Annotated in this window: 50 protein-coding genes (2 of these 50 cut by a window edge); 25 read left to right on the forward strand and 25 right to left on the reverse strand. The window is 73.2% G+C overall.

What is annotated here, in order from left to right; translation table 11 throughout:
- Positions 1-791, forward strand: partial view of an alpha-L-arabinofuranosidase C-terminal domain-containing protein gene (locus ACIGXO_RS06395; RefSeq protein WP_399781105.1) — the end only. It extends 1,729 nt beyond the left edge of the window; only the last 791 of its 2,520 coding nucleotides appear in the window; the start codon falls outside the window, past its left edge; the stop codon is at positions 789-791.
- Positions 792-819: 28 nt separating this feature from the next.
- Positions 820-1,896 carry a family 43 glycosylhydrolase gene (locus ACIGXO_RS06400; RefSeq protein ID WP_399781108.1) on the forward strand — a complete coding sequence of 359 codons (1,077 nt, stop codon included), beginning with the start codon at positions 820-822 and terminating at the stop codon, positions 1,894-1,896.
- Between the two features lie 54 nt (positions 1,897-1,950).
- On the opposite strand, the gene ACIGXO_RS06405 is transcribed toward ACIGXO_RS06400, so the two are convergent.
- The 6 genes from ACIGXO_RS06405 to ACIGXO_RS06430 form a co-directional block, all read right to left on the reverse strand.
- Complete coding sequence (locus tag ACIGXO_RS06405) at positions 1,951-2,244, reverse strand: YkvA family protein (RefSeq protein ID WP_399781111.1); 294 nt, start codon at positions 2,242-2,244, stop codon at positions 1,951-1,953.
- A gap of 13 nt (positions 2,245-2,257) precedes the next feature.
- Positions 2,258-3,280, reverse strand: a complete 1,023-nt coding sequence (locus ACIGXO_RS06410; protein ID WP_399781114.1) for a LacI family DNA-binding transcriptional regulator — start codon at positions 3,278-3,280, stop codon at positions 2,258-2,260.
- A gap of 154 nt (positions 3,281-3,434) precedes the next feature.
- Positions 3,435-4,637 carry a S8 family peptidase gene (locus ACIGXO_RS06415; protein ID WP_399781116.1) on the reverse strand — a complete coding sequence of 401 codons (1,203 nt, stop codon included), beginning with the start codon at positions 4,635-4,637 and terminating at the stop codon, positions 3,435-3,437.
- Positions 4,638-4,997: 360 nt separating this feature from the next.
- Positions 4,998-6,308 carry an ABC transporter substrate-binding protein gene (locus ACIGXO_RS06420; protein WP_399781119.1) on the reverse strand — a complete coding sequence of 437 codons (1,311 nt, stop codon included), beginning with the start codon at positions 6,306-6,308 and terminating at the stop codon, positions 4,998-5,000.
- 47 nt (positions 6,309-6,355) lie between these two features.
- Positions 6,356-7,318, reverse strand: a complete 963-nt coding sequence (locus ACIGXO_RS06425) for a carbohydrate ABC transporter permease (protein WP_399781122.1) — start codon at positions 7,316-7,318, stop codon at positions 6,356-6,358.
- Complete coding sequence (locus tag ACIGXO_RS06430) at positions 7,315-8,244, reverse strand: carbohydrate ABC transporter permease (RefSeq protein ID WP_399781125.1); 930 nt, start codon at positions 8,242-8,244, stop codon at positions 7,315-7,317. Before ACIGXO_RS06430 ends, ACIGXO_RS06425 begins: the two co-directional genes overlap by 4 nt.
- A 351-nt stretch (positions 8,245-8,595) precedes the next feature.
- Here ACIGXO_RS06430 and ACIGXO_RS06435 point away from each other — a divergent pair, with 351 nt between their 5' ends.
- The 3 genes from ACIGXO_RS06435 to ACIGXO_RS06445 all read left to right on the forward strand — a co-directional run bounded on the left by ACIGXO_RS06435 (position 8,596) and on the right by ACIGXO_RS06445 (position 10,893).
- Positions 8,596-9,507 carry an aminoglycoside phosphotransferase family protein gene (locus tag ACIGXO_RS06435; protein ID WP_399781127.1) on the forward strand — a complete coding sequence of 304 codons (912 nt, stop codon included), beginning with the start codon at positions 8,596-8,598 and terminating at the stop codon, positions 9,505-9,507.
- Between the two features lie 100 nt (positions 9,508-9,607).
- On the forward strand, positions 9,608-10,501 hold the full coding sequence (locus tag ACIGXO_RS06440; RefSeq protein ID WP_399781130.1) for an SAM-dependent methyltransferase: 894 nt from the start codon (positions 9,608-9,610) through the stop codon (positions 10,499-10,501).
- Between the two features lie 44 nt (positions 10,502-10,545).
- A complete protein-coding gene (locus tag ACIGXO_RS06445; protein WP_399781134.1) occupies positions 10,546-10,893 on the forward strand; it encodes a VOC family protein in 348 nt (115 codons plus the stop codon).
- Positions 10,894-11,037: 144 nt separating this feature from the next.
- Here ACIGXO_RS06445 and ACIGXO_RS06450 read toward each other — a convergent pair whose 3' ends face one another.
- Positions 11,038-11,763 (reverse strand): 3'-5' exonuclease, encoded by a 726-nt coding sequence (locus tag ACIGXO_RS06450; RefSeq protein ID WP_399781137.1) that lies wholly within the window; start codon positions 11,761-11,763, stop codon positions 11,038-11,040.
- A 175-nt stretch (positions 11,764-11,938) separates the two neighbouring features.
- On the opposite strand from ACIGXO_RS06450, the gene ACIGXO_RS06455 reads away from it, so the two are divergent.
- Positions 11,939-12,703 (forward strand): SDR family NAD(P)-dependent oxidoreductase, encoded by a 765-nt coding sequence (locus ACIGXO_RS06455; RefSeq protein WP_399781140.1) that lies wholly within the window; start codon positions 11,939-11,941, stop codon positions 12,701-12,703.
- 31 nt (positions 12,704-12,734) lie between these two features.
- Here the strand turns inward: ACIGXO_RS06455 and ACIGXO_RS06460 are convergent, their stop codons facing one another.
- A complete protein-coding gene (locus tag ACIGXO_RS06460; RefSeq protein ID WP_399781143.1) occupies positions 12,735-13,973 on the reverse strand; it encodes an SAV2148 family HEPN domain-containing protein in 1,239 nt (412 codons plus the stop codon).
- 517 nt (positions 13,974-14,490) lie between these two features.
- Between ACIGXO_RS06460 and glgX the strand changes: the two genes are divergently transcribed.
- Positions 14,491-16,620 carry a glycogen debranching protein GlgX gene (glgX, locus tag ACIGXO_RS06465; RefSeq protein ID WP_399781146.1) on the forward strand — a complete coding sequence of 710 codons (2,130 nt, stop codon included), beginning with the start codon at positions 14,491-14,493 and terminating at the stop codon, positions 16,618-16,620.
- On the opposite strand, the gene ACIGXO_RS06470 is transcribed toward glgX, so the two are convergent.
- A complete protein-coding gene (locus tag ACIGXO_RS06470) occupies positions 16,574-17,920 on the reverse strand; it encodes an MFS transporter (RefSeq protein ID WP_399781149.1) in 1,347 nt (448 codons plus the stop codon). The genes glgX and ACIGXO_RS06470 overlap by 47 nt on opposite strands.
- Positions 17,921-18,041: 121 nt before the next feature.
- On the opposite strand from ACIGXO_RS06470, the gene treY reads away from it, so the two are divergent.
- Complete coding sequence (gene treY, locus ACIGXO_RS06475) at positions 18,042-20,588, forward strand: malto-oligosyltrehalose synthase (protein WP_399781152.1); 2,547 nt, start codon at positions 18,042-18,044, stop codon at positions 20,586-20,588.
- Here treY and ACIGXO_RS06480 read toward each other — a convergent pair.
- Positions 20,575-21,120: an FHA domain-containing protein gene (locus tag ACIGXO_RS06480; protein WP_399781155.1), complete on the reverse strand. Its 546-nt coding sequence runs from the start codon at positions 21,118-21,120 to the stop codon at positions 20,575-20,577. The genes treY and ACIGXO_RS06480 overlap by 14 nt on opposite strands.
- A 253-nt stretch (positions 21,121-21,373) precedes the next feature.
- Here ACIGXO_RS06480 and ACIGXO_RS06485 point away from each other — a divergent pair, with 253 nt between their 5' ends.
- The gene (locus ACIGXO_RS06485; protein WP_399781158.1) at positions 21,374-22,291 is read left to right on the forward strand and encodes a GNAT family N-acetyltransferase; all 918 of its coding nucleotides are present in this window, start codon (positions 21,374-21,376) and stop codon (positions 22,289-22,291) included.
- A gap of 70 nt (positions 22,292-22,361) precedes the next feature.
- Positions 22,362-24,125, forward strand: coding sequence for a malto-oligosyltrehalose trehalohydrolase (gene treZ / locus ACIGXO_RS06490; protein ID WP_399781161.1), 1,764 nt, complete (start codon positions 22,362-22,364; stop codon positions 24,123-24,125).
- A 7-nt stretch (positions 24,126-24,132) separates the two neighbouring features.
- Here treZ and ACIGXO_RS06495 read toward each other — a convergent pair whose 3' ends face one another.
- Positions 24,133-25,581 (reverse strand): purine-cytosine permease family protein, encoded by a 1,449-nt coding sequence (locus tag ACIGXO_RS06495; RefSeq protein ID WP_399781164.1) that lies wholly within the window; start codon positions 25,579-25,581, stop codon positions 24,133-24,135.
- Positions 25,582-25,756: 175 nt separating this feature from the next.
- On the opposite strand from ACIGXO_RS06495, the gene ACIGXO_RS06500 reads away from it, so the two are divergent.
- A complete protein-coding gene (locus ACIGXO_RS06500; RefSeq protein WP_399781961.1) occupies positions 25,757-27,271 on the forward strand; it encodes a PucR family transcriptional regulator in 1,515 nt (504 codons plus the stop codon).
- 27 nt (positions 27,272-27,298) lie between these two features.
- Here ACIGXO_RS06500 and ligD read toward each other — a convergent pair whose 3' ends face one another.
- Positions 27,299-28,342: a non-homologous end-joining DNA ligase gene (ligD, locus tag ACIGXO_RS06505; protein WP_399781166.1), complete on the reverse strand. Its 1,044-nt coding sequence runs from the start codon at positions 28,340-28,342 to the stop codon at positions 27,299-27,301.
- Positions 28,343-28,450: 108 nt separating this feature from the next.
- Here ligD and ACIGXO_RS06510 point away from each other — a divergent pair, with 108 nt between their 5' ends.
- Entirely contained in the window at positions 28,451-29,524 is a 1,074-nt protein-coding gene (locus tag ACIGXO_RS06510) for an ATP-dependent DNA ligase (protein WP_399781168.1), read from the forward strand.
- Between the two features lie 43 nt (positions 29,525-29,567).
- Here ACIGXO_RS06510 and ACIGXO_RS06515 read toward each other — a convergent pair whose 3' ends face one another.
- A complete protein-coding gene (locus ACIGXO_RS06515) occupies positions 29,568-33,029 on the reverse strand; it encodes a DEAD/DEAH box helicase (RefSeq protein WP_399781171.1) in 3,462 nt (1,153 codons plus the stop codon).
- Between the two features lie 298 nt (positions 33,030-33,327).
- Here ACIGXO_RS06515 and ACIGXO_RS06520 point away from each other — a divergent pair, with 298 nt between their 5' ends.
- The 5 genes from ACIGXO_RS06520 (at position 33,328) to ACIGXO_RS06540 (ending at position 38,256) form a co-directional block, all read left to right on the forward strand.
- Complete coding sequence (locus tag ACIGXO_RS06520; RefSeq protein WP_399781174.1) at positions 33,328-34,719, forward strand: DUF1932 domain-containing protein; 1,392 nt, start codon at positions 33,328-33,330, stop codon at positions 34,717-34,719.
- A complete protein-coding gene (locus ACIGXO_RS06525) occupies positions 34,716-36,053 on the forward strand; it encodes a TRAP transporter large permease subunit (protein WP_399781176.1) in 1,338 nt (445 codons plus the stop codon). Before ACIGXO_RS06520 ends, ACIGXO_RS06525 begins: the two co-directional genes overlap by 4 nt.
- A 16-nt stretch (positions 36,054-36,069) precedes the next feature.
- The gene (locus ACIGXO_RS06530) at positions 36,070-36,351 is read left to right on the forward strand and encodes a hypothetical protein (RefSeq protein WP_399781179.1); all 282 of its coding nucleotides are present in this window, start codon (positions 36,070-36,072) and stop codon (positions 36,349-36,351) included.
- 154 nt (positions 36,352-36,505) lie between these two features.
- Complete coding sequence (locus ACIGXO_RS06535) at positions 36,506-37,258, forward strand: IclR family transcriptional regulator (RefSeq protein WP_399781182.1); 753 nt, start codon at positions 36,506-36,508, stop codon at positions 37,256-37,258.
- 14 nt (positions 37,259-37,272) lie between these two features.
- Positions 37,273-38,256, forward strand: coding sequence for a cyclase family protein (locus ACIGXO_RS06540; protein ID WP_399781186.1), 984 nt, complete (start codon positions 37,273-37,275; stop codon positions 38,254-38,256).
- Here ACIGXO_RS06540 and ACIGXO_RS06545 read toward each other — a convergent pair.
- From ACIGXO_RS06545 to ACIGXO_RS06565, 5 genes are all read right to left on the reverse strand, one after another.
- Entirely contained in the window at positions 38,227-39,252 is a 1,026-nt protein-coding gene (locus ACIGXO_RS06545) for a hypothetical protein (RefSeq protein WP_399781189.1), read from the reverse strand. The genes ACIGXO_RS06540 and ACIGXO_RS06545 overlap by 30 nt on opposite strands.
- A 136-nt stretch (positions 39,253-39,388) precedes the next feature.
- Positions 39,389-39,796, reverse strand: coding sequence for a peptide-methionine (R)-S-oxide reductase MsrB (gene msrB, locus ACIGXO_RS06550; RefSeq protein ID WP_399781191.1), 408 nt, complete (start codon positions 39,794-39,796; stop codon positions 39,389-39,391).
- 29 nt (positions 39,797-39,825) lie between these two features.
- On the reverse strand, positions 39,826-41,223 hold the full coding sequence (gene murC, locus ACIGXO_RS06555; RefSeq protein WP_399781194.1) for a UDP-N-acetylmuramate--L-alanine ligase: 1,398 nt from the start codon (positions 41,221-41,223) through the stop codon (positions 39,826-39,828).
- 126 nt (positions 41,224-41,349) lie between these two features.
- Positions 41,350-42,021, reverse strand: coding sequence for a response regulator (locus tag ACIGXO_RS06560; protein WP_399781197.1), 672 nt, complete (start codon positions 42,019-42,021; stop codon positions 41,350-41,352).
- Positions 42,018-43,295, reverse strand: a complete 1,278-nt coding sequence (locus ACIGXO_RS06565; protein WP_399781200.1) for a sensor histidine kinase — start codon at positions 43,293-43,295, stop codon at positions 42,018-42,020. Before ACIGXO_RS06565 ends, ACIGXO_RS06560 begins: the two co-directional genes overlap by 4 nt.
- Before the next feature lie 145 nt (positions 43,296-43,440).
- Between ACIGXO_RS06565 and ACIGXO_RS06570 the strand changes: the two genes are divergently transcribed.
- Together ACIGXO_RS06570 and ACIGXO_RS06575 are read left to right on the forward strand one after the other, a co-directional pair.
- Entirely contained in the window at positions 43,441-44,535 is a 1,095-nt protein-coding gene (locus ACIGXO_RS06570) for an ABC transporter permease (RefSeq protein WP_399781203.1), read from the forward strand.
- 91 nt (positions 44,536-44,626) lie between these two features.
- Positions 44,627-45,313: an ABC transporter ATP-binding protein gene (locus ACIGXO_RS06575; protein WP_399781205.1), complete on the forward strand. Its 687-nt coding sequence runs from the start codon at positions 44,627-44,629 to the stop codon at positions 45,311-45,313.
- Positions 45,314-45,392: 79 nt separating this feature from the next.
- Here the strand turns inward: ACIGXO_RS06575 and ACIGXO_RS06580 are convergent, their stop codons facing one another.
- Together ACIGXO_RS06580 and ACIGXO_RS06585 are read right to left on the reverse strand one after the other, a co-directional pair.
- Positions 45,393-45,899: an indole-3-glycerol phosphate synthase gene (locus ACIGXO_RS06580; protein WP_399781208.1), complete on the reverse strand. Its 507-nt coding sequence runs from the start codon at positions 45,897-45,899 to the stop codon at positions 45,393-45,395.
- Between the two features lie 166 nt (positions 45,900-46,065).
- On the reverse strand, positions 46,066-46,932 hold the full coding sequence (locus tag ACIGXO_RS06585) for a pyrimidine reductase family protein (protein ID WP_399781211.1): 867 nt from the start codon (positions 46,930-46,932) through the stop codon (positions 46,066-46,068).
- Between the two features lie 129 nt (positions 46,933-47,061).
- Here ACIGXO_RS06585 and zapE point away from each other — a divergent pair, with 129 nt between their 5' ends.
- Together zapE and ACIGXO_RS06595 are read left to right on the forward strand one after the other, a co-directional pair.
- Positions 47,062-48,144, forward strand: a complete 1,083-nt coding sequence (zapE, locus tag ACIGXO_RS06590; RefSeq protein ID WP_399781964.1) for a cell division protein ZapE — start codon at positions 47,062-47,064, stop codon at positions 48,142-48,144.
- 199 nt (positions 48,145-48,343) lie between these two features.
- Entirely contained in the window at positions 48,344-49,705 is a 1,362-nt protein-coding gene (locus tag ACIGXO_RS06595) for an alkaline phosphatase PhoX (protein ID WP_399781214.1), read from the forward strand.
- A gap of 88 nt (positions 49,706-49,793) precedes the next feature.
- On the opposite strand, the gene ACIGXO_RS06600 is transcribed toward ACIGXO_RS06595, so the two are convergent.
- From ACIGXO_RS06600 to ACIGXO_RS06615, 4 genes are all read right to left on the reverse strand, one after another.
- Positions 49,794-49,952 carry a hypothetical protein gene (locus ACIGXO_RS06600; RefSeq protein WP_399781216.1) on the reverse strand — a complete coding sequence of 53 codons (159 nt, stop codon included), beginning with the start codon at positions 49,950-49,952 and terminating at the stop codon, positions 49,794-49,796.
- A gap of 26 nt (positions 49,953-49,978) precedes the next feature.
- A complete protein-coding gene (locus ACIGXO_RS06605; protein ID WP_399781219.1) occupies positions 49,979-50,647 on the reverse strand; it encodes an ABC transporter in 669 nt (222 codons plus the stop codon).
- The gene (locus tag ACIGXO_RS06610; protein ID WP_399781221.1) at positions 50,644-51,552 is read right to left on the reverse strand and encodes an ATP-binding cassette domain-containing protein; all 909 of its coding nucleotides are present in this window, start codon (positions 51,550-51,552) and stop codon (positions 50,644-50,646) included. Before ACIGXO_RS06610 ends, ACIGXO_RS06605 begins: the two co-directional genes overlap by 4 nt.
- Positions 51,553-51,678: 126 nt before the next feature.
- Positions 51,679-52,356: an AIM24 family protein gene (locus tag ACIGXO_RS06615; RefSeq protein ID WP_399781225.1), complete on the reverse strand. Its 678-nt coding sequence runs from the start codon at positions 52,354-52,356 to the stop codon at positions 51,679-51,681.
- 144 nt (positions 52,357-52,500) lie between these two features.
- Between ACIGXO_RS06615 and ACIGXO_RS06620 the strand changes: the two genes are divergently transcribed.
- Positions 52,501-53,241, forward strand: a complete 741-nt coding sequence (locus ACIGXO_RS06620) for a peptidyl-tRNA hydrolase (RefSeq protein ID WP_399781228.1) — start codon at positions 52,501-52,503, stop codon at positions 53,239-53,241.
- Between the two features lie 51 nt (positions 53,242-53,292).
- On the opposite strand, the gene ACIGXO_RS06625 is transcribed toward ACIGXO_RS06620, so the two are convergent.
- On the reverse strand, positions 53,293-54,072 hold the full coding sequence (locus ACIGXO_RS06625) for a nuclease-related domain-containing protein (protein ID WP_399781231.1): 780 nt from the start codon (positions 54,070-54,072) through the stop codon (positions 53,293-53,295).
- Positions 54,073-54,269: 197 nt separating this feature from the next.
- On the opposite strand from ACIGXO_RS06625, the gene ACIGXO_RS06630 reads away from it, so the two are divergent.
- From ACIGXO_RS06630 to ACIGXO_RS06640, 3 genes are all read left to right on the forward strand, one after another.
- Positions 54,270-54,908, forward strand: a complete 639-nt coding sequence (locus ACIGXO_RS06630; protein WP_399781234.1) for an NUDIX hydrolase — start codon at positions 54,270-54,272, stop codon at positions 54,906-54,908.
- Between the two features lie 51 nt (positions 54,909-54,959).
- Positions 54,960-55,631, forward strand: coding sequence for a LysE family translocator (locus ACIGXO_RS06635; protein WP_399781237.1), 672 nt, complete (start codon positions 54,960-54,962; stop codon positions 55,629-55,631).
- A gap of 188 nt (positions 55,632-55,819) precedes the next feature.
- Positions 55,820-56,447 carry the beginning of a DUF692 domain-containing protein gene (locus tag ACIGXO_RS06640; RefSeq protein ID WP_399781240.1) on the forward strand. The gene runs 890 nt beyond the window's last position, so the window shows 628 of its 1,518 coding nt (coding positions 1-628); it begins with the start codon at positions 55,820-55,822; its stop codon lies off the right edge, out of view.

Here is a 56,447-nt window from a genome sequence, read left to right on the forward strand (position 1 = left end):
CCACCTGGGCGACCAGTGCCGCGTACGACGACGTGACCGTCACCGGCGCGGACGGGAAGACGCTCCTCAGCGACGACTTCTCCGGCGGCGACGGCGAGTGGACCAGGGCCGCCGGGCGCGGCACGTGGCAGGTCGAGGACGGCGCGTACGTGCAATCCGACACCGCGGCCGAGAACACCCTCGTCACCGCGGGCGACCCCGGCTGGCAGAACTACGACCTGCACGTGAAGGCCACCAAGAAGGCCGGCAAGGAGGGCTTCCTCGTCGCCTTCGGGGTCCAGGACACCGGCAACCACTACTGGTGGAACCTCGGCGGCTGGGGCAACACCCGCTCGGCCGTGGAGAAGACGGTCGGCGGTGCCAAGCAGACGCTGGCCGGGACCGAGGACGGCACGAAGATCGAGACCGGCCGGAGCTACGACCTCAAGGTCCAGGTCCGCGGACGGCAGGTGACGCTGTACCTCGACGGCAAGAAGTGGGGCGGCTTCACCGACGACGCCAAGGCCGAGCCCTTCCGCCAGGTCGTGACCGAGGACGAGAAGACCGGCGAGCTGATCGTGAAGGTCGTCAACGCGCAGGACGCCGCCGCCCGGACCCGGATCGACCTCGGCACCGAGGTCGCCTCGACCGCCCGGCTGACCACGCTCCAGGGCGACCCGGACGCGGTGAACACCGCCGACGCGCAGCCGGTCGCGCCCCGGCAGTCGGCCCTGCGCGGCATCGGCCGCCAGTTCACGCACACCTTCCCCGCCCACTCGGTCACGTTCCTGCGGATCAAGAAGGCCGGCTGATCCGCCCACCCGCCACGAAGGAGCACCGATGTCCCGTACCGAAAAATCGCGTACTGAACCGAGCCGCAGAGGCGTGCTGCTGGGCACGCTGGCCGTGACCGCGGCCGCCGGACTGCCGGCCACGGCGGCGCACGCCGCGCCCGCCGGCCGTCACCGGCCCGCGGCGACGTACCCGAACCCGCTGGTCAGGCAGCACGCCGACCCGCACATCCACCGCCACACCGACGGCTTCTACTACTTCACCGCGACCGTCCCCGAGTACGACCGCATCGTGCTGCGCCGCTCCCGTACGCTGGCCGGCCTGAGCAACGCGCGCGAGGCCGTGCTGTGGCGCAAGCACACCACCGGCGAGATGGCAGCGCACATCTGGGCGCCGGAGATCCACCACATCGACGGCCGCTGGTACCTCTACTTCGCGGCCGGCCGGTCCGACGACATCTGGAAGATCCGGATGTACGTCCTGGAGAACTCCCACCCCGACCCCTTCAAGGGGACGTGGACCGAGAAGGGGCGGATCGCCACCGCCTGGGACACCTTCTCGCTGGACGCCTCCACCTTCACCCACCGCGGCCGGCGGTATCTGATCTGGGCCCAGCAGGAGCCGGGCATCGTGAACAACTCCAACCTCTACATCGCCCCGCTGGCCAACCCCTGGACGCTCGGCGGCCCGCCGGTGCGGCTCTCCTCGCCCACGCTGGACTGGGAGACCCGCGGCTTCAAGGTCAACGAAGGGCCCTCGGTCCTCATCCGCAACGGCCGGGTCTTCCTGACGTACTCCGCCAGCGCCACCGACAGCAACTACTGCATGGGGCTGCTCACCGCGGACGCGCGCGCCGACCTGCTGGACCCGGCCTCCTGGACCAAGTCGCCCGTACCGGTCTTCACCAGCAACGAGACCACCGGCCAGTACGGCCCGGGGCACAACAGCTTCACGGTCGCCGAGGACGGCCGCACCGACGTCCTCGTCTACCACGCGCGGCAGTACAAGGACATCACCGGCGACCCGCTGAACGACCCCAACCGGCACACCCGCGTCCAGGCCCTGGGCTGGCACGCCGACGGCACGCCGGACTTCGGGGTGCCGGTCGCGGACACGGTGCGCTGAGCGGTCCGGCCGCGGCAGCCGGGCGGGGCTGCCGCGGCCGGGTGCGGCCGGGCGTCAGTCGCGGCGGGTGCGCAGCCCCGCGGACGCGGCCGCCGCGTGCAGAGAGCGCAGCGCCAGCAGCAGGATGCCGATGTCGTCGAGGTACACGGGGTCCGGCAGCAGGTCGACCGGCGAGACGAGGTAGAGGACCGCGCCCCAGAACACCGCCTTGTTCTGCACGGGGACGCCGGCGTCGCGCAGCAGCCCGCGGGCGCGGACCAGCCGCACCAGGAGGCGGACGGCGAGGACGACCGTCGCCAGGACGAGCACCCCCGCGACCACCACGACGATCCACGCTTCGGTGCTCATCCCGCCTCCTCGGTCAGCCGCGGGCGGCCAGCGTGGACGCGCGGACCACCAGCTCCGGCGCGAGCACGACCTGCCGGTGCTCGTGGTCCGCCGCCCGGTCGCCGGTCTCCTCGATCAGCATCTCGGCCGCCGTCCGCCCCATGAGCCGGGCGGGCTGCCGTACGGAGGTGAGCGGCACGGCGGCGGCCGCGGCGAACTCGATGTCGTCGTACCCCACCAGGGCGATGTCGTCGGGGACCGCCAGCCCGGCGCCGTAGAGCGCCTGGAAGACGCCGAGCGCGAGCAGGTCGTTGGCGCAGAACACCGCGGTCGGCCGGGGCGACATGCCCAGCAGCCGGGCGCCCGCGTCCCGGCCCGCCGCGACGTCCATCCGCTCCGCCTCGATGTGCCGCAGCGCCGACTCCGGGAGGCCGCTCTCCCGCAGCGCCTGCAGCGCCCCCGTCCGCCGGTCCTGACACTGGGTCAGGAACATCGGCCCGCTGACGTAGACCAGCCCCTCGTGGCCCTGCTCGACGAGGTGCCGGGCGGCCAGCGCGCCGCCGGCCACGTCGTCCACCGAGACCGAGCAGCCCTCCGCGCTGCCGAGGACCCGGTCGACGAAGACGAGCGGGATATTGCGCGGCCGGAAGCGCGCGAGGGTGCCGCCGGTCAGGTCGGCCGGCGTGATCAGCACGCCGCGCACCTGCTGCTCGGCGAAGAGGGAGAGGTACTCCGCCTCCTCGGCCGGGCTCTGGGCGCTGTTGCAGAGCATCACGCCCAGCCCCTCCTTGCGCGCGGCGCGCTCCGCGCCCGCCGCGACGTCGACGAAGAAGGGGTTGCCCATGTCGAGCACGAGCAGCGCGATGATCCGGCTGCGGCCCGCGCGCAGCTGGCGCGCCGACTCGCTGCGGACGTAACCCAGCGCGGTGATGGCCGCCTGCACCCGCTCGCGGGTCTCCTTCGCGACCATGTCGGGACGGTTGATCACATTGGAGACCGTGCCGATGGAGACGCCGGCCCGGCGTGCGACATCCTTGATACCCACCGTGTGCGCCACACCCGCCATGCTACGCACTCCGCCTTTCCCGCTCGACGCCGCCGGCCGCCGCGCCCCGTGGGGGCGAGCGCGACGGCCGGCAGCTGCGCCCGGCTTCCGGTACCGGACGGGTGTCGAGGGCTGCTTAACTCGACTTACTCGATGTGCTGAGGGCTTACTCGACGATCTTCAGCAGCTTGTTCGGCGTGCCCTCACCCGGGTTGGAGATCTTGTCCGGGGTGGCGCCCTCGGTCAGCGCCGTGGTGACATCGGCGGGCTTGGCGTCCTGGTGGCCCGCCAGGTAGACCGCGGCGGCGCCCACGACGTGCGGGGTGGCCATCGAGGTGCCCGAGATGGTGTTGGTCGCGTCATCGCCCTCGTTCCAGTCCGAGGTGATGTCCGTACCGGGGGCGTAGATGTCGACGACGCTGCCGAAGTTGGAGTAGTCGGCCTGCTTGTCGTCCTTGTCGCTGGCCGCCACCGTGATGGCGTCCTTGACGCGGGACGGCGAGCCCTGGCCCGCGTCGGTGGACTCGTTGCCCGCCGCGACGCCGAAGGTGACACCGGCGTCGATGGCCTTCTGCACGGCCGCGTCGAGCGCCTCGTCCGCGCCGCCGCCGAGGGACATGTTGGCGACCGAGGGGCCCTTGTGGTTCTTGGTCACCCAGTCGATGCCGGCCACGACCTGCTCGGTGGTGCCGGAGCCCTGGTCGTCCAGCACGCGGACGGCCACGATCTTGGCCTTCTTGGCGACGCCGTGCGCGGCACCGGCGATGGTGCCCGCGACGTGCGTGCCGTGGCCGTTGCCGTCGTCGGCGCTGTCGTCGTTGTCGACAGCGTCGAAGCCGGAGGACGCGCGGCCCTCGAAGTCCTTGTGCGTGGTGCGGACACCGGTGTCGATGACGTACGCGGTGACGCCCTCACCCGCGCTGTCCGGGTAGGCGTACTTCTTGTCGCCCGCGGTGTCCTCCTGGTCGATGCGGTCCAGGCCCCACGACGGGGGGTTGTCCTGGGTCGCGTCGATGGAGAACTTCTTGTTCTGGACGACCTTGTCGACGGCCGGGTCGGCGGCGAGCCGCTTGGCCTCGGTCTCGCTCAGCCCGGTGGCGGAGAAGCCCTCCAGGGCGGCGCTGTAGGAGCGCTTGACCTTGCCGCCGTACTCCGCCGCGAGGTCCTTGTTCTCGGCCGTACGGGCCTGGTCCTTGAGCATGACGATGTAGCTGCCGCTGACGGCGGACTTGGCGCTCGCGCCGTAGATCTTGCCCTCGGCGGGGCTGGCGTCGGCGGTGACCGCGGTGATGGCCGCGATACCGGTCGCGGCGACGACGGCGGTTATGCCGGTGATCAGCCGCTTCTTTTGAGAACGCTTGTGAGCCATAGCGAGGGTTCTCCTCGTTTGATGGTGTGGGGGGAAAGCGTTGCGTTGTGACCCGGCCGCACGAGAAAATCTGCGGCGGGCTGGCTCGAAACCCTGACTGATTGACGCGTCCAATTCAAGGCTCCCCCACGGGTGTGACATAGGCAACAATCTTGGAAAAATGCAAATCCCGTCACACTCGGTCAAATTGAGCACCTGAGTTGACTCTGGTTGCCTCAACTCCCGTTACATTTCAGCAATATGGGGCAACAAATGCCCTTCTGAAGGGGATTCCGGGCGGGTCCGGTAATGGAGCCCGAGTGGGACTGGCAACGGGGCGCCTGGTGGCGGGTGGCGCTCGGCTCTGCTGGCCGGTGGCGCTCAGCGCTGGTAGCGAGCGAGGACGAGATTGCCGTCGCCGACCAGCCGGCCGCGCAGCTCTTCCAGGCCGATCGCGCCGCTGTAGTACTCCTGCAGCCCGGGTGTGGCGATCTTGTCCTTCCACTCCGGATAGCCGCGTACGGACTGCGCGGGCGCGGCCCGGAGCGTGCCGGCCAGCGCCGTGCCCGTGGCCCAGCCGTACTTGCGCTGTCCGAGCCGGTGATCGCGGAGCGCGGCGGTGCCCGTGGGCAGCATCCAGTCGCCGAGCGCCAGCCGCACCATGTTCTCCGGGCGCAGCAAGAAGGCGAGGAACGCCATCGCCTCCTTCTTGCGCGGGCAGTCGGCGGCGATCGAGAGCGTCTGCGGGCTCACTCCCTGGGCGTGCGCGCTCCCCGTGGGCGCCGGGAGCACCGTCCACTCGAAGCCCTTGGGGGCTTGTTGAACGATCTGCTGCCGGTACGAGAACCCGAGCGGCACCATCGCGTACCGCCCGGCGAAGAACCCGGGGAGCGTGTCCGAGCCGCCCATGCCGAGCGTGGTGCGGGCCGCGCTGCCGTCGGCGTGCACCTGGCCGTGGACCGTCCGCGGCACGACCTGGTCGGCCGCGTCGAAGCGGACCTCGGCACGGCCGTCGGCGCGGCGGTGGAAGAGCCGGCCGCCGGTCGACAGCGCGAGGTTCAGGGTCGCGGAGACGGGCTCCTTCAGGGGCCAGGCGACGCCGTACTGGTGCCCGTCCCCGCCTCGGTCCCTGGTCAGCTTCTTGGCCGCAGCCCGGAACTCGGCCCAGCTCCAGGGGCGGCCCGGTGTGGGCACGCGCACCCCGGGGGCGGCGCGCAGCAGCTTCCGGTTGGCGATCAGGACACGCGGCTCCTGGAGGAACGGCACCCCGTAGAGGCGCCCTTGGAAGGTGCCGGTCCGCAGGCTGTGCCGCGGGATGTCGGCGGCGAGCCGGTCCGGCAGCAGTCCGGTGAGGTCGGCGAGGTAGCCGCCGTACGCGAAGTCGGCCAGGTCGTCGGAGGCGTCGTGGATGATGTCCGGCGCCTCGCCGCCCTCGAAGGCGGTCAGCAGCTGGTCGTGGACGGTGGGCCAGGCGCCCTGCACGTACTCGACGGGGGTGCGGGGGTGCTGCCGGTTCCACTCGGCGACCAGCGCCTTGTTGGCCCGTACGGACTCCGCCTGCCAGGCCAGCGACTGGAAGCGCAGGGGGCGGCGGGAGCCGGACTCCCTGGAGCCGCCGGAGCAGCCGGCGAGTACGGGGGCGGCCGCGAGTACGGGAGCGGCCGCGGCGCCCAGGAACGTACGGCGGCGCATTGGAGCGCGGGCGGGGTCAGGCATCGGTGCGCGGGCGGGCTCGGGCATCAGCTCTTCACCGCCCCGGCCAGCATGCCGCCCGTGATACGGCGCTGGATGACGGCGAAGAGGAGCAGGCTCGGCACCGTGGCGAGCAGCGCGGCGGCGGCGAGCGGGCCGAGATCGGCGGCGCCCTCAGCCCCGAGGAAGTGCGTGAGGACGACCGGCATCGTCTGTTTCTCCGGCGACTTGAGCAGGACGAGCGCGAAGAAGAACTCGTTCCAGGCGGTGATGAAGGCGAACAGCCCGGTGGCGACGATCCCGGGCACGAGCAGCGGCGCGGTCACGGAGACCAGCGTGCGGACCCGGCCCGCGCCGTCCACGGCCGCCGCCTCCTCCAGCTCGGCCGGCACCGCCCGTACGTACCCGGTGAGCATCCACAGCGCGAACGGCAGCGACCACACGACGTACACGAGGGTGAGCCCGCCGAGCGAGTTCACCAGATGGAGCGCCTTCAGGAGCAGGAACAGCGGGATGATCACCAGCACCAGGGGGAACGCCTGGCTGACCACCACCCACCCGGTCGCGGCCCGCGCCAGCCGCGTACGGAAGCGCGCGAGCACGTACGCCATCGGGGTGGCCACCACGACGGCCAGCAGCGCCGCCCCGGCCGCCGCGAGCAGGCTGTTGGCGGCCGAGCGCAGCAGCGGCTGCTCGTCGAACGCGGCACGGAAGTTGGCGAGCGTCGGGTCGTGCGGCACCCAGGTCGGGTCGATGCTGGCCAGCTCGCGCGGGGGTTTGAAGGCGGTGGACACCAGCCACAGGAACGGCAGCAGCAGGAAGAGCAGGTAGCAGAGGAGGGCGAGGTACTGGCCGGCCCGGGCCGCGGCCCTGCGGCCGCGGCGGGCGGGGGCGGGACCGCGGCTCCCGCTGCGGCTCCCTCTGACGGGGGTGCGGCTCCCTCGGGCGGGAGTGCGGCTCCCCCGGGCGGGAGCGCGGCTCCCTCGGGCGGGGGTGCGGCTGACCGTCATCGGCCGTCCTCCTCGCCCTTGAGCCGTCCGGCCAGGTAGACGGCCAGCAGGACCGCGACGACGGCGACCATCGCGAGCCCCATCGCCGCCGCGTAGCCGAACTGCCCGTACCGGAACGCCTCCTCGTACGCGAAGAGCATCGGCAGCCGCGTGCGCCCTCCGGGGCCGCCGTCCGTCAGCACGAAGACCAGCGCGAAGGAGTTGAAGTTCCAGATGAAGTTGAGCGCGCTGATCGCCAGCGCCACCGGGCGCAGCGCGGGCCAGGTGACCGTGCGGAACCGCCGCCAGGCGCCCGCGCCGTCCATGGCCGCCGCCTCGTGCAGCTCGCGCGGCACGTTCTGCAGGCCGGCCAGCAGCGGCACGGTGGTCTGCGGCAGGCCCGACCAGATGCCGACGACGATGACGGCGGGCAGCGCGGTCGCCAGGCCGCTCAGCCAGTCGCGGCCCGCGCCGAGCCCGAGGCCGCGCAGCGTCTCATTGAGCACGCCCGCGTCCGGGTGGTACACGAGCCGCCACATGATGCCGACCACGACCTCGGGCATCGCCCACGGCACGATGGCCAGCGCCCGGGCCAGCCAGCGCAGCCGCAGCTTCTCGTTGAGCAGCAGGGCGAGGCCGAGCGCCAGGAAGAACTGCGGGACGGTGACGCCCAGCGCCCAGACCAGCCCGATGCGGAAGGAGTCCCAGAAGAGCGTGTCCCGGAACAGGTCGGCGAAGTTGAGCAGCCCCACCCACTGGGTGGGCTCGGTACGCCCGGACTGCGCGTCGGTGAAGGCCAGCGCGACACCGTAGAGAAGCGGGCCGACGCTCAGCACGAGGATCGGTATCAGCGCAGGCAGCACGAGGAACCACACGCCGTGGTCGCGGCGCGGTCCGGCACCGGCCCGGGGGCCTGCTGACCGCTTCGCCGCGGTCATGAGGGTCACGGCAGTGGCTCCTTGGCGCGGCTCGGTCCGATGCGTCCGGCTGGTCCGGTACATCCGGTACGGAACGGCCGCGCGCGCCCGTACGCGCGGACAGCCGTCGTCATCGTCGTGACGCCTGGGGACGGCGTCAAGACACTGCGCGGGGCTTGTGCGGCCCCGGTTGTACGGACGCGGGGCGCGGGGCCGGTTCGGGCGCGGGGCCGGTGCGGGTGCGGGTTCGGGGCTGATTCGGGTTCGCGACCGGTGCGGGTTCGGGTGCGGGGCCGGTGCGGGCCGGTTGTCAGACCCGCCTGAGAGACTGTGGGTGATCGCGAAGTACCTGAGTGATCACGGAGCGCAGGAGGCAGCAGCATGACCGAGGCGAGTGGCGGAGCGGATGCCACGACGGGCACGCCCTTCACGGAAGCGCGCGCACGGGACGTCCTGGCCGCGGCCGGACGGCCGGACGCCGCGGCCGACGCGAAGCTGCTCGCGCTCGGCGAGAACGCGGTGTTCGCGCTCGGCGACGCGGGCCCCGTGATCCGCGTGGGCCGCAGCGCCGAGCTGCTGGAGCGGGCCGAGCGGGAGCTGCGGGTGGCCGGCTGGCTGGCGGAGACGGGCGTACCGGCGGTGCGCGCGGCGGAGCCGGCGGCGCGGCTGGTGGACGGCCATCCCGTGACGTTCTGGGAGCGGCTGCCGGAGGCGGTGCGGCCTGCGGGGCCCGCCGACCTCGCCGAGCTGCTCCGGCGGGTGCACGCGCTGCCCGAGCCGCCGTTCGCGCTGCCCCGGCGGGAGCTGCTGGGCGGCGTGGAGCGCTGGCTGCGGCTGGCGGGGGACGCGGTGTCGCGGGAGGACGCGGAGTATCTGCGCGGCCGCCGGGACGCGTTCGCCGCGGCGGCCTCGGCCCTGGAGCCGCACCTGCCGCGCGGCCCCATCCACGGCGACGCCATCCCGCGGAACGTCCATGTCGGCCCGGACGGCCCGGTCCTGGTCGACCTGGAGACCTTCTCGCGCGACCTGCGCGAGCACGACCTGGTGGTGATGGCGCTCAGCCGCGACCGGTACGGCCTGGGCGCCGAGGCGTACGACACCTTCGTACGGGCCTACGGCTGGGATGTACGGGACTGGGAGGGCTGTGCCGTACTGCGCGGGTCGCGCGAGACGGCGAGCTGTGCCTGGGTCTCCCAGCACGCCCCGGGCAACCCCGCGGCGCTGAAGGAATTCCGCCGCCGGATCGCCTCCTTGCGGGAGGGGGACGCGGCGGTGCGGTGGTATCTGTTCTGAGGCGCAGCCGACCTGTCTGCCGGGCCGGTCGGGCTGTTGTGCGCGGGCGCGGCGATATTCGGTACCGCTCGTGGCCTCCCGCGGGCTAACGTCCCGCCCCATGCCGGACACCACACCTCCCGCGCCTCCCCCTCTCGCGGACGTGCCGCCGCCGGACCGCGGCCCGGACGCCGCGCCCGCTGCGACCGCCACGAGCGCCGCCCCGTCCTCCACCGGCCCGGCCGGTGACGGGCCCCCGCGGCTGACCCGGCTCGCCTTCCACGGGCCGCTGTCCGAGGAGCGGGCGGCGCGCATGGTGCGACGGCTCGCCGCCGCGCGCCCGGCCACCGTGCTCGACCTCGGCTGCGGCTGGGGCGAGTTCATGCTGCGGGTGCTCGACGCGACGCCCGGCGCCACCGGGCTCGGCATCGACCTCAACGCCGACGACCTGGCCAGGGGCCGGGCCAACGCCGCGGCCCGCGGGCTCACCGGCCGGGTGGAGTTCGCCGAGGAGTCCGGGCACGGCACCGCACGCGGCCCCGCCGACCTCGTGCTCTGCCTCGGCTCCGGCCACGCCGTGGCCGCCCCCGAGTCCCCGGCCAACTTCCGCACCGTACTGCGCGAGCTGCGCCGCCTCGTCGCCCCCGGCGGCCGCGTGCTGTACGGCGAAGGCTTCTGGCAGCGCCCGCCGGCCGCGTCCGAACTGGCCCGGATGTGGCCCGGCGCCACCGCCGAGGACCACCTGAGCCTGGCCGGACTCGTCGACCTCGCCGTCGAGGAGGGCTTCCGCCCGGCCTGGGTGGAGACGGCGAACGGCGACGAGTGGGAGGCGTTCGAGTCCGGCTACCGCTGCGACGTCGAGGAGTGGCTGGCCGCCCACCCCGACCACCCGCTCGCTCCCGAGACCCGCGAGCGGGCCGACGCCCACCGCGCCTCCTGGCTGACCGGCTACCGCGGCCTCCTCGGCATCGCCTACCTCACCCTCGTACCGGTAGAGCAGACGCCGCGTCCCTGAGAGCCTGTGTCGGCCAGAACTCGAACTCGGAACCCGGAGTCGTCATGGCAGTTCGCCGTGTGATGCCCATCATCCAGTCGGAGGCCGCGCAGGAGAGCCGGGATTTCTACGGCCTCCTGGGCTTCGAAGAGGTCATGAACCTCGGCTGGATCGCGACATTCGCCTCCCCCTCCACCCCGACCGCACAGATCAGCGTCATGTCCGGCGACAAGACGGCCCCGGTCGTCCCCGACCTGAGCGTGGAGGTGGACGACGTGGACGCGGTCCACGCCGCGCTGCGGGAGAGCGGCGCGGAGATCGTCCACCCGCTGCAGGACGAGGAGTGGGGCGTACGCCGCTTCTTCGTCCGCGACCCCAACGGCCGGGTGGTCAACGTACTGAGCCACCGCTGACCGACCGCTGACCGATCGCTGACCCACCGCTGACCCACCGCCGACGCCGCTCCCCCGCCCGCTCTTCCCCGCGCGGTGCCACGCCCAGGTGTCACCCGTCTGTCATCCGCACGGTGTTACTCGTGCGGTGTCCCCCGTGCGCTGTCACCCGTGCGGTGTCACCCGAGCCGGTATCAGCGGCCAGGCCGGCTCCACCCGGGCCGCGGGGTCGGCCGTGCGGCGCAAGTAGCGCTGGAAGGAGGCGGCCTGGTCGGCGGCCGCCTTGCGCTGCAGGGCGTGCAGGGCGGGCAGCGTCAGGCCGGCCACCTCCGGGTGCTTCGCGCCTATGCGGCGGGCCACTTCGACCGCGGCCACGGCGTCCGCGCCCGCTTCGTGCGCCGCGTCCAGCGCCACGCCGTAGTGCGCGCACAGCGCCTGGAGGGTGCGCTTGCCCTTCCGGTACGTGTCGAGGTGCTTGTCGAGGACGAGCGGGTCGACGACCGGTGCCGGGTCCGTGCCGAGCCGGTCGGAGAGCGGCGGTATGCCGTGCCGGCGGCACTCGCGGTCCAGCAGCGAGAGGTCGTACCGGGCGTTCATGACCACCAGCGGGATCCCCGTGCGCAGCGCCGCTTCCAGCGCATCCGTGATCTCCGCCAGGCCCTCCGCCGCCGGGCGGCCGCTCAGCCGCACGACGTCGGTCGAAAAGCCGTGGATGGCCGCCGCTTCGGTCGGTATCGGCACGCCCGGGTCGAGGACCCAGCTCAGCGCGGGTGTCGCCCGCCCCGCCGCGTCGAGCCGGATGACGGCCGCGGTGACGACCCGGTCGGTCTCGACGTCGGTGCCCGTGGTCTCCAGGTCGAAGCCGACCAGCGGTTCCTTGTGCCAGCTCATGCGGCCTCCTTCAGTGGTGCGTCCCCCGTGTCGCACGCGACCGCGGCCCAGCGGCCCGCGCGATCCGCCGGCCTCACTCGTCCGCGATCTCGTGTGCCTTTACTCTCCCACGCACCACTGACAACGCCGCCGGATCCTGCCCCGGCCCCGGGAACGCGCCCGTAGGGTGGCCGGCATGGATCTTCAACTGGCCGGGCGGGCGGCGCTGGTGACAGGGAGCAGTGGCGGGATCGGCGCGGCGGTCGCCGCGCTGCTGGCGGACGAGGGCTGCGACGTGCTGGTGCACGGGCGGAACGCGGCAGCCGCCGAGGAGGTCGCGCGCCGCGCCGCGGAGCGCGGCGTCCGCGCCGACGTGGTGCTCGGCGACCTCGGCGAGCCGGACGGCGCGGAGCGGGTGGCCGCCGCGGCGCGGGACTTCGGGGTGCACATCCTGGTCAACAACGCCGGGCCGTTCGCCGAGCACGACTGGGACGGCGTACGGCCGGCGGACTGGCGGCTGGCGTTCGAGGGGAACGTGTTCTCGGCGGCGCGGGTGACGCAGGCGCTGCTTCCGTCGCTCCGCGCGCACGGCTGGGGCCGGGTGATCAACATCGGCAGCCGGGCGGTGCGGACGCCGCTGCCGAACATGGTCGAGTACTCCGCCGCCAAGGCCGCGGTGGTGAACATGACGACGAGCCTGGCCCAGCACCTCGCCGGTACGGGGATCACGGCGAACTGCGTGAGCCCGGGCGTCATCGAAACGCCCTCGATGCGCCGGATGTTCGAGGAGCGCGGCGAGCCCGTGGCCGAGGGAGCGGCTTCGTACGCGCCCAACCCCGTCGGCCGGCTGGGGCGCGCGGAGGACATCGCGGGCGCGGTGCTGTACCTCGCGAGCCCCCTCGCCGACTACGTGAACGGCATCGAGCTGCGCGTCGACGGAGGCATCACCGGCACGCCCTGACCCGGCCGCCGCCACGGGCGGACGCGTCGGCTCACGACACCGGCCGCGCGTCCGTCCACACGCTCTCGAATTCCTCGCGGTACACCTCGAAGAGCCCGTGGTCGCTCTCCCGGCCGTCCTCGTGGCGCACGACCTCCCGGCCGCCGCCGCGCAGCACCAGGACCGGCACCTCCATGCCCCGGCTCTTGCGCAGGTAGGACTGGACGACGGCCAGGCCGTCCGGGCCGTCCCCGTCGACGAGGTACGCCGTGAAGCGCGGCGTCTCGTCGAAGACCTGGATCTCGAACGCGCCCGGGTCGCGCAGCCGGGCCCGTACCCGCCGCATGTGCATGATGTTGCTCTCGATCGAGCGGCTCATCTCGCCCTTCTTCAGGCCCAGCTCCCGCTCGCGGCGGCGTACCGCGCTGCTGGCCGGGTTGAGGAAGAGCAGCCGTACCCGGCAGCCGGACTCGGCGAGCCGGACCAGCCGGCGGCCCGAGTAGTTCTGCACCAGGAGGTTCAGCCCGATCCCGACCGCGTCGAGCCGCCGCGCGCCCCCGAAGAGGTCCTCGGCGGGCAGCTGGCGCTGCAGGCGGACCCGGTCGGGGTGGACGCCGACGACGTCGGCGTAGCGGTCGCCGACCAGGTCCTCGACGGCGTCGATGGGCAGCCGCCCGGCCGTACGGGTGCCGATGCCGGAGCCCAGTATCTCCAGGAGGCGCGCGGAGGCGCGTTCGGCCTGGGCGAGCACCGTCTCGGACAGCGCGCGGTTGCGCGAGACGATGTTGCGGGCCACCTCCAGCTCGTCCAGGCCCAGCTCCACGTCGCGCCGGTCGTCGAAGTACGGCTCGAAGCAGGGCCAGTGCTGGACCATCAGCTCGCGCAGCTGCGGGAGGGTGAGGAAGCTGAGGATGTTGTCGTCGGCGGGGTCCAGGAGGTACCCCTTGCGGCGGCTGACCTCCCGTACGGCGACCGCGCGGTGCACCCACTCCTGCCCGGCGGGGCCGGCGGCCGCGACCACCCACTCGTCGCCGTGCACCGGCTCGTAGATGGGGCGCAGCACGGCCGCGACGACGGCGCGCAGCCGTTGTTCGACCAGATTCAGCCAGATGTACGCACGCCCGGCGCGTCTGGCGCGGGTGCGGACCTCGCTCCAGGCATCGGCGTCCCACTCCAGTTCCGCCCCGATCTCCAGGGGGCGTGCGAGGGACACCGCACCGGGCGGTGCGTCGATGGAGCCGCCCTCATGACCATCGTCACCAGGAGGCAACTCCAACCCGCCCGAGCTCACCTGTACACCGCCTTCCGAACCTCCGTGCCAACGATCAAGGCACCCTACTGCGGGTCCGGGAGGGGGTGCAGCCCGATGAGCCGACTCTTCCACCAACTCCCCTTATTCGCCGTGCCCGTTGTGTCCCGAAACGACAGGGGAGCGTGAGCGGAGTCATAGCGGAGTCCCCGGGAGCCGCACGGGAGTCCCGGCGGACTCTCCCCTCGTCACCCCCCTCGTCAGGGGTCCCGGGCGGCTCCGGAGACACTCGCGAACGAGGCCGAAAGTAATTGCTCAGGAGTCGCGACACGCCCATGAGGCCCCTTACAGCACACCATGTCGTCATACATGGTGATCTACGGTCGGACACCTGACCGTTCCCCCGGTCGGAGGACCCTGTTTCGCGGCAGGTTGCCTGCCTTTCGGCGAAGATCTCGCGAACATCCCACTGTTCGTCGCGCATCGGGGAAGAATTCCGGTTTGGTCCGCGGTCGTCAGTCCGTCGCGGCGCCCCTCTAGGAAGTGGAAGAGTCGACGCATGCAGGTCTGGCCGGGACAGGCGTATCCGCTAGGTGCCACGTACGACGGTGCGGGCACCAATTTCGCGGTGTTCTCCGAGGCGGCACAACGTATCGAGCTGTGTCTGCTGCACGACGACGGTTCGGAAACGGCGGTCGAGCTCCGCGAGTCCGACGCGTTCGTCCGTCACGCGTATCTGCCCGGCATCATGCCGGGGCAGCGGTACGGCTTCCGGGCGCACGGCCCGTACGAGCCGGCCAAGGGTCTCCGCTGCAATTCGGCGAAATTGCTGCTCGACCCGTACGCCCGGGCGGTCAGCGGCACCATCGACTGGGACGAGGCGGTCTACGGCTACCACTTCGGCAAGCCGGAGAGCCGCAATGACCTGGACTCGGCGCCGCACACGATGGCGTCGGTCGTCGTCAATCCGTACTTCGACTGGGGCGACGACCGGCCACCGCGTACGGACTACCACGAGACCGTGATGTACGAGGCACACGTCAAGGGTCTGACGATGCTGCACCCGGAGCTCCCGCAGGAGCTGCGCGGTACGTACGCGGCGCTGGCGCACCCGGTGATCATCGATCACCTGCGGACGCTCGGGGTCACGGCACTGGAGCTGATGCCCGTACACCAGTTCGTCAATGACCACCGACTGGCGGACGAGGGACTGGCGAACTACTGGGGCTACAACACGATCGGCTTCTTCGCGCCGCACAACGCGTACGCCTCCTGGGGCGACCGCGGGCAGCAGGTACTGGAGTTCAAGTCGGCGGTGCGCGCGCTGCACCAGGCGGGCATCGAGGTCATCCTCGACGTGGTCTACAACCACACGGCCGAGGGCAACCACATGGGGCCGACGCTGTCCTTCAGGGGGCTGGACAACGTCTCGTACTACCGGCTGACCGACGACCCGCGGTACTACATGGACACCACGGGCACGGGCAACAGCCTCCTGATGCGCAGCCCGCACGTGCTCCAGCTGATCATGGACTCGCTGCGCTACTGGGTGACCGAGATGCGGGTGGACGGCTTCCGCTTCGACCTCGCGGCCACGCTGGCCCGCCAGTTCCACGAGGTGGACCGGCTGTCGTCCTTCTTCGACCTGGTCCAGCAGGACCCGGTGGTCAGCCAGGTGAAGCTGATCGCCGAGCCGTGGGACGTCGGCGAGGGCGGCTATCAGGTGGGCAACTTCCCGCCGCTGTGGACCGAGTGGAACGGCAAGTACCGCGACACCGTGCGCGACCTGTGGCGCGGCGAGCCCCGTACGCTCGCGGAGTTCGGGTCCCGGCTGACCGGCTCGTCCGACCTGTACCAGGGCGACGGGCGCCGGCCGCTCGCCTCCGTCAACTTCGTGACCTGCCACGACGGCTTCACGCTGCGCGACCTGGTCTCGTACAACGAGAAGCACAACGAGGCCAACGGCGAGGACAACCGGGACGGCGAGAGCTTCAACCGCTCCTGGAACTGCGGCGCCGAGGGCGAGACGGACGACCCGGAGGTGCTGGAGCTGCGGAGCCGGCAGATCCGCAACTTCATCGCCACCCTGATGCTCTCGCAGGGCGTGCCGATGCTCAGCCACGGCGACGAGTTCGGGCGCACCCAGCAGGGCAACAACAACGCCTACTGCCAGGACAACGAGCTGGCGTGGGTGCGCTGGCCCAAGGAGGGCGAGGACGGCCAGGACCAGGAGGCGCTGGAGCTGCTGGAGTTCGTGCGCAAGATGGTGTGGCTGCGGCGCGACCACCCGGTGTTCCGGCGGCGCCGCTTCTTCCACGGCCGCCCCATGGAGGGCACGCACGACGAGCTCTCGGACATCTCGTGGTTCACGGCCGAGGGCGAGGAGATGCGGCAGCGGGACTGGCAGGCCGCGCACGCCAAGTCGCTGACGGTGTTCCTCAACGGGAGCGCGATCTCCGAGCCGGGCAAGCGCGGGGAGCGGATCTCCGACGACTCGTTCCTGCTGCTCTTCAACGCGCACGGCGAGGAGAAGGAGTTCACCGTGCCGATGGACCACGGACGGCAGTGGCAGGCCGTGGTGGACACCGCGCGCCCTGAGAAGGTCGCCGAGGGCGGCCCGAAGGTGCGGGCCGGCGACACGCTCACGCTGGTGGGGCGGAGCCTGATGGTGCTTCAGCGGCCGGCCTGACCGGGCACGGCGCGTCCGCGTTCTCCGGCCGCGTGCGGAAGCGGACGGTCAGCGCCAGGCACAGGACGAGGACGGCAGCGGCGACCGCGACGGCGAAGGCGGCCGGCGGGCCGTACGACTCGGCCAGCCGCCCCGAGAGGGCCAGCGCGAGCGCCTGCCCGCCGACGATCGAGCTGGTCAGGAAGGCCATCGACTCGGCCATCCGGCGGGCGGGCACCAGCCGTTCGGTGAGCGCGAAGATCGTGATGAGGTGCGGCGCGAAGGCCACGCCGAGCACCACGACCACCGCGTACAGCGCGCCCAGGGAGCCGACGAACAGCAGCGGTACGGAGAGCACGGTCAGGCCCGCCGCGGCGGCCCGCCAGCGGGCGGGCAGGCCGATCCGGGCCGGCACGAGGACGAGCGACAGCCCGGCCACGGCGCTCATCACGCCCATCGCCGCGTAGACCAGGCCCGCGTGGCCGGGAGCGCCGAGCCGCTCGGTGAGCGCGGTGATGCCGGCCTGCGAGGCGCCGAACATGGCGCCCTGGAGGGCCATGGAGGCCCGCAAAGCGTGGGCGCCCGCCGGGATGCGGGGGCGGTCGCGCCGGGCCGCCCTGCGGGCTTCTCGCGCTTCGGCGTGTCGCCCGGGCCGGAAGAGCCGCCGGGGAAGGCGTGCGGTGGGGCCGTGCGCTTCCCGCGCGCCCGGCGCCGTCACCCCCGCCGTCCGGTGCAGCGCGAACGCCGAGCCGCACGTCGCGAGGAGCAGCGCCGCGAGGGCCAGCGCGACGGCCGGGTGCGCGACCGCCGCGGCCACGCCCACCAGGGCCGGGCCCAGCACGAAGGAGACCTCGTCCAGCGTGCCCTCCCAGGAGAGCGCGGCGTTCACGGTGCGCTCGTCGGCCCCCGACCGCCGTACCAGGGCGACCAGCCGGGTCCGGGCGAGCGGTCCCACCTGAGGCACGGTCAGCCCGGCGAGCAGTCCCAGAAGGGCCAGCGGGAGCGTCGCCATGTGGGACAGCGCGGCGAGTACGAGGGCGGTGACGGCGAGCGCGTTGGCCCAGCAGGCCGCCAGGACCACCGGGCGCTGGCCGTGCCGGTCGGCGAGCCGGCCGATGAGCGGCCCCGCCACGGTCTGCCCGGCGGCCAGCGCGCCGCCGGCCACCCCGGCCGCTGCCAGGCTGCCGCTGGTCTCGGTGACCAGCAGGACGCTGCCGAGCTGGCACATCGCGGTGGGCAGCCGGCCGAGGAAGGAGACGGCGGGCAGCACTGGCCCGGTCGTGGCGAGCACGGTGCGGTAGGTGGCCAGTACAGCGGTCATTCGGCCGACACTATCGAGACGCAGCGCTGGCTCGTATGGGCAGGACGTACGAACGAAAAACGGGGCACACCCCGCCCGATCGGATGAAGCAACAAGGCACCGCGCGGGTACGTGTGTCCCCATGACGCCCGAATTCAGCGCGCCGCCCACCGCCACCTACCGGCTGCAGCTCCAGCCCGGCTTCCCGTTCGCCGCGGCCGAGAAGGCCGTGCCGTACCTCGCGGCCCTGGGCGTCTCGCACCTGCACCTCTCCCCCGTGCTCGGCGCCGTCCCCGGGTCGACGCACGGCTACGACGTGGTGGACCACTCCGTGGTGCGCGCCGAGCTGGGCGGCGAGGAGGGGCTGCGCGCGCTGTCCCGGAAGGCCGCGGCGCACGGTCTGCGGCTCGTGGTGGACCTGGTGCCCAATCACATGGCCCGGCCGGCCCCCGCTTCCTTGAACGGGCCACTGTGGTCCGTTCTGCGGGACGGGCCCGCCTCCCCGTACGCCCGCTGGTTCGACATCGACTGGGAGGGCGGGCACGGCGGGCGGCTGCTGATGCCCGTACTGGGCGGGCGGCTGGCCGACGAGCTGCCCCATATGCGCGTCGAGGGGGACGTGCTGCGCTACCACGAACACGCGTTCCCCATCCGCCCCGGTACGGAGCGGCTGCCGCTCCCCCAGCTCCTGGATGCGCAGTGGTACCGGCTCTCCTGGTGGCGGCTGGCCCGCACCGAGCTGAACTACCGGCGCTTCTTCACCATCTCCGAGCTGATCGCGGTCCGGGTCGAGGACCCCGAGGTCTTCCGGGCGACGCACGCCACGGTGCTGCGGCTCCTGGAGGACGGCGTGATCGACGGGCTGCGCATCGACCACCCGGACGGGCTGGCAGACCCCGCGGGCTATCTGGCGCGGCTGCGACAGGCCACGGGCGGGCGCTGGACGGTCGTCGAGAAGATCCTCACCGGCGACGAACGGCTTCCGGAGAGCTGGGCCTGCGCGGGCACCACGGGCTACGACGCGCTGCGCCACATCGACGGGCTCTTCGTGTGCCCGGACGGCGCCGACCGGCTCTTCGGGGTCTACCGCGACACCGTGGCGCCGCTGGCCGACCGCGGCGGCGACTGGGAAGAAACGGTACGCCAGGCCGCGTACGAAGTCGTCACGCACGAGCTGTCGGCCGAGGTCGACCGATTGGTGCGTACGGCGGCGCGCATCAGCGAGCGCGCGCCGCACCACGGCGACCACGCCCCGTGGGCCCTGCGCCGCGCCCTGCACGAACTGCTCGTCCGGCTCCCGGTGTACCGCCCGTACGCGCACGACCCGTGGTGCGCCGAACGGGATGCCGCGATGCTGGCGGCGGCCGCCGAGGGCGCGGCCGCCGCCTTTGAAGTCCGCGAGGAGGGCCGCTCCGTGGCGCTCGTGCGCGACCTCGCGCTGGGCCGCCTGCGGGACACCTCCGGGGACGACAGCGCGGACCACGACGACTTCGCCGCCCGCTTCGCGCAGACCGCCTCCGCGCTGCACGCCAAGTCGGTGGAGGACCGCGCGTTCTACCGGTACGCGCCGCTGCTGTCCGCCTGCGAGGTCGGCGGCGACCCCGGTACGCCCGCGGTCCCGGTGGCGGCGTTCCACGCCTTCTGCGCCCGTCTGCAGGAGACCTGGCCCGCCTCCGGAACGGTGCTGTCCACCCACGACACCAAGCGCAGCGCCGACGTCCGGGCCCGCCTGGCGGCCGTCAGCGAGTGCCCCGAAGGCTGGCGCGAGGTGCTGACCCGGCTGAACGCCCGCACGGCCCGCACGATGGACGGCCCCGAACCCGATCCGCAGATGGCGTGGACGGCCTGGCAGACGGCGTTCGGACTGGCCGGCACCACCGTGCCCCCTCCTGGCGCGGCGGACGTCCCCTCCTGTGGCGCGGCGGTCGCCCCGGGGCCGGCGGGCGACGGCATCTCCTACGAGCGGCTCGCGCCGGCTGTCCTGAAGGCCGTGCGAGAGGCCGGGCTGAACACCACGTGGACCGAACAGAACACTTGGTACGAGGAGTCGGTCACGGAATTCCTGCGGGCGGGCCCGTGCAGCCCCGCGGCCGCCGCCGAATTGGCCGCGTTCGCCGACGAGCTGGCCCCGTTCATCCGCGCCAACGTGCTCGGCGCCGCGCTGCTGCACCTCACGATGCCGGGCGTCCCCGACCTCTACCAGGGCACGGAGCACGAGTACTTGGCGCTCGTCGACCCGGACAACCGCGCCCCCGCGCGCTTCTCGCCGGAGTTCCTGGCCGACGTGGACGGCGGCGGGGAGGGCGGCGGCCCGGCCGGTGAGTCGTACGCCACCCCAGGGCTCTCCGCCGAGAAGCTGCGGCTGACCGCCGCGGCGCTGCGGCTGCGCCGGGCGCACCCGGAGTGGTTCGGCCCGCAGGGCTCCTACCGGCCGCTGTACGCCGCCGGGGACCCGCACGGCCACTGCGTGGCCTTCGCCCGCGCCGACCGCGCGGTGACCGTGGCCACCCGGCTCTCGCTCCGCCTCGCCGAGTCCGGCGGCTGGCACGCGGCCGCCCTCCGGCTCCCCGGCGCGTCCGCGACCTGGCGCGACCTGCTCACCGGCCGCGACTTCGAAGGCCCCACGGTCCCGCTGGCCGCTCTCCTGGACCGGTGGCCGGTGGCCCTTCTGGTGCTCAGCGCCCCGTGAGCACGTAGGCCACGCTGCCGAAGGTGACGTGATCACCGGGGTGGACGGCGACCTCACCGAGGACGCGTCGGCCGTTGACGTACGTGCCGTTCATGGAGCCGAGGTCGCGCAGCAGCCACACGTCTCCCGAGGTGCGGAGCTGCGCATGGGAACGCGAGACCGTGTCGTCGTTCAGGCGCAGCCCCGCGCCCGGTGCGCGGCCTATCAGGAGGGGGAACGGCCCGGGGTCCGGCAGCAGCAGCTTGGGGAGGCGCTCCGTGCGCCATGCCCGGCGGACCATGATGTGGAAGGCGGACGCCTTGCCCACCGCGCGCAGCACGGCGCCCTCGAAGCGGCCGCGCGTGGCCAAGTCGCCGGTCGCCCGGTCCAGCTCACTGCGGTGCCGTGCGGTGAGCACCAGCTCCAGGCGGCGCAGAAAGGTGTCCTGGGACAGCCGCCCGTCGGCCGCGCCCTCGCGCAGCAGCGCCAGCGCGCGATCCCGCTCGGCATCCGACAAGCGGGCCGGTCGCGCCGGGAATTCGAGCGATGTCATGGCCCGATTGTCCGGCGAGTTCCGGCCTTCTGTCCAGGCAGCACCCGGAGCATCGGAAATTCGCTCGCGCCGCGTACGGAGGGTCGGTTACTGTTCGGCACGTGAACGGCCCGCGGCAGAAGGGCCGGTGAGGCGGAAGGAGGCGGAACGGCATGTACGGCACGGCCAATGCTCTGTTCGCGCGCTCCCGCGCCGCCCGCCGCATACGCTGACGGGCCGTCGGGAGCGCGCCTCCCGAGAGGACTCGTACACCATGACCGATCTGGTCATCCGCGCGCTCACCGAAGGCGACGCGCAGCTCTTCGAGACACTGCACGACCCCACGGCTCCGCTCCTGGGGCACGACCGCTTCGGCCGGCCGTACGCCACGGTCGCGGCCGGCGGCGAGTACCGCCCCAACTGGACGTGGGTCGCGCTGCGCGACGGCGTCGTCGTGGCGCGCGCCGCCTGGTGGGCCGGCCCGGGCGACACCCGCCCGATCGCCCTGGACCGGCTGGACTTCGCGCCCGGCGAGGCCGCAGCGGCGGCCGAACTGCTGCGCGCCGCGCCGCTGTCGGCCGAGTACGTCCTGATGCTGCCGCCCGGCTGGCGTGCGCAGCCCGACGTGCGGGCCGCCGCCGAGGCCCGCATGGACGTCGTACGGGCCGCCGGGCTGCGCCCGATGGTCGAGCGCTTCCGGTACGACTGGACCCCCGAGTGCGGCGTGCCCGCGGCCCCGGGGCGGCTGGACTTCCGGCCGGAGCCGGACGACGAGGTGATCCTGGACGTGCTGCGCCAGGTGGAGCGCGGTTCGCTGGACGCGCATGCCCGGCAGGCCGTCGCCGCGGGCGGCGTGGAGCAGGCCGCCCGGGAGGAGCTGGAGTTCTTCCACTGGTGCCCGTCGCCGCGCGACTGGTGGCGGGTGGCGTACACCCCCGAAGGACAGGTCGTCGGGCTGCACATCCCGGCGCGCAACCACACCTCGCCCATCGTGGGGTTCATCGGGGTCGTCCCGGCCCAGCGCGGCCACAGCTACGCGTACGACCTGCTGGCCGACTGCACGCGTTTTCTGGCCGGGCTCGGCGTGGACCGGATCGTCGCCGAGACGGACCAGCACAACACCCCAATGGCGGCGGCATTCGCCAAGGCGGGGTACCCCGTCACCCAGGAGCGTGCTTTCTTCGACGGGTAGGCGCAGCACGTAGGCGCGTCGGTGCCCACGGGGGCGCGTCGCGGTGGTGTGACGAGGAAGGAGACGCCACGTGCTCTTCGAGGTGTGGGCACCGGACGCCGGTCGGGTGGAGCTCGTGCAGGAGGACCGCGCCGTACCCATGACGCGCTGCCCCTCCCGTACGGGCTGGTGGCGGGCCGAGGCGACGGCCCGCGACGGGGACCGGTACGCCTTCCGGCTGGACGGCGGCGAGCCGCTGCCCGACCCGCGCGCGGCCCGGCTGCCGGACGGCCCCGGCGGCCCGGCCGCGGTCGTGGACCACGCCCGGTACGCCTGGCGGCACGACTGGCCGGGCCGCGGGCTGCCCGGCGCGGTCCTCTACGAGCTGCACATCGGGACGTTCACCCCCGGGGGCACGTTCGATGCGGCCGTCGAGCGGCTGCCGCACCTGAAGGAGCTCGGCATCACGCACATCGAGGTGATGCCGGTCTGCCCGTTCCCCGGTACGCACGGCTGGGGGTACGAGGGCATCGCCCCGTGGGCGGTGCACGAGCCGTACGGGGGCCCGGACGGGCTGAAGCGCTTCGTGGACGCCGCGCACGGCCTCGGGCTCGGCGTCGTCCTGGACGTCGTGCACAACCACCTCGGCCCGTACGGCAACCACCTGCCCGCCTTCGGGCCGTACTTCACCGACACCCACCACACGCCCTGGGGCGCCGCGGTCAACCTCGACGCGCCCGGCTCCGACGAGGTCCGCGCGTACTTCGTGGGCAGCGCGCTGTCCTGGCTGCGCGACTACCGGGTCGACGGGCTGCGCCTGGATGCCGTGCACGCGCTGCACGACACCCGGGCCCGGCACTTCCTCGCCGAGCTGTCGGAGGCGGTGGACGCGCTCGGCGCGCAGCTGCGCCGCCCGCTGTTCCTGATCGCCGAGTCCGACCTCAACGATCCGCGGACGACGGCGCCGCGCCCCTACGGGGGCCACGGCCTGCACGCCCAGTGGAACGACGACTTCCACCACGCCCTGCACGCCGCGCTCACCGGCGAGTCCCAGGGTTACTACGCCGACTTCGCGCAGGCCCCGATGGCGGCCCTCGCGACGACGTTGACCAGCGGCTTCTTCCACGCCGGTACGTACTCCAGCTTCCGGGAGCGCAGGCACGGCGCGCCGCTCGACATACGCGCCACCCCCGCACACCGATTGCTCGGTTACACGCAGACGCACGACCAGATCGGGAACCGCGCGCTCGGCGACCGCCTCTCGGCGCAGCTCTCCCCCGGCCTTCAGGCGTGCGCCGCCGCACTCGTGCTGTGCGCCCCGTACACGCCGATGCTCTTCATGGGTGAGGAGTGGGGCGCCGGCACGCCCTGGCAGTTCTTCACCGACCACACCGATCCGGAGCTGGCGGAGGCGGTACGCAACGGGCGGCGCCGGGAGTTCGCCGCGCACGGCTGGCAGGCCGAGGAGATCCCCGATCCGCAGGACCCGGCCACCCGGGAGCGCTCCTGCCTGGACTGGAGTGAACCGGGGCGGGCGCCCCACAGCACGCTGCTCGACTGGTACCGCACGCTCCTCGCACTCCGTTGCGAGCTGCCGGCGCTCACCGACCCGGACCTGACCCGTACGCGCGTGGCGTACGACGAGGAGGCGCGGTGGCTGCGGCTGGACCGGCTGACGCCCGAGGGCCCGGGGAGCGTGCACCTCGCGGTGAATCTGCACCCCTCCCGTACCGCGGCCGTCCCGCTGCCGTACGAGGGCGCAGAGACGCTCGCAGGCCGCCCGGCGCCCCCGGAACGGGGCGCGGACGGCCTGCTGCGGCTGGAGCCCGCCGCGGTGGCGCTGCTCAGGACCTGACGGCCCGTTACGCGACTGCCGACTCGCGGTCGGCCGGGTCGCCGTCCAGCTCGCGCTCGCTCGCCTCGACCGCGGCCTGCTCGGCGGCCAGGTCGAGGTTGCGGTTGAGCACGTAGTACAGCCCGCCGCCGATGAGCAGGCCGGGCACGAAGGAGAGGTCCGCGCCGCCCAGGGCCTTAGCGACCGGGCCTTCCCAGGCGTGCGTGGCGAAGAACGGGATCATCGTGACGAAGCCGACGGCGTAGGAGACGATGCCGCGCCAGGACCAGCGGCCGTAGATGCCGCCGTTCGAGTCGAAGATCGCGGTGACCGCGTAGTGGCCGCGCCGCACGCAGTAGAAGTCCACCAGGTTGACCGCGGTCCACGGCACCAGGAAGTACAGCATCATCAGCACGAAGGTGTTGAAGCTCTCCAGGTAGTTCTCCGGGAGCAGCATGGCGACGGTGAAGATCACGACGCCGACCGCCGCGATGCCGGCGACCCGCAGCCGGACGGTCGGCTTGACCGTACGGAAGGCGTCCACGGCGCTGGTGGTGGTGAGCATCGCGCCGTACGCGTTGACGGCCGTGATGCCGATCAGGGCGACGGAGGAGACCACCACGGCGAAGGTGCCGAAGCCGGGCAGGATGTCGTTGCCGACCTGGCGGATACCGGTGATCGCGCCCGGCTCGGGCAGCGCGGAGGACAGCAGCGCGCCGAGCGACATCAGCCATACGGCGGAGCCGGCCGCGCCGGCGTAGGTCCACCAGATGACCTTGCGGGCCGGGACGTCCTTCGGCAGGTAGCGGGAGTAGTCCGAGACGTAGATCGCGTAGCTGATCTGGTAGCCGGCCGCGGCGGAGAAGACGACCAGGAAGGAGGTCCAGGTCGAGCCGCCACCGGACGCGGCGGCGTGCGCGGTACCCGGGTCCAGCTGGACGAACGCCCCGATGGTGAGCACGCCGAAGACGGCGATCAGTACGTACGTCAGCCAGCGCTGCACGAGGTGCAGCAGGTCGTGGCCGACGACCGCGAGGACGATCGCGAGGGCGATGATCAGGGCGTACCAGAGAGTCGTGCCACCGGGCAGGACCGTCTGCAGCCCCTCCGTGGCCAGCACCACATTGAAGACGTTGAAGCCGACGTACACGAAGACGACGGCGGCGAAGGGCACGATGGCGCCGCGCGTGCCGAACTGGGCACGCGACTGGATCATCTGCGGCAGGCCCATCCGGGGGCCCTGGTTGGCATGGAACGCCATGAAGAAGGTGCCGAAACAGGCACCGAGAATCACGGCCAGCACGGACATGCCCAGACTCAGGCCCAGCTCGGGGCCGAGGAAGCCGGTGACCATCGTGGTGAGCACGAAGTTCCCGGTGAACCAGAACGGCCCCTGGTGCCAGACCTTGCCGTGGCGCTCGCGCACGGGCACATAGTCGATCGATCGTTGTTCGATGACCCTGGGGGCGGCAGCCATGGGTCCTCCTCGGGTGGTGCGGTGATCGGCTTGGGGGCCGTAGTACGGGGACGGTGGGGCCTGCGGGGGTGGTGCGGCCCGGGGTGAGCGCGGTGGTGTGAACCTACGGGCCCGTTCGGAGCCGCTTCGATCGCCCGATCGTCCATCCGATAGATATGTGATGGACACTATGTCTATGCCGCTGTACCTCACCGACCTCCTGGCGCGCCCGGACCTGAATCTCTCGGTCACCGGCGACCCCGCGCCCGGGCTGCTGGACCGCACCATCGACGCCGCCACCGTCTCGGACCTGCTGCATCCCGGCGAGTGGCTGCAGGGCGGCGAGCTGCTGATGACCATCGGGCTGCTGCTGCCGATGGAGCCCGCCGCCTGCCGCGCGTACGTCGCCGACGTGGCCGCCGGCGGCGCGGCGGCCCTGGCGCTCGGCCTCGGGCACGGCCTCCCGTACCAGGCGGCGCCGCAGCCCCTGGTGGACGCGGCACAGGAGGCCGGCCTGCCGCTGCTCACCGTCCCGGACGAGGTGCCGTTCATCGCCGTCACGAAGGCCGTCTTCGAGGCGCGCGCCCACGAGGAGCGGCAGGTGCTGCAGCGGGCCTTCGCGACCCAGCGGCGGCTGACCGCGGCGGCCACGGACAACGGGCTGCGCCCGATGCTGGAGGAGTGGACGGCGGCCACCGGGGTGGGTGCCGCGGTCCTCGACCCCCTGGGGCGGCTGCTCGCCTCGGGAGGGCCGGACGCCGAGCCTCTCTTGGACAGCGCGCGCGACCTCATCGACCGGGTGGCCTCCCGGGGGCTGCGCGGCAGCGCGGCCAGTACGGCCGGCGGCCGGCAACTCGAAGTGCAGCCGCTGGGCGCCCGCCGCCTGCGCGGGCTGCTCCTCCTGAGCGGCGGTCCCGACGCCGCGGCCCGCGCCGTCGTCCCCGGCCTGGTCTCCCTGCTCTCCCTGGAGCTGGAGCGGCGCCATCTGATGGACGAGCCGGAGCGGCGCCGGCGCTCCGCGCTCCTCTCGGAGCTGCTCGCCGAGCCCGAGGGCGGCCAGGAGCGGGCCGCGGGGCGGGCGCAGGACATCCTCGCCTCGGTCGGGCTGGCCACGGACCGAGTGCGCGGCGTCGTGGTCGAGGCGCCTCAGGAGTCCGCCCAGGAGGCGGCCGCCGACCTCGCCCTCGCCGTACCGGGCGGACTGGTGCGGGTCACCGAGGGCGGCCTCGTCGAGGCGGTGGTCGCCGAGGAGCTGGACGTACGGGACGTCCTCAGCCGCTTCGTACCGGGCTGCCCCGCCGGTCTCGGCCCGCCGGCCGCCCCCGAGGCCGTACGGGCCTCCCTGCGGCAGGCAGCCGGGCTGCTGGGCCTGAGCCGGAGCTCGGGCACGCCGGTCGAGGCCCGCGAGAGCGAGGCCAGCCGGCTGCTCCTGGAGCTCGGCGACCGGCGCACCCTCCTCGGCTACGCGGACGCCGTGCTGAGCCCCCTGGACCTCGCCGACAACGGCGAGGAGCTGGTCGCCACGCTGGCCGCCTGGCTGGAGACCGGCGGCTCCTGGGACACCACCAGCCGCCGCCTCGGCGTCCACCGCCACACCGTCCGCAACCGCCTCGACAAGGCCATGGCCCTCACGGGCCGCCGCCTCGACGACGCGGACGACCGCTTCGACCTGTGGCTGGCGACGCGGATCCGGCGCGGGGGCCGGGTCTAGCGGCGGGCCGGCGACGCGGCGACGCCCTCAGTGGCGGGCGCGGCTCGGCTGCACGCGGGTGGGCTCGCCCGGCATCTTCGGATGGTCGGGCGGATAGGGCAGGTCGCCGAGTCCGGCGTCGCGCTCGGCGAGTTCGAAGACGCGTTCCAGTCCGAAGGCGTGGTCGGCCATGTCGGCGTGCACGTCGCCCCGCTCCGCGTACCGGGCCGGCATCGTGGCCAGGTCGAAGTCGAACGGCTCGGCGTCGTCCAGCTCGTCCCAGCGCAGCGGCGCGGACACCGTGGCCCGCGGCCGGGGCCGCACCGAGTACGCGGAGGCGATGGTGCGGTCCCGCGCCATCTGGTTGTAGTCGACGAAGACCCGGGTGCCGCGCTCCTCCTTCCACCAGGCCGTGGTCACCTCGTCCGGCATCCGCCGGGACAGCTCGCGGCCGAGGGTGATGGCCGCGCGCCGCACTTCGGTGAAGGTCCAGCGCGGCTCGATCGGCACGTACACGTGCAGCCCGCGGCCTCCGGAGGTCTTCGGCCAGCCCCGCAGGCCCAGCTCGTCCAGGAGCGCGTGCAGCTCGTGGGCGGCCCGTACGGCGTCCCCGTAGTCGGTGCCCGGCTGCGGGTCGAGGTCGATGCGCAGCTCGTCGGGGTGGTCGGGCCGGCCGCGGCGGACCGGCCACGGGTGGAAGGTGAGGCAGCCCAGGTTCGCCGCCCACAGGACGGCGGCGGGCTCGGTGGGGCAGATCTCGTCGGCCGAGCGGCCGCTGGGGAAGGTGATGTGGGCGGTCGGCAGCCAGTCGGGCTTGTTCTTCGGGGCGCGCTTCTGGAAGAACGACTCGCCGGTGACGCCGTCCGGATACCGCTCCAGGGTCGTCGGCCGGTCGCGCAGCGCCCGGGTGATGCCGTCGGCGACGGCCACGTAGTACTGCGCCAGGTCCAGCTTCGTATAGCCGCGCTCCGGGAAGTACACCTTGTCCGGGTGGGACAGCCGTACGGTACGGCCGCCGACCTCGATCTCCACTGCCGCGCCGCCCGCACCCTTGGCCCCGCTCGTGCCACCCGTACCGCCTGTACCGCCCATGGCCGCCACGGTAAGTCGATGGCAGCGGCCCCGCTCGTCGGGCGAGGTCCGGCGGCGTCCGACTCCGCTCGCCGGGCGGCATAACGGGTGTATGCGCACAATCGAGACATGGATCTCCCGGTGATGCCACCCGTGAAGCCGATGCTGGCCAAGCCCGCGGCGAAGATCCCGTCCGGGATGCAGTACGAGGCCAAATGGGACGGCTTCCGGGCCATCGTCTACCGGGACGGCGACGAGATCGAGCTCGACAGCCGCACCGGCAAGCCGCTCACCCGCTACTTCCCCGAGCTGGTGGAGGCGCTGCGCGCCAACGTGCCCGAGCGCTGCGTACTGGACGGCGAGATCGTGATCGCGCGCGGCGACCGGCTGGACTTTGACGCGCTCACCGAGCGGATCCACCCGGCCAAGTCCCGGGTCGACCTGCTCGCCGAGCGGACCCCGGCCGGCTTCGTCGCGTTCGACCTGCTGGCGCTGGACAATGAAGCGCTGCTCGGCGCGCCCCAGAAGGAGCGGCGCGCACGGCTGACCGAGGCCCTGCGGGGCGCCGAGGCGCCGGTACACCTCGCGCCCGCCACCACGGACGCAGCGCTCGCCGCCGAGTGGTTCACCCAGTACGAGGGCGCCGGCCTGGACGGCGTGCTCGCCAAGCCGCTGGACATGCCGTACCGCCCGAACGAGCGGGTCATGGTCAAGATCAAGCACGAGCGCACGGCAGACTGCGTGCTCGCCGGCTTCCGCTTCCACAAGAGCGGCCCCGTGGTCGGCTCGCTGCTGCTCGGCCTGTACGACGCGGCCGGCACGCTGCAGCACGTCGGGGTCTGCGCCGCGTTCTCCATGAAGCGGCGCGAGGAACTGGTGGCCGAACTGGAGCCGCTGCGCATGGAGTCGGCGGCGGGCCACCCCTGGGCGCACTGGGCGGAGGAGGAGGCGCACGAGTCGGCGCGGCTGCCCGGCGCGCCCAGCCGCTGGAGCGGCAAGAAGGACCTCTCCTGGGTGCCGCTGCGCCCGGAGCGGGTGCTGGAGGTGGCGTACGACCACATGGAGAACGGGCAGCGCTTCCGGCACACCGCCCAGTTCCGCCGCTGGCGCCCGGACCGCACCCCGGAGAGCTGCACGTACGCACAACTGGAGGAGCCGGTGCGGTACGACCTGGGGAAGGTGCTGACCCGAAGGGTGGACTGAAAGGCCAGGGGTCAGCCATGTCACGCCCTTGCCAACCGCCTGATCACCGGGCGAAGCGCTGCAACCGGCGGGCGAGTACCGAGAAATGGCGCTGCCCGCGCCAGGACTCGTGATTGCCGATCACGATGAGCCGGCGCTTGGCCCGGCTCACCGCGACGTTCAGGAGGTTGGGCTTGCCGGCGGCCCAACGCCGCGACCCCGCCGCGTCCGGGTGGGTGCCCAGGACGACGATCACCACGTCCGCCTCCTTGCCCTGCGCGGTGTGCACCGTACCGACGCGGTCGTACGGGACCAGGCCGTGGAGGGCCTCGGCGGCACGCGCCGCGACCTCCCGGAAGGGGCTGATGACGTAGAGCTCGTCCGCCGGCAGGCCCTTGGCGAAGAGACGGTGCACCGCATCGACGAGCGCCCGCCCCTCGGCCGGCACCCACTTGCCGGTCGTCTCCTGGGAACGTACGTCCCACCAGAAGCTGCGCGGCATGGGCTCGAACCCGCCCCTGTCGCCGACCCCGTGCACCATCAGCCCGTCATAGGCGATCTCGTTGCTGATGGTGAACATCGGGTCCTCACAGCGCCGGTGCACGCGCAGCGGCGCGCCGACCCACACCTCCGTCGAGCCGTCCGGCAAGGCCGCGGGCAGCGTCGTGCCCCAGCGCCCCAACCGGTCCGCGACCTGCTGCGCCGACGTCCACGAGGGCACCCACTCCTGGGCCGCACGATGGTGTTCGCGCAGTCGCTGCTGGGCGGTCCACGGCAGCACGACGACGGGCTCCAGCTGGAGCGGGTCACCGACGAGCACCGCGCGGCGGCTGCGCCAGAGCGCCCCCACGGGCAGCTGCGGAGCGGCTTGGCCTGCCTCGTCGACGAACAGCCAGCCCAGTTCCTCGCGGCCGAGGCCGGCGAACAGCCGGTCGTACGACGCGAAGGTGGTGGAGACGACGGGCACGGTCAGGAACAGGTTCTGCCAGGCGGCGCGTACGGCCGCGGGCTTCAGGTCCTTCGGTGCGTCACCGCCGACCACCTCCATGGCCGCCTGGAGGTTCTTGAGCATGACGTCCCCCGCCGCGCTCAGGAAGGCGCGGTGCAGACGCAGCGCTTCGAGGAACAGCCGGGTGCGCGCTGCCGCGAACTCCTCGTCGGCCCATGGCGCGGACTTCTCCCGGCGCTCGACCGCTTCCCGTCCGGCGTCCGCCGTGAAGTCCGCGGGATCGGGCACATGGAGGCCCCAGCGCTCGCGTGCGTTCCGCACGGTCGCTTCCAGCGCGTCCGCCCGCTCCTGCCGGGCCTGTACCGCCTCGGCCAGCCGCTGTGCCGCAGCGGCCTCCCGACGGGCCGCTTCGAGCCGGGTGCGGGCCGCCTCGGCGGCCTCCGCCGCCTGCTCGACGAGGGCGGAGAGGCGTTCGTACTCGTCCTGCCAGAGGCGATTCGTCCGTCCCCCGGTGAACAGGCTCTGCAGCATGCCCGGCTGGGTGGCCTGGTGGTCGTAGCGGCGCACCCGGTGCCCCTCTTCGGCCTCCGCCAGCCGCTCGGCCTCGCTCAGGGCCGCGGCGGCCCGCTGCCGCAGGAGGGGCAGCGCCTCGACGGCGGTGGCGGCCTGCCGCACGGCGTCGGCCAGGTCCCGCCGGGCCCCTGCGAGGTCCCGCAGCGCCTGCGCGGCCTGCTGCCGTTCGTCGCGCATCCGCTCCACCTCCCGCCGTGCGGCCTTGAAGCGGCGCACGGCGCCTGCCCAGTCGGCCGGCTCGGGAGGCTGCTCGCCTCTTCCGCTGAGGATGTGCCACAGCCCCCGGTCCGTACGGGTACGCCGCGTTCCCCCTCGTGCCGTCCGCTCCCGCAGCTGCCCCCACCAGAAGCTCTCGACGAACTCGCCCCGGTTCTTGCGGTTGCCCAGCCGGGCCGCGACCGCGCCCCACGCCTCGGCCCCGCCCAGCATCAACGACGCCTGCTCGGAGAGGTATCCGGCCTCGTCCCGCCATTGTGCCGCGATGGCGCCGAGGGAGGGGATCTCGTCGGTGATGTTCTGCACCGCTCCGTTGTTGGCCGACGCCACCACCATCTCGTGCCCCGCCAGCTGCGGTTTCAGCTCCCGTACGGTCCGGGAGTACTGCGCGCTGCGCCAGCTGTGGGCCGCGCCGAACGCCTCCTGGGGGCTGCGCAGTTCGGCCAGGGCGCAGGCGCGGCGGGTGACCAGGGCGGCGATGACGTCGCGCAGCATGGTCGTCTTGCCGCTGCCCGGCGGCCCGTTCACGGAGAAGACCCCGTGGGCGCCGTCGAGCTCGGCGAGCAGCCTGTTCACGGCGAACTGCTGGCTCAGCACCAGCGACTTGTCGGTGGCCGACGGCCATCTGCCCAGCGGGAGGTGCTCGGGGTCCACGCCCGTCAGCACCTCTTCCGGGTGTTCGCGCACGTCCTGACGGCGCCCGAGGTCGATCCGGGCGGTCTCGGTCAGGTACGTCTCCAGGGCGCGCCCGGCACGTCCCGCCGCCAGCTCACCCGCGACCCGCTCCAGGTCGTCCGCGATGAAGCTGTTGAGGAAGCGCTGCCCCGCCGCCTCGTCGTCCTTCCCCTCGCGCACCTGGACGCTCTCCACCCGCGCGGCGTCCGGTACCAGGTCAGCGGTCACGCCGAAGCGTTCGGCGAGCCACGCCGTGAAGGCGGCGATGTCCTCGAACGTCAGTGGTCTGGTACCGAGGGCTTCCGGCAGCCGCTCCTCGGCGCCGGGCTCCCCGGCGGAGTCCGTGCTCCCGTTTCCACGACTCTCGTTCCCGCGCCCCTCGTTCCCCCGGCCACGGGCGGCGTCGATCGCCCCCTGTGTCAGCGTCTCGGTGGCCTTCCCGGCAGCCGACTGCGCGGCCTTGCCGACGGCCCCCTGGACGGTCGATCCCACCACGCCCCGCACCAGCTCGCCCAGCCCGGAGGCCACCCCGCTGGTCACCGCGTCGGCGACCAGCGTCCCCGCCACCGCGAGGAGGCCGCCGGGGCCGGAACGGCCGCCCTGCACCCGCAGCTTCCCGTCCCCCAGGTCCAGCATCCGCTGCTCACATGCCGCGGCCTCATCGGCGAAGCCGTCCAGCCAGCGCGCGTCGGACGGCCCCGGTGAGCGGGTGCGGCCGACCGCCCAGGCGCAGGCCGAGAAGAGGACGGAACCCTTCAGGAGCCGTCCGTCCTGGTTGACGGTGAACGCCATGAGGGCGCTGTCGCCGCCGCTCCGCCCGTCGCGGTCCTCGTCCGCCGGGTCGGGGAAGACCTCGGCGAGCACATCCCGCACCCGCTCGATGCCGAACACCCCGCAGTAGACGGTGTGCTGCCAGGTGTGCTTCGGCCGGAGCCGGGGCAACCGCGCCCCGTCCTCCCAGGGAAGCGGAGTGTCCGGCCTGGCGGCGAACACCTGCTCGACAGGCTTCACGCCGGGGATCTTCTGCGGGCTGAAGAGCTCGACCGCCCGCCAGAACCGCACCACATCCGCCCTGCGCCGCCGCTCACCGGAGTCCGCCGCCAACAGGATCATCCCCCTCCGCCCGCACCGCGCCGAGTTGATCAGCGTAGCGACAACCGGAGGGCCACGCGGGGCGGGTTCCGCCGAAACCCCGGTTGTACAGGGGGACTTCGGGGCGCACGGCACCTTGTGTGTCTTCGTGCGGCCACCCCGGACCTTTGATCGATCATTTTCCCAGCTCTTGACGTGCTCGCCACGCCCAAGCAACATCCTCCCGCACTCAGTGAGAAAACTTATCACTGTATGAGAAGCAACAAAGCGGCGCGCGAAGCGCAGAAGTACTCGGTGAATGCGAGCTAGGAGTGTGAGCGTGAAGGTCGGGATTCTGGGCCTGGGTGAGGCCGGTGCCCTGTATGCGAAGGGTTTCGTGGAGCAGGGCTGGCAGGTGGTCGGCTTTGATCCGGGCGATGTGCCCACCCCCGAGGGCGTGGGGCGCGCGGCCACGGTCGCCGAGGCGGTGCGGGCGTGCGATCTGGTGCTCGGCCTGACCGGGGCGAAGGCGGCGCTGGCCGTGGCGAAGGAAGCGGCACCGCACCTGGAGCCGACGACTGTGTACGCGGACATGAACGCGGGGGCCCCGGCGCTGAAGCGGAAGATCGCCGATGTGGTCGGCGAAGCGTCCGCCGCGGTCTTCGCCGATGTCTCCGTGATCGGCTCGGTGCCGAAGTACCGCCATCGGACGGCCCTGGTCGTCAGCGGCCAGGGGGCCTCCTCGATCGCCGACTACTTCGGCGCGCTCGGGGCTCCGGTGGAGGACCTGGGCACCGAGCCCGGGGCGGCCTCGGCGCGCAAGCTGCTGCGCAGCCTGTTCATGAAGGGGCTGGGGGCCGTCATCGTGGAGGCCGTGGACGCCGGCCGGGCGGCCGGCGACGAACAGTGGGTCCGTCAGCAGATCGCGCGGGAGCTCGCCGACGGCGGGGCGGCGCTGGAGCGGCTGTACGACGGGACGTACAAGCATGCCGACCGGCGAGCACGGGAGGCGTCGGCGGCCGCGGAACTCGTGGCGGAGCTCGGCCTCGATGCGGGACTGGCGCGCGCCATCAGCGAACTGCACGTTCTCGCCGACCGCTCCGAGGGGCTGCGGGACACCTCCCGGCTGACGCCCGAGCTGCTGTCGGCATACGCGGGGCTGCCGACGGCGAACATCGGCGACGCCACGGACCGGCTGGGGCTGCTGGACTCCGGTATCAGCGCGCTGTGGCCCGGAGCCCGGGCTGTCGGCCGCGCGTTGACGGTGTGGACCCGGGCCGGGGACAACCAGGCGCTGCATCAGGCCATCAAGATCGCCGAGCCCGGTGACATCATGGTCGTCAACGGTGAGGGAGACACCTCGCGCGCGCTGATCGGAGAGCTGATCGCCGAGCGCGCCCGGGCCCGGGGCGTGATCGGCATGGTGCTGGACGGAGCCGCCCGCGACGTCGAGGTGCTCGCCGGGATGGGCTTCCCCGTGTGGGCTCGTGCGGTCACCCCCGCCGGCCCCTACAAGTTCGGGCCGGGCCGGGTCGGAGTACCGGTCGCCGTGGGCGGTGTGGTGTGCCGGCCGGGCGACCTCGTCGCGGGGGACGGCGACGGTGTCGCGATCGTCCCGGCCGAGCGCGCGGCCGCCGTCCTGGCCGCCGCACGAGAGGTGGAGGCCGAGGAAGCGCGACGGCGTACTGAGATCCGCGCGGCGGCCGCCGCCACGCCAGGAGGAGCATCATGATCGCCGTATGGGCACTGGGCTGCTACATCGCGGCCATCATCGTGTGGAACGCCGTCCTGAAGCGCAACATCGGCGAGGCCCTGATCGTCGGCTTCGTGGTCACGGGCCTGTTCGCCGGGGGCGGCATCGGGCACGTCATGTGGCACGGCTTCGCCGAGGCCATGCAGGAAGAGGTCACCTTCGCCGCCCTGGCCTTCGTCTTCATGAGCTACCTGCTCGCCCGCACGCCGGTGCTGGACCAGCTGCTGGGCATCCTGAATTCGCTGCTCGGCCGGCTGCGCGGCGGCCCCGTCTACACCTCCACCGTCGCCGCCGGCGTCTTCGGTGCCATCGCCCACGTCGGGGCAGCGGTGACCGCCGCCGTCGGGTCGGTGACGATCCCCTGGATGAAACGCTCGAAGGTGAGCGGTGAGCTCGCGGCGACCGTCGCGGCCGGCGGTGCGGGCATGGGGGTGACCTTCCCCTTCAGCTCCACGATGTTCATCCTCATGGGGACGGCCGGCGTGGCCTCCATGGCCACCACCGACGACGTCGTCCTGCCCCTGTTCCTGGGCGGCCTGTGGTGCCTGGGCTACCGCCTGGTCGCCGCCTTCGTCATCGTGCGCCGCCACAAGGTGCAGCCCATGGACCGCGCCGACCTGCTGCCGCTGCGTGCCAGTCTCGCGGCGGGCTGGACGAGCCTCTTCCTGTTCGCCGCGATCGTGGTGCCGCTCCTGCTGACCAGGGGTCCCTCCGGCGGTGCCCTGGGCGACTGGGTCGGCACGAAGATGTCGGACGCGATCAGCCTGATCACCTGGATACCCGTCCTGCTGATCGCCACCGTCCTCGTCCTGGGCCGGCGCCACCTGCCGCGTTCGGGCCGCGAGTGGTGGCAGGTGCTGGGCGGCGCGGCCCCGCAGTTCGGCGTCATCGGCGTCACCATCGTGGCCGCCTTCTCCGCCTCCAACGTGCTGGGGGAACTCGGGCTGCCGCGGCAGCTGACCGAGCTGCTGGCCGGAGTGGACGCTCCCCTGTGGGCCATGGCCCTGATCGTGGGCGTCCTCGTGGTCGGCGTGGCGATTCCGCTCACCGCCAGTGCCACCATGGCCGCCATCGGCCCGGTCGCGGTCTCCTCGCTGGTCGGCGCCGGGGTACCGCCCGCCACCGCCTGCGTCGCGGTCCTCATCTTCGCCTCGACCGAGGGCGCCTCACCCCCGTCCGGCGCCCCCATCTACGTAGCCAGCGGTATCGCCGGCATCGACCCGGCCCGCACCTTCGTGCCACTGGCCACGTACTACTGCGTCCCCATCCTGCTCATCGGCGCCGCGGTGGCCACCGGCGTCCTGCCCGTCTGACCCGAAAGGCCACGCCATGGCGCACCGTCTGCTGCAACCGCTCTTCCGCCTCAGCATCATCGTCTTCCTGACCGGTGGCCTCGTCATCGTCCTCGGCCAGGCCCTCGGCATCGTGCTCGGTGACGCCCGCTGGGTAGCGGCTGTGCAAAGCGGCGCCCAGCCGTCCACCTGTATCGCCGCGAGCATCTGCGGGATCCTCTCCTTCGTCCTCTCCTACCGCGGGGCCGAGCGCCCCCAGAACACCGGTACCGGCGACCGCCTCTCCGAGCGGACCGCCACCACCAGCCGCTCGGACTGAGCCCGCACGAGCCGCCCGGACCGATCCCGCGCTGCTGCTCTCCCGCCTCCTGGGTGGACCTTGTGCGATCCACCCCCTGCTCGCAGACTGATAGGTCTTATCAGGACCGCATCACCACCTCCGTGCGCCGAGCAGACCATCCAGGAGCCGACCGATGACCACCGCGTCCGCGTCCACCATGCGATCCCTCGACCGGGCCTTCGACGTCCTGGGCGTCCTGGACGACACCCGGCAGCCACTGCGCCTCAGCGAGGTCGCGCGGCGCGCGGATCTGCATGTGGCCACGGCCCAGCGCATCCTCAACGTGCTCGTCGAACGCGGCTACGCGGCGAAGGAGGAGGCCGGTTACGTCGCCGGACCCGCCGCCCTCGCCACGGCCCACGCCTTCCTGGTGAACAACCGCCTCAGCCAGGTGGCCCTCCCCGTCCTGCAGGAACTGGCCGCCACCACCAGCCTGACGGCCAGCCTGTACGTACGCGTCGCGCTCGCCCGCGTGCTCATCGCCCGCGTCCAAGGACGCAACCCCCTGCGCTACCAACTCCCCATCGGCGAGAAGCTGCCCCTGCACCTCGGCGCCGGCAAGGCGCTGGCCGCATGGCTCCCCGACGCCGAACTCGACACGCTCGTCCGGCAGACCACGCCCTTCACGCGGATCTCCGGCGACCAGGTCACCGCCGATGACCTGGCAGCCGACCTCCGCCGGATCAAACAGGACGGCTACGCCCTCTCCCTGAGCGAACGCGTCCTCAACGTCACCGCCGTCAGCGCGCCCATCCACCGCGACGACCACGTCCTGGGCGCGCTCAGCATCACCGGAACCAGCGGCGAACTCGGCGAGGACGACCACGCCCGCCTCATCGGCGAAGTACGCCGGGCAGCCGACGCCATCGCCGCCCGCTGCCCCTGACAGAAAGCCACCCCGTGCCAGTCCCCGTGCTACTGCCCACGTACCGACAACTCGCCGAACGCACCGACGCGCCCGCCGGATCCAGCTGGTACCTCTTCACCGACCGGCCCGAACGCGGCATGGCCAACTTCGCGGGCCCGGACCAGGTACGCCGCGCCGCCGGGAGTGTCGTGCACGGCCGCGCGTTCAACCTGGACTACGCTCTGGACGCCTTCGACCCGCCCATGTCCAAGGCCCGCGGCATCCCCCGCCACCGCATCACCGCCAAGCACGCGCAGGCACGCGACGACGTCCTGGACGACTTCCACCTCCAGGCCGGCACCCAGGTCGACGGCCTGCGCCACCGCCGCGCCTCGGGACACGGCTTCTACAACGGCGTACCGGACCACGAGATCACCCCGCGCAGCCCCCGCCTGGGCGTCCAGCTGTGGGCCGAGACGCCGCTGGCGGGGCGCGGCCTCCTGATCGACATCGACGGGCTGCTCCGCGACCGCGGCACCCCGCTGCCCCACGAAGACGGTCCCGCGCTCACCACCGGCCTGCTGGACGAAGCGCTCGACGCACAGGGCTGTCGCGTCGAACCGGGCGACCTGATCCTCGTCCACACCGGATGGGCGGACTGGTACCTCACCACGACGCCCGGGCAACGCGCGGAAACCCGTGCCCGGCGGTGCGCCACCGGCTTCGCCCAGAGCCGCGCCTTCGCCGCCTGGTGCTGGGACCACCGCATCGCCCTGATGGCCACCGACACCTTCGCCGTCGAAGTCCTGCCCGTACGGCCCGACAGCGACTTCCACGACAGCGCGCCCGAGGACGACGGCATGATGCACCAGGAGCTGATCGCCAAGCTGGGCCTGCCCCTGGGCGAACTCTGGAACCTCACGGCCCTCGCGCAGGACTGCCGCGCCACGGGCCGCTGGGACAGCCTGCTCACCGTCAAGCCCCTCAACCTGACCGGCGGTGTCGGCTCACCGGCCAACGCCACCGCTCTTCGGTAGCGAGGGCGGGTGAGGGAAGGTGCGGGGCGACCGCAGGTGTTCGTGGAGGGCCGCGAAGGCCGTGTACGTGAGGGGGAGGGTCAGGGCCGCGGTGACCAGGATGCCGACGATGACGGGAGCGAGGATGCCGGCGTAGTAGGCGGCGAAGAAGTTTCCCGTGGCCTGTTCGAGGAGGGTCCGCACGAGGGGGCGCAGCGGCAGGGCGAGCTGCACCACCAGCCGGAGCACCCCGGCGGTGAGCGCGGCCAGCGGCAGCGCGAGGGCGAGGACGCGGACCCCTCCGGCGCGCGTCCACGTCAGCGACCAGGAACGGCGCAGGGCCGCGCGGGGGCCGAGGCCGTCGGCCGCGGCGGCCGGCGCGAGGGCGAGCGCGAGGCGCACCAGCACGGCGACGCACACGCCCGCCACCGGGGAGGCCGCGACGAGTGTGTGGGGCCACGACCCGCGCTTCAGATGCTGGTCTTCGGTGTCGAGAGCGGCGCTGGTGAGGCTGTCCGCCACAGCATAAAAGAGCAGCGGCAGGGGCCATACGGCCAGGGCGCGCAGCGTGTACACGGCGAGCACCGGCCGCAGCCGCGCGCGGACCGCGGCACGCATCCAGCCCTCCTCCGAGGGCGTTCGACTCCCTGCTGTGACGGCCCGGGAGCACACGCTCTGCAGGGCCGCGCTCCCGGTACCGAGGAGGAGCAGGAAGAGCGGGAGCGTGCAGAGGGCGACCAGCGCCAGGTCGGTGTGGTCGTGCAGGTAGGGGTCCTCGACGTAGTGGTACCAGATGCGCGCGTTCCGCATACGGGTGAAGACGGGCCAGGCGAGCGCGAAGATCGCGGCCGTCATCAGCAGCCCGGCCAGTCCGGCCAGGCCCACGACGCGTACCGTCACACCCGCCAGCGCCTTACGGTGCCGCCGCAGGACGGCGAACGTCGTGGCGGCGACGCCGCGTTGCGGGTTCCCGTCCCCCGGTGGCGCCGTACGGCCGGGCTGTGGGGTGCGCGTCATGGGCGGTCCTTCTGTACGTTCCGGATCCGTTCCCGGTGAGGACGCGGGGCGGGGCGGGCGCGGTTCTCCGGACAGGAACTCCCGGAGAGCCGCACGTACATGCAGGACCTGGGCCGACCGGCCCATCACACCGGCGTTACTTCTCGTCCGGCGTCAGCCTCAGCGAGATCGAGTTGATGCAGTAGCGCTGGTCCGTGGGCGTCGGGTAGCCCTCGCCCTCGAAGACGTGGCCGAGGTGGGAGCCGCAGCGGGAGCAGCGGACCTCCGTGCGGACCATGCCGTGGGAGCGGTCCTCGATCAGCTCGACGGCGTCGGAGTCCTTGGGGTCGTAGAAGGACGGCCAGCCGCAGTGGCTGGCGAACTTCGTGTCCGAGCGGAAGAGTTCGGCGCCGCAGGCGCGGCAGGAGTAGACGCCGGCGGTCTCCGTGTCGGTGTACTCGCCGACGAAGGCGGGCTCCGTGCCGGCCTCGCGGAGGACGCGGTACTCCGCGGGGGTCAGCTCGGCGCGCCACTGCTCGTCGGGCTTGTCGATCTCGTAGGCCATGTCTCGCTCCTTCGGGCCGGCGTACTGGGTCAGGCGTCGAGGCGGGCGAGGATCTCGGGGCCCAGCTCGGTCACGTCGCCCGCTCCCATGGTGAGAACAAGGTCGCCGGGGCCCGCCATTCCGGCGACGACGTCGGGGACCGCGGACTTGTCGTGCTCGGCGGTGACCGTCGCGCCGGCGGCCTCGGCGGCCTTGATGATCAGGTCGCTGGTCACGCCGGGGATCGGGTCCTCGCGGGCCGGGTAGATGTCCAGGACCACCGAGGCGTCGGCGAGAGCGAGCGCCTGGCCCATCTCCCGGCCCAGCTCCTGGGTGCGGGAGAAGAGGTGCGGCTGGAAGACGACGAGGACGCGGGAGTCGGCGGCGGCGCCGCGGATCGCCTCCAGGTCGGCGGTCATCTCGGTGGGGTGGTGCGCGTAGGAGTCGATGACCTGGACGCCCTTGGCCTCGCCCTTGAGCTGGAGGCGGCGCTTGACGCCGGTGTACGAGGGGAGCGCCGCGGCGAGGTCGGCGGGCGCGATGCCGAGGGCCGCGCCGGCGGCCAGCGCCGCGGTGGCGTTCAGCGCGTAATGCCGGCCGGGGACCGAGACCGTGAAGGACAGCTGCTCGCCGGTGGGGAGCTGCGCGGTGACCTCGCTGGTCAGGCCGCGCGGGGTGATGTCGAGGACGCGCAGGTCGGCGTCGTCCGCCTCGCCGTACGTGACGACCGTGAGGTCCGCGCGGCCGCGGACCCGGGTGGTCAGCTCGCGGGCACCGGCGTGATCCGCGGAGATCACGAGGGTGCCGCCGGGGCGCACCCTGCCCACGAAGGTCTCGAAGGACTCGTAGATCTCGTCCATCGAGGCGTAGTTCGCGTGGTGGTCCAGCTCGACGTTGAGGATGATCGCGACGTCGGGCGCGTACTTGTGGAAGCTGCGGTCGCTCTCGTCCGCCTCGGCCACGAAGATGTCGCCGGTGCCGTGGTGGGCGTTGGAGCCGGGCGCGTCGAGGTCGCCGCCGATGGCGTACGAGGGCTCCAGGCCGAGGGTCGTGAGGGCGACGGCCAGCATGGACGTGGTGGTCGTCTTGCCGTGCGTGCCGGCGACGGCGATCGGGCGCGCGCCGTCCATCAGGGCGGCGAGGGCGTCGGAGCGGTGCACGACCGGGATGCCGCGCTCGGCGGCGGCGGCCAGCTCGGGGTTGTCCGCACGGATGGCGGAGGAGACGACGACGCTGGTGGCGTCGGCGGCGAGGTGCTCGGCGGCGTGGCCGATGTGGACCGTGGCGCCGGCCTCGCGCAGGGCCAGCACGGTCGCCGACTCCCTGGCGTCGCTGCCCGCGACGGCGGCGCCGCGCTGCGCCAGGATCTTCGCGATGCCGGACATGCCGGCGCCGCCGATGCCGATGAAGTGCGGTCGGTCCATCGCGGCGGGGATGCCGGGTGCCATCGTGACGTCTCCCTGGTCGGTGTGCTCGGCCGGCGGTCGCCGGCGGGCTTGTCGGTCGGCTCGATTCTCGCACCCCGCACCGACAAACCCGGCCGCGGCGGGTCGATGCCCGCCACGCGGCGCGGATCAGCGCCGGACGATCCCCTGTGCCGTCGCCGTCGCGACCGCGGACGTGCGGGAGTCGACCCCGAGCTTGGTGTAGATGTGCACGAGGTGGGACTTCACGGTCGCCTGGCTGAGGAAGAGCCGCTTGCTGATCTGCGCGTTGGACAGGCCGTCGGCGACCAGCTGGAGCACCTCGGTCTCGCGGCGCGAGAGGGCGGCCGCCGGAGTGCGCATGCGGTCCATCAGGCGCAGCGCGACGGCCGGCGCGAGTGCCGACTTCCCCGCCGCTGCCGTGCGGACGGCGGCGGCCAGTTCCTCGGGCGGCGCGTCCTTGAGGAGGTAGCCGGTGGCACCTGCCTCGATGGCGGCGAGGATGTCCGCGTCGGTGTCGTACGTGGTGAGCACCAGCACACGGGGCGCGCCGTCCCGGGCGGTGATCTCGGCGGTGGCCTGCGGCCCGCGCATCTCGCCGGCGAACTGCAGGTCCATGAGGACCACGTCCACGCCGAGCCGGGCCGCGAGCGCCACGGATTCCTCGGCAGTGGGCACGTCGGCGACCACTTCGAAGTCCGGTTCGGTCTCCAGTACGGCCCGCAGCCCGGCGCGTACGACAGGGTGGTCGTCGGCCAGGAGAAGACGGATACGGCCGCCCCCCGGCGCGGCGTGACCGCAGGTGTGCGGGGTGTCGGTCACGTGCGGTCCTGTTCGGAGGGGCCGGCCGGAATGGTGGCGGTGGACGGGTGCGCGACGGGCAGGGTGACCGCGACGGCCGTGCCCTCCCCCGGCGCCGATTCGACCACGAGGGTGCCGTGCAGGGCCCGGGCCCGGGCGCGCATCGCGGCGAGGCCGAAACCGGAGCCGGTGGTGTCCGTACCGGGGGCCGGGACCTCGGACGGCCGGAATCCCGTGCCGTCGTCGACGACATCGAGGGCGACCTCGGTGTCCATGTAGCTGAGGGTCAGCTCGGCCCGGCTCGCCGCGGCGTGCTGCACGGTGTTGGCCAGCGCGGACTGGGCGATGCGCAGCAGGGCGACCTCCTGCGGGGTGGGCAGCTCCGCGGGCGTACCGGACACGTGGCAGTGCACGGCGAGGCCGCTGGTACGCGCCGTAGTGGCGCACAGCCGTTCCAGGGCGGCGGGGAGCGAGCTGTGGTCCAGGCCCGGCGGGCTCAGGGCGTGCACAAAGCGGCGGGCCTCGGCGAGGTTGTCGACGGCGGCCTCGCGGGCGTGCCGTACGTGGCCGAGCGCGCCGTCGGGACGGTCCGGCAGGGCCCGTTCGGCGGCCCGCAGCAGCAGCTGGATGCTGGACAGGCCCTGGGCGAGGGTGTCGTGGATCTCGCGGGCGAGGCGTTCGCGCTCGGCCAGGACGCCGGCGGTGCGTTCGGCGGCGGCCAGGTCGCTGCGGGCCTCGGTCAGCTCCTCGATGAGGCGGCGGCGCTGCTCGCTCTCCCGGTACAGCGCCTGGTACCCGAGGACGACGGCGACCGCGACGGCCGCCCCGAGGGCGGGCCCGAGAACCGTACCGACGGTGAGGGTACGGGCGTGCCACCCGAAGCCGCCGACGGCCACGGCGGTGGTGACTACAACAAGGGGCAGCGCCCACCTCAGAGGCAGCAGATGGAGCTGCACGAAGAAGAGCGGGAAGGCGAGCCAGACACCGTCCGGGGTGAGCAGCACCAGTAGGGCCCACACGACCAGTACGGCGGCGAGCCAGAGGGCGGCGGCCGCAGGGGCGGCGGACACCTTCGGAAGGACGGGCCCCAGTGCGTACACGAAGGCGAGCACGACGGCCGCTCCGATGACGGCCGGTGCGTCGGGCGCGTGCTCGGCGGCCGCCCGGATCGCGGCGAGGGCCAGCAGCGCGGCGACCATCAGGTGCAGGCACAGGCGCAGCACCCGGAGGACGGGGGTGAGGGAGTGCGGGTTCACGACGGCTTCAAGGCTATGCGGAGCCCTGGGCAGCGGCATCAACCGAAAGGTTGATCGGGTCGGCGCCCTTTCGATACCGGGGAAGCCGTCCCCGGCGCGATGCCCGGCACACCCCGTTGCGGCGAGGTTGGGAGCAGCCGCCGGGCACCGGGCCCGGCACCGTGCGCAAAGGAGCTCCGAGGCAGTGTTCGTCGCCTGGAGGGACCTGAGGTTCGCCAAGGGGCGGTTCGCCCTGATGGGGACCGTCATCGTGCTGATCACCGTGCTGGTGGGGCTGCTGTCCGGCCTGACGGCGGGCCTCGGCCGCGAGAACACCTCGGCGGTCACCTCGCTCCCCGCCGACCACCTCGTCTTCTCCGCGCCGGCGCAGGGCGACGACGTGTCGTTCACCGACTCGCACCTCAGTGCGAGGACCGCGGAGCGCTGGGCCCGGGTGCGCGGGGTGGACCGGGCCGAGCCGCTGGGCATCGCCACCACGAAGGCCGAGTCGGGGCCCCGTAACGCGGCGCTGTCCGCCTTCGGGGTGCGCCCCGGCTCCCGACTGGCACCGGAAGCGCGGGCGATCACGTCAGGCGCCGCCGTGCTCTCCGAGAAGGCCGCCGAGGAGCTGGACGTACGGGCCGGGGACCGCTTCACGCTGGCGGGGCACCGGCTGCGGGTCGCCGCCGTGGCGGGCGAGGCGATGTACAGCCACACGCCCGTCGTGTGGACCTCGCTGGACGACTGGCAGCGGGTGGGCGGCGGTCCGGCCGCCGCGCGCGGTACGGGCGGCTCCACGGTCCTCGCGCTGACCACCGGAGACGCCGGGGCCGGCGCCCTCGCGGCCGCCGACGAGAAGCTCGGCACCAAGACGGTGAGCTCCGCCGACGCCCTGCGGGCGATCGGGTCCTTCACCGCCGAGAACGGCTCGCTGCAACTGATGCGCGGCTTCCTCTTCGCCATCTCGGCGCTGGTCATCGGCGCGTTCTTCACCGTGTGGACGATCCAGCGCAGCGGCGACGTGGCCGTACTGAAGGCGCTCGGCGCCTCGACCCGCTACCTCCTGAAGGACGCGCTCGGCCAGGCCGTCGTCCTGCTGGTCCTCGGTACGGGCCTGGGCACCGCGCTCGCCGCCGGGGTGGGCGCGGCGGTCGGCGGCACCGTGCCCTTCGTGCTGGAGCCGGCCACCGTACTGGTCCCCGCGCTGATCATGATCGCGCTGGGTGCGGTGGGCGCCGCGCTGTCCATCCGGCGCATCACCTCCGTGGACCCGCTGACGGCCCTGGGCAGCGCCCGATGAAGCGGCACCCGATGACGCGGCACCCGATGGCACGCCGCCACCGCCGTCCCCGTAACGCACCGACCGCCCCCACCGCCCCGTGGAGCACCCGATGAGCCTCGATCTGACCGATGTGACCCTCACCTACCCCGACGGCGGCTCCCGGCTGACCGCGCTGGACGCGGTGTCGCTGCACGTGCCCGCCGGCACCATGACCGCGGTACTCGGCCCCTCGGGGTCGGGGAAGTCCAGCTTGCTGGCGGTGGCCGCCACCCTGATCACCCCGGACCGCGGCACCGTCACGATCGACGGCACCGTCACCACCGGGATGAGCCGGGCGCGGCTGACCGCGCTCCGCCGCGACAAGGTCGGCATGGTCTTCCAGCAGCCCAATCTGCTGCCCTCGCTGACCGCCGCCGAGCAGTTGCAGGCGATGGCCCACCTGGACGGGCGCTCGCCCCGTAAGGCCGCGCCGCGGGCGAAGGAGCTGCTGGCCGCCGTGGGGCTCGCCGAACAGGCGGACCGCCGGCCGCACCAGCTCTCGGGCGGCCAGCGGCAGCGGATCAACATCGCGCGGGCGCTGATGAACGACCCGGCCGTCCTGCTGGTCGACGAGCCGACCAGCGCGCTGGACCAGGAGCGCGGCGCCGCCGTCCTGGACCTGCTGACCACGCTCACCCACCAGCGGGCCACCGCGACCGTCCTCGTCACGCACGACCGGTCGCACCTGGGCGCGGTGGACGCGGTCGTGGAGGTACGGGACGGACGGGTCGGCGCGGGGGCGCCGACGGGCGCCTGAGGGCCTCCGAGGATGCTGTGGGCGGCCGCGGGGCGCCGGGCGCAACCGGGGCCGAGGCCCGGCGGCCGCCCCCTCGCGATCAGCCGCCGGCCGCCTCCCCCGCGTCCCCCGCCGGCTCCCCCGGCGCGTGCGCGAACAGCTTCAGTACGGGCACGCCGACCTTGTGGCGGGCGCGGGAGGCCCAGTCGCGGTGGAAGAACTCCTCGACGAAGTGCGGGGCGGTCAGCACGATCACCTCGTCCGCGCCCGTCTGGTCGACGACCGACCGCAGCAGGTCCAGCGGATGGTCCTCGACCACCTGTCCGATGGCCTCGGCGCCCGCGTTCCGCAGCTGCTGCAGGGTGTGCGACAGGGCCCGCTCCGCGGGCGGCTCCGCCTGCGGACCTTCGGGCTCGTCCCCCTCCCGGACCGCCTCGTCGAACTCGCCGAGGGCGACGTCATCGATGGCCCGCAGCAGCACGTCCTGCTCGCCGCGCGGCTGCATGAGGACGACGAAGGAGACCTCGTCGTCGCCGTGCAGCGTGGTGACGAACTCCACGTCGGCGGGCGACAGCGGCTTCTCGATCATCAATACGCTCGTGAACACGACGCGCGCCCTTCTTCTCCGCTCATGGACCGCCACGGGAGCGGCGGTCCGACAGAAACCATCCTTCCCCGTCCCAGGACGGGGCCTTCGTTCCTTCAGTGTGCCCACTGGAAGCTAAGCGGAACGGGGAATTCCGCCGAACGCCCGGGAGCTGGAGTGAAACGGTTCATGCGCGGCGGTACCGGGTGAACAGGAATCCGTCGTCCTCCAGTACGGACGCCAGGCGGAACCGTTCCGGCACCGTCAGGCCGGGCGCGTTCATGATCCGCGGCGCGTCCCCCACCGTCACCAGCGGCGCGAGCGACAGACACAGTTCGTCCAGCGCGCCCGCCGCGGCGAACTGGCCGAGCAGCCGCGGCCCGCCCTCCGTCAGCAGCCGGGTCAGCCCCAGGCCCGCGAGCGCGCCGGGCACCCGCGCGGGGTCCACCGCCGCGCCCTCCCCGGCGAAGACCACCTGGGCGCCGGCCGCCCGCGCGGCCTTCACCCGGTCCGCGTCGGCGCCCGCGCCGGTCAGCAGGACCGTGGGCACCAGCGGCTCCGTGAACAGGGGCAGCGAGAAGTCCAGGTCCAGGCTCGCGCTCACCACGGCGATGGCCGGCGCGGGCCCCTGCCCGGCCGCCGCCCGCCGCGCGGCGAACGCCTCGCGCGCCCTGGCCGGCCGGTAGCCCTCCTGGCGCACCGTCTCGGCGCCGGCGATCACCGCGTCGGCCAGCCCGCGCAGCACTCCGAAGATCCGCATGTCGGCGTCGCTCGAGAGGGGCTGCGAGCGCCCCTCATGGTGCGCGGCGCCGTCCACCGAGGACACCATGTTGGCGCGCAGCCAGCCGTGGGACGCCTCCGTGCCGGCCGCTGCCGCGGCCGCCGCCTCCGGATAGGCGTACGCCTCCGCCAGCTCGTCCAAGGTCCATTCCCGGTCTTCCATCCACTCCCGGTACCCGTCCGGCGGCGGCGACACCGCTTCGCCGGCGGTTCCTTGGGACGGCGCGTTCACGGACGGCGCGGACTGGGCGGGAGAGGGGAACAGACGTCGCATAGGCCGCAGTGTGGCACGGAGACGGCCGTGTGACATGCCTCGCTCAGCGGTCCGGCGTGTGCCGTGCAGCGACTACGCTGGAGCGCTGTGTCACCTTCCACGCCCTCGTCGCCCTCGCAGTCCGCTCCGATAACCGGCCAGGCCGCCGCCGGTCCCTCGGACGACGCGGCCCCGGCCGCGCTCACCGCGCGCGCCCCGCACGTCCCCGCCGACCGGCTGGTCGCGGAGATGGTGCCGCCGCCCCGCTTCCAGAGCGCGCGCTTCGAGACGTACATCCCGGACCCGGCGCAGCCCAGCCAGGCCGAGGCCGTACAGGTGCTCAGCTCCTTCGCGGCGAGCATCGGGGGCGGCGCGGGCTCCTCGGGGGGCAAGCGGCGCTGGTTCTCGAAGAAGCCCGCCGCGCCCCAGGGCCCGCGCGGCGTCTACCTGGACGGTGGCTACGGCGTCGGCAAGACCCACCTGCTGGCGTCCCTGTGGCACGCCACGCCGGCCGCACCGGAGCTCAAGGCGTTCGGCACCTTCGTGGAGCTGACCAACCTGGTCGGCGCGCTCGGCTTCCAGGAGACGGTGCGCACCCTCAGTGGCCACCGCCTGCTGTGCATCGACGAGTTCGAGCTGGACGACCCCGGCGACACGGTGCTGGTCTCCTCCCTGCTGGCCAAGCTGGTCGAGCACGGCGTGGCACTGGCGGCCACGTCGAACACGCTGCCGGGCAAGCTCGGCGAGGGCCGCTTCGCCGCCGCCGACTTCCTGCGCGAGATCCAGGGCCTGAGCGCCCACTTCCGGCCGCTGCGCATCGATGGCGAGGACTACCGCCACCGCGGGCTGCCCGAGGCGCCGGCGCCGTTCGACGACGAGACCGTCACCCGGGTCGCGTACGCCACGCCCGGCGCCTCGCTCGACGACTTCCCCGGGCTGCTGGACCACCTCTCGAAGGTCCACCCGAGCCGGTACGGCGCGATGTGCGACGACATCCGGGCGGTCTGCCTCACGGACGTACAGGCGGTGCCGGACCAGTCCACGGCGCTGCGCCTCGTAGTGCTGGCCGACCGGCTCTACGACCGCGAGGTGCCGGTGCTGGCGTCCGGCAAGCCGTTCGACGAGCTGTTCAGCGAGGAGATGCTCAAGGGCGGCTACCGCAAGAAGTACTTCCGCGCGATATCCCGGCTGACGGCGCTCGCCCGGGACGCGAAGCAGCTGACGGAGCGCTAGGAGCCGCGACGCGGCCCGGAGACGGGCACGGAGCGATCGAGCCCAGGAGGACCGGCGCACCGTCCGAAGCGGGCCGGAGCGCGGCCTCCGCGCCCTTCAGGGATGGTCCACGACACTCTACGCGCGTGGTTCCCGGCGGCCTTGTGACGTGGTACACACATCCGGTCACATCACCTGTCCGCCAGCAGGGAGTTGCCTCATGTCCGCAACACGACGTCAGATCCTTGCAAGAACCGGTGCGGTGGGGGCGGGAATCGCCTTCTCCGGCGCCGTCTCGGAGATCTTCGCCGGTACCGCCGTGGCCCAGTCGACGGGCCCGGACGGCTACGGACCGCTGGTGCCCGACCCGGACGGCCTGCTCGACCTCCCGAAGGGCTTCCGCTACAAGGTGCTGTCCCGGGAGGGCTCCCCGCTGCTCTCCGGTGAGGGCAAGGTACCGAGCAACTGCGACGGCATGGCGGCCTTCCGGGGCCGCCGGGGCCACACCCACCTGGTGCGCAACCACGAGAACCGCCGCAAGTCCCGCTCCGCCGTGCCCACCGTGCCCGGTATCACCTACGACCCGATGGGCGAGGGCGGCTGCACGGCCATCGAGGTCGACGCGCACAACGAAGTCGTCTCGGAGCGCGTCGCCATAGCCGGTACCTCCACGAACTGCGCGGGCGGCCCCACCCCCTGGAACACCTGGCTGACCTGCGAGGAGACCGAGTTCAAGGCGGGCGAGCAGGGCTACACCAAGGACCACGGCTTCATCTTCGAGGTCGACCCGTACGACCCGCGGCGCACCGGGGCCGTGCCTCTCACGGACATGGGCCGCTTCCAGCACGAGGCGATCGCGGTCGACCCCCGGGACGGCACGGTCTATGAGACCGAGGACGCGTTCGAGAAGCCGTTCGGGCTCTTCTACCGCTTCCACCCGAACAAGCCGCTGGGCGGCACCGGTTCGCTGCGTGCGGGCGGCCGGCTGCAGGCGATGCGCGTACCGGGGGTGAAGGACCTCTCCGCCATCAAGGAGACGGGCGCGACGTTCGACCGCATCGAGTGGGTGGACGTCCCGGACCCGCTCGCCAAGCAGACGCCCATCCGCTTCCAGGACTTCGGTACGAAGGGCATCACGCACGCCCAGAAGCTGGAGGGCTGCTACTGGGGCGGCTCCTGCGTGTACTTCGTGTCCAGCTTCGCGCACCGGGACGAGGGCTCGGCCGGCGACCACTACGGGCAGGTGTGGCGGTACGACCCGAAGCGGCGCCGTCTGACACTGGTGGTCGTCTTCGGCCCGGACAGCGACCTGCAGCTGCCCGGCGAGTCCCCCGACAACATCTGCCTGGCCCCCAGCGGCGGCCTGATGGTGTGCGAGGACGGAGACGGCGCACAGCACGTCTTCGGGCTGACGCGGCAGGGCAGGGTGTACCCGATGGCGCGCGGCCGCCAGAACATCGGGACGCCGGAGAAGCCGGAGTGGGGCGAGTTCGCGGGCGTCACCTTCGCGCCGGACGGGCGCACGATGTACGTGAACTGCTACACGCCGGGGACGACGTTCGCGGTGACGGGACCGTTCTGACCGAGGTCATCGCCCTTCGGGCCCCGAGCGGCCCTTCGAGGGCGAGCGGCCCTTCGAGGCCGAGCGCGCACCGCCTGTATGGGCTCGACTAGCCCGAACAGGCGGTGCGCTGGGCTTCCTGCCACTCGCAGACCGGGCACAGGACGATGCCCGGGGTGCTCTCCGGGTACTCGGTGGGCTCGCGGCACAGGACGCACTCGGCGAGCGGTGCGTCTTCGGGCGCGGGGTGCTGGGTGGCGGGCTGCATGGTCCCGAGCCTACTGCCGCCGCCGCTCAGGTACGCCGGGAGCTGAGCGCGCAGGCCGCCGCGACGGCCGCGGCGGCGATCAGGGCGGCCGCGCCCAGCGGCAGCCAGGGAACGGTCACCGTGCCGTCGGACGAGCCGGTGACCAGGCCGCTGACCGCGGCGTTCGCGGGCGAGGCCGCGGTGACGAGGAGCAGCAGGGCGGCCAGCGCCCCCGTGGGGACCGCCCATCCGGTACTGCGCACCACGGGCCAGTTGGCCAGCGCGCCGGCCGCCGTGCCCAGCAGGACGCAGGAGAGCGCCGTGAGGGCCCCGGCGAGGGCCGCGGGCCCCATCGGTACGGCGGTGCGGTGATCGGCGCTGTGCGGGTCGGAGACCAGCGCGACGAAGCCCGTACCGAGCGCCCCGAGGACCGTCGCGGCCAGCGCCGCGGTCAGGACGGCCGCCAGGTGCGCGCGGCCGGGGCCCGCGGCCGCCGCGGTACAGGCCCGCGCCGCGGGCGGTTCGCCGGTCACGCAGGCCCGCACCAGCCACACGGCCACGGGGAGCAGCGGGGCGGCGGCGTACCCGTACCCGTCGAGCACCGGATCGCCGGCCCGGATGCCGATCGCCACGAAGGCGGCGTACAGGAGAGCGGGCGGCAGCCAGCGGTGCGAGCCGATGAGCAGCGCGACGTGGTAGCGGAGCAGCGGGATCACGGGGTGTCGGTCCTCGGTGCGGTGGAGTGGGCGGGGTCGCCCCGGTGGGTGCCTTCGGGGGCCACGGCGTGGATGTGCCAGCGCGGACGGGCCGTCAGGAGGGCGTGCAGCAGCGGGTCGGAGTACGGGGCGGGGACGGTGAAGCGGATCGTGCCGTCCGGGCCGGGCCCGGTGACGGGTGCGCCCGGGAGGCCGGGCGGCGGGGCGGCACCGGGCGGGCCCTGCGCCTCCACGGTCACGCGCGGGCCCGGGGCGGCGTGCGGCCCCCGGGTGGCGCGCGCCGCGTACGGATGCGCGTCCTGCGGGCGAAGGCCCGCGTCCACGACCCGGTAGCAGGCGTCCGCGGCGCCGGCCAGGCGCGCCGGGTCGTGGTCGACGAACACGACGGTGCCGCCCGCCGCGACGCGCTCGGCCACCGCGCGGTCGAGCGTGCCGCGCGCCGTGCCGTCCAGGCCGGTCCACGCCTCGTCCAGGACGAGCAGTTCGGGCTCGGCGAGCAGCGCCTGCACGACGGCGACCTTCTGGCTGGTGCCCTTGGAGAGCTCGGCGAGCGGCGTACGGGCGTGCTCCGCCGCCCCGAAGCGCTCCAGCCACTCGGTGGCCCGCCGGGCCGGCGCGGCACCGCGCAGCCCGTGGACGCGCCCGAGATGACCGAGGTACTCCAGCGCCGTGAACGACAGCGCCGCGGGGAAGCGCTCCGGTACGTACGCCGCGCGCGGGCGTCCCGTGACGCGGCCCGTACTCGGTGCGTCGATCCCGGCGCACAGACGGAGCAGCGTGGACTTGCCGCTGCCGTTCGTGCCCTCGATGCGCACCAGGGACGCGCGCGGCACTTCGAGGTCGACGTCGCGCAGCACCCAGGGGCCGCGCAGCCCGTAGCGCCGCCCCACCTTGTGCAGCTTCATCCTGCTGGCCGCCTTCGTGCCGGTGTCCGTCTCAGTGCCGGTGTCCGTCTCAGTGCCGGTGTCCGTCTCAACCGGTGTCCGTCGTCTCAGTGCCGGTGTCCGTCTCCACGCCCTCCGCGCGCCGCCTCAGCCGTTCGACGACTGACTGGGCCTCGCCTCACTGGGCCGTACGATCACGAACCCCTCGCCGTCCAGGCGCAGCTGTACGGCCTCGCCCGAGCCGCCGCGGATCATCGACCCGACGCTCTGCGAGCGGTGCAGCGAGGTCTTCAGCTCGGCGCTCCAGCCGACCACCGCGTCGGTGTCCACGAAGACCGGCAGCTGCGGGCTGACGGGGATGACGATCGGGTTGCCCTCGCACATCACGCCGAGCTGGCCGTGCCCGGTGAACACGGAGTTGAAGAGCCCACCGCCGGTCATTCCGGCGCCCTTCACGACCTTTATCTCGTAGGACAGGGTGGAATCGAAGCACAGGATGTTGCGGCCGTTGAGGGTGATGCTGTCCCCGGGGGCGAGGTCGACGATGAAGCAGTTCTGCGCCTCGTGCGCGAACCACACCTCCCCCTGGCCGCGCACGGCCATCAGAGCCAGCCCCTCGCCCGTGACCGCCCGCTTGAGGAACTTGCCCACCCCCTGGCCCTGCTTCTCGAACTGCAGGTTGCCGCGGAAGGCGACCATCGAGCCCTGGCGCGCGTAGCACTCGCCGTCCACCACGTACTTGATCGACTTGGCGTTCTGCAGGGTCATGCCGGGCGCGGTGGCCGCGGTGACCAAGTTCTCGGACGAGAAGAGTTCGCTCTGCATGGTGAGGATGATCGCCCGGAACTCTTCCCTCCGCCAAGGAGGTTCGGGGAACGGCCCGGAGGACCGCCCGAGGGACTGCCCGGAGGACGCCTCGGCCAGGGCTCCGCGCCGGGGATTGTCAGTGGCTGCTGGCAGACTGAAACCGTGAGCAGCACCGAGACCCACAGCACCGGCAATACCGAGACCCACACCCCTGCCGCGCCCGCGCGCCGGGCGGAGACCGACCGCGACGCCGCACCCCAGTTCGTGCTGCCGCTGGTCGTCCGGCTGGAGAAGACCGCACCGCCGGCGCGGACGGACGCGCTGGAGACGGCCGCGCGGGCGGTCCTCGTACTGCTCTCGGACGAGCGCTCGCTGGGCGACGGCGAGTGGGCCGCCGCCGTGCGGGACTGGCAGGACGCCCGGATCCGCAAGGTCGTGCGGCGGGCGCGCGGTGCGGAGTGGCGGCGCGCGGCGGAGCTGCCGGGCATCACGGTCACCGGCGACTCGGCCGAGGTGCGGGTCTTCCCGCCGGTGCCGCTGGACGGCTGGCCCAAGGAGCTGGCCAAGCTCCAGGTCTCGGGTACGGAGCTGGACGACCCGGAGCCGCCGGGCGCGCCCGGCACGGAGGGACCCGTGCTCTGGCTGAGCCCGGAGCTGAAGATGTCGGCGGGCAAGTCGATGGCCCAGGCGGGCCACGGCGCGCAGCTCGCGTGGTGGGAGCTGTCCGGGCCCGAGCGGGCGGCCTGGAAGGCGGCCGGCTTCCCGCTGTCGGTGCGCACGGCGGAGCCGGACCACTGGGCGGCGCTGATACGCAGCGGCCTGCCCGTCGTCCGCGACGCGGGCTTCACGGAGATCACCCCCGGTTCGTGCACGGTGGTCGCCGATCATCCGGGGCTGCGGTAGGCCGCGCGCGGGGCGGATGAGGGAGCGGGGTGAGTGGTGAGGGGGCCGGACTCACACCCCGTGCCAGGTGTGGCGGTTGCGGGCGACGGTGTGGATGCGGTCGGCAGTAGTGGGGGTGAGTACGCCGCCGAGGGCGCCGAGGGCGGTGACCGCCTGGGCTCCGGCCATGAGGCGTACGGCCGCGTCGTCTTCCTTCGCGTTCGCGCTCGCGCTCGCCTCACCGAGGGAGTCCGGACCGGGCTGGTCCGGTAGCTGTTCGATGTGGTGGGGGCCGATGAGGACGAGTACGGGGTGGGCGGGGACCGGGAAGCCGCAGGCGCGGGTCAGGGCGTAGGTCGCGCGCTCGGCGCGCTGCCGGCACCGGCGCACGTACGGCTGCGGGCGGCGGCCGCGCCCCGGGCGCACGTCGGTGGCGTCGGCCCGTACGCGCGCGGCACGTACGTACTCCGTGGCGACGCAGAAGACCCCGCCCGGCCCGATGAGCAGGTGGCTGATCTCGCTGCCGGGCGGCAGCGGCAGGGAGTGCAGCACGTGCCAGCCGCCGCGGCCCAGCCGCTCCAGCTCCGCGCCCACCGCGCACTCCGCGGCGAGCCGGCGCCGCCACTCGTCCTGTACGGGCCGCCGGCCCAGCAGCCGGGCGGCGAACAGCGCGGGGCCGTCGAGGGGGTGCGCGGCGAGGTGGGTGCGGAGCACCTCTCCGGGGCGGTTCGGTGCGAGGTCGTCGTCCGGCGGCAGGAAGAGCCGGTCGGGATCGTTCGACGGCAGGAAGCGCCGGCCGGGGTCGTTCGACGGCAGGAAGCGCCGGTCGGGGTCGTCCGGCGTCGGTTTCACGGACATCACCCCTCGCGCACCCCTCACGGGACTCGCCTCCGGCGGGCGGCCGTCATGGCGCCGGCCCCGCCCCTCCCCCATGGGACCAGGAGCCCGCGGCACGGGCAAGAGCGAGTGAAGGTACGCAGAACGAGCCGGTGAACGTCCACAAAACGGTGGGAACGGACGTCCGGTCGTGGTACATCGTGATGATGCCGATGTCGACGTTGAAGGAAGCGGACCTCGCGGATCCGTCCCGGCTCGAGGCCGCCCTGCGCGCCAACCTCGCGGCCTTCGAACGGCGCGAGATCACCGTGCCCGAGGGCGTGCGCCGCGCCGCGGTGTGCCTCACCGTGCTCCCGTACCGCGACGAGCCGCACGTCCTGGTGATCAAGCGGGCGCCGCGCGGCCGCAACGCCGGGCAGTGGGCGCTTCCCGGCGGCCGCCTGGACGAGGGCGAGTCGGCGGCGGCCGCCGCGCTGCGGGAGCTGGCCGAGGAAACCTCGGTCGACGCCGGCCCCGAGGAGATCGCCGGGTATCTGGACGACTTCCAGACCGACTCCGGGTTCGTCATCACGCCGCTCGTCGTCGTCCCGCGCGGACCCGCGCTGCCGCGGCCGGCCCCGGACGAGGTCCAGTCGGTGCACCACGTACCGCTGCGGCGGCTGCGGGAGCCGGACCTGCCGCGGTGGGTCACGGCTCCGGACGGCGGGCCGCTGCTGCAGATGCCGCTGCGCCCGGGGATGGTGATCCACGCGCCCACCGGGGCGCTGCTGTGGCAGTTCCGGGAGGTGTGCCTGCTCGGCCGCCCGACCCGGGTGGACACGGTGACCCAGCCGGCGTTCACCCGGCGCTGACCAGGCGCCCCCGCGACCGGCGGGGCCCACGGAGCACGTACCGTTTCTTGCGTGTACACCTCACTCCTCGGTTTCACCGTCGTCGCAGCCCTGCTGACCGTCTCCCCCGGTCCGGACTTCGCCGTCGTGCTGCGCACCGCGCTCCGCTCGGGGCGGCGCGCCGCGCTGTGCTCCGCGCTCGGCATCGCGGCGGGCTGCTTCGTATGGGGGCTGGCGGGCGCGGCCGGGCTGACGGCGATGCTGTCGGCGTCCCGGGTCGCGTACGACGGGCTCCGGATCGCGGGCGCCGCGTACCTGATGTGGCTCGGCTTCCAGGCGCTGCGCAGCGCGCACCGCAGTGCGCGGCGCGGCACCACAGAGGCCACGGCGTCCCCCGAGAGCGCCCCGGCGGACGGTCCGGCCGGCCCGGAGGCGCCGCAGACCCCGTGGCGCGCGTTCCGCACCGGGGTGCTGACCAACGTGCTCAATCCGAAGGTCGGCGTGGTGTACATGTCGCTGCTGCCGCAGTTCATCCCGCACGGCGCGCCGGTCGTGGCGACCACCCTGATGCTCGTCGCCGTCCACGCCGTACTGGGCGTCGTCTGGCTCGGCTCCGTCACCCTCGCCGTGCACCGCGCGCGGGCCGTCTTCCGCAGGCCGCGCGTCCGCCGCCGCCTCGAACAGCTCACCGGCACCGTCCTCCTGGGGCTCGGCGCCGCGGTGGCCGCCGAAACGGCGCGCTGACGCGTCACGCGGCACCGGCCCCGCCCGTATGCCGGGCAACGGCCCCGTATGCCGCGCGACGGCCCCGTACGCTGCGCAAAGGCAGGGAAAAGCTCAGATCCGGCTCTGAACCCGGCCCACGGATGGTTCGTCCTCCCCAGAGGGGTGATGAGTACGGAATACGCGGAGTCGGGAGTGGAGGGGGAACCATGGAGCAGCCAGGGCACACCGGCCGCCGGGAGCGGCAGGCGCACCGGCTACGCCTGGGCACCGGTATCGGCTGGCGGCCGGAGATCGCCGAGGGCATCGCCCGGCTGCCCGGCATCGACTGGGTCGAGGTCGTCGCGGAGAACATCTGCCCCGGCCATCTCCCGCCCGCCCTGGAAGCGCTGCGCGCCCGCGGCACGACCGTCGTGCCGCACGGCGTCTCCCTCGGGCTGGGCGGCGCCGAGCGGCCGGACGCGGGGCGGCTGGCCGCGCTGGCCGAGCGCGCCGAAGCGCTCGCCGCGCCGCTCGTCACGGAGCACATCGCCTTCGTAAGGGCCGGCGGCGAGCCGACCGGCGGGCCGCGCATGGAGGCGGGGCACCTGCTGCCCGTACCGCGGACGTACGACGCGCTGGACGTGCTGTGCGAGAACGTACGCATCGCGCAGGACGCGCTGCCGGTACCGCTGGCCCTGGAGAACATCGCGGCGCTGATCAACTGGCCGGGCGAGGAGCTGACCGAGGGGCAGTTCCTCGCCGAGCTCGTCGAGCGGACCGGCGTACGGCTCCTGATCGACGTGGCGAACCTGCACACCAACCACGTCAACCGGGGCGAGGACCCGGCGGCCGCGC

Source organism: Streptomyces sp. NPDC053542 (assembly GCF_044544685.1).
In the GTDB taxonomy this organism is placed as follows: Bacteria; Actinomycetota; Actinomycetes; order Streptomycetales; family Streptomycetaceae; genus Streptomyces.

Bases quoted from the DNA above. Each gene is read 5' to 3' on its own strand.
- ACIGXO_RS06400 (WP_399781108.1), top strand. From the start codon at position 820: ATGTCCCGTACCGAAAAATCGCGTACTGAACCGAGCCGCAGAGGCGTG.
- ACIGXO_RS06405 (WP_399781111.1), bottom strand. From the start codon at position 2,244: ATGAGCACCGAAGCGTGGATCGTCGTGGTGGTCGCGGGGGTGCTCGTC.
- ACIGXO_RS06415 (WP_399781116.1), bottom strand. From the start codon at position 4,637: ATGGCTCACAAGCGTTCTCAAAAGAAGCGGCTGATCACCGGCATAACC.
- ACIGXO_RS06420 (WP_399781119.1), bottom strand. From the start codon at position 6,308: ATGCGCCGCCGTACGTTCCTGGGCGCCGCGGCCGCTCCCGTACTCGCG.
- ACIGXO_RS06425 (WP_399781122.1), bottom strand. From the start codon at position 7,318: ATGACGGTCAGCCGCACCCCCGCCCGAGGGAGCCGCGCTCCCGCCCGG.
- ACIGXO_RS06435 (WP_399781127.1), top strand. From the start codon at position 8,596: ATGACCGAGGCGAGTGGCGGAGCGGATGCCACGACGGGCACGCCCTTC.
- ACIGXO_RS06440 (WP_399781130.1), top strand. From the start codon at position 9,608: ATGCCGGACACCACACCTCCCGCGCCTCCCCCTCTCGCGGACGTGCCG.
- ACIGXO_RS06445 (WP_399781134.1), top strand. From the start codon at position 10,546: ATGGCAGTTCGCCGTGTGATGCCCATCATCCAGTCGGAGGCCGCGCAG.
- ACIGXO_RS06450 (WP_399781137.1), bottom strand. From the start codon at position 11,763: ATGAGCTGGCACAAGGAACCGCTGGTCGGCTTCGACCTGGAGACCACG.
- ACIGXO_RS06455 (WP_399781140.1), top strand. From the start codon at position 11,939: ATGGATCTTCAACTGGCCGGGCGGGCGGCGCTGGTGACAGGGAGCAGT.
- glgX (WP_399781146.1), top strand. From the start codon at position 14,491: ATGCAGGTCTGGCCGGGACAGGCGTATCCGCTAGGTGCCACGTACGAC.
- ACIGXO_RS06470 (WP_399781149.1), bottom strand. From the start codon at position 17,920: ATGACCGCTGTACTGGCCACCTACCGCACCGTGCTCGCCACGACCGGG.
- treY (WP_399781152.1), top strand. From the start codon at position 18,042: ATGACGCCCGAATTCAGCGCGCCGCCCACCGCCACCTACCGGCTGCAG.
- ACIGXO_RS06480 (WP_399781155.1), bottom strand. From the start codon at position 21,120: ATGACATCGCTCGAATTCCCGGCGCGACCGGCCCGCTTGTCGGATGCC.
- ACIGXO_RS06485 (WP_399781158.1), top strand. From the start codon at position 21,374: ATGACCGATCTGGTCATCCGCGCGCTCACCGAAGGCGACGCGCAGCTC.
- ACIGXO_RS06495 (WP_399781164.1), bottom strand. From the start codon at position 25,581: ATGGCTGCCGCCCCCAGGGTCATCGAACAACGATCGATCGACTATGTG.
- ACIGXO_RS06500 (WP_399781961.1), top strand. From the start codon at position 25,757: ATGCCGCTGTACCTCACCGACCTCCTGGCGCGCCCGGACCTGAATCTC.
- ligD (WP_399781166.1), bottom strand. From the start codon at position 28,342: ATGGGCGGTACAGGCGGTACGGGTGGCACGAGCGGGGCCAAGGGTGCG.
- ACIGXO_RS06510 (WP_399781168.1), top strand. From the start codon at position 28,451: ATGGATCTCCCGGTGATGCCACCCGTGAAGCCGATGCTGGCCAAGCCC.
- ACIGXO_RS06515 (WP_399781171.1), bottom strand. From the start codon at position 33,029: ATGATCCTGTTGGCGGCGGACTCCGGTGAGCGGCGGCGCAGGGCGGAT.
- ACIGXO_RS06525 (WP_399781176.1), top strand. From the start codon at position 34,716: ATGATCGCCGTATGGGCACTGGGCTGCTACATCGCGGCCATCATCGTG.
- ACIGXO_RS06530 (WP_399781179.1), top strand. From the start codon at position 36,070: ATGGCGCACCGTCTGCTGCAACCGCTCTTCCGCCTCAGCATCATCGTC.
- ACIGXO_RS06535 (WP_399781182.1), top strand. From the start codon at position 36,506: ATGACCACCGCGTCCGCGTCCACCATGCGATCCCTCGACCGGGCCTTC.
- ACIGXO_RS06545 (WP_399781189.1), bottom strand. From the start codon at position 39,252: ATGACGCGCACCCCACAGCCCGGCCGTACGGCGCCACCGGGGGACGGG.
- msrB (WP_399781191.1), bottom strand. From the start codon at position 39,796: ATGGCCTACGAGATCGACAAGCCCGACGAGCAGTGGCGCGCCGAGCTG.
- murC (WP_399781194.1), bottom strand. From the start codon at position 41,223: ATGGCACCCGGCATCCCCGCCGCGATGGACCGACCGCACTTCATCGGC.
- ACIGXO_RS06565 (WP_399781200.1), bottom strand. From the start codon at position 43,295: ATGCCGCTGCCCAGGGCTCCGCATAGCCTTGAAGCCGTCGTGAACCCG.
- ACIGXO_RS06575 (WP_399781205.1), top strand. From the start codon at position 44,627: ATGAGCCTCGATCTGACCGATGTGACCCTCACCTACCCCGACGGCGGC.
- ACIGXO_RS06585 (WP_399781211.1), bottom strand. From the start codon at position 46,932: ATGCGACGTCTGTTCCCCTCTCCCGCCCAGTCCGCGCCGTCCGTGAAC.
- ACIGXO_RS06595 (WP_399781214.1), top strand. From the start codon at position 48,344: ATGTCCGCAACACGACGTCAGATCCTTGCAAGAACCGGTGCGGTGGGG.
- ACIGXO_RS06600 (WP_399781216.1), bottom strand. From the start codon at position 49,952: ATGCAGCCCGCCACCCAGCACCCCGCGCCCGAAGACGCACCGCTCGCC.
- ACIGXO_RS06610 (WP_399781221.1), bottom strand. From the start codon at position 51,552: ATGAAGCTGCACAAGGTGGGGCGGCGCTACGGGCTGCGCGGCCCCTGG.
- ACIGXO_RS06615 (WP_399781225.1), bottom strand. From the start codon at position 52,356: ATGCAGAGCGAACTCTTCTCGTCCGAGAACTTGGTCACCGCGGCCACC.
- ACIGXO_RS06630 (WP_399781234.1), top strand. From the start codon at position 54,270: ATGTCGACGTTGAAGGAAGCGGACCTCGCGGATCCGTCCCGGCTCGAG.